Source organism: Streptomyces sp. VTCC 41912 (genome assembly GCF_045799175.1).
In the GTDB taxonomy this organism is placed as follows: domain Bacteria; phylum Actinomycetota; class Actinomycetes; order Streptomycetales; family Streptomycetaceae; genus Streptomyces; species Streptomyces albulus_C.
In genome coordinates, this window is record NZ_JBJMAB010000011.1 from 1 (window position 1) to 55,782 (window position 55,782).

Consider the following 55,782-nt stretch of genomic DNA (forward strand, 5'->3'; position numbering starts at 1 on the left):
ACAGTCCCCTCGTGGCACTGTGCGGCGGCCGTCCGCGTTTAAGCCGGTCGACGCGACCGCTGATCTGACGTAACGTCAGTTGTCGTCCAGGGCCGGGTAGTCCAGGTAGCCGTGGTCGTCGCCGCCGTAGAAGCTGGCCCGCTCCGGGGCGTTGAACGGGCCCCCGGCCGCCAGGCGGCGGGGCAGGTCGGGGTTGGCGATGAACAGCGCGCCGTACGCCAGCAGATCGGCGTCGCCCTGTTCGACGAGCGACAGCTCCTCGGGGCCGGTGGGGCGACCGACGGTGGCCGGGTTGAGCAGGAACGGGCCGTCGAACCGCTTACGCAGCCGGGCCAGCAGCTGAAGGTCGTGGACGTCGCAGGTGTGCAGGTAGGCCAGGCCGAGCGGGGAGACGGCGTCCAGCAGCGCGGTGTAGGTGGCCTCCGGCTCGGGCTCGGCGATGTCGTTGAACGGGTTGCCGGGCGAGAGCCGCAGACCGGTGCGGTGCGCGCCGACCGCCTCGGCGACCGCCTCGACCACCTCGATGGCGAACCGGGCGCGGGCCGCGTCGGAGCCGCCCCACGCGTCGGTGCGCAGGTTGGCGTTGGGGGCCAGGAACTGGTGGACGAGGTAGCCGTTGGCGCCGTGGATCTCCACCCCGTCGAAGCCGGCCTCGATGGCGTTGCGGGCCGCGGCCGCGAACCCGTCGACGGTCGCGCGGATCTCCTCGTCGGTCAGCTCGCGCGGGGTGACGAAGTCCGTCGGACCGTTCTGGGTGAAGCCCTGGCCGGCCGCCCGCACCGCGGACGGGCCGACCGGCTCCAGTCCGTCGGGCAGCAGCACCGGGTGGCCGATCCGGCCGCCGTGCCACAGCTGGGCGAAGATCCGACCGCCGGCCGCGTGGACGGAGTCGGTGACCCGGCGCCAGCCCGCGACCTGCTCGGCGGTGTGCAGACCCGGCGTGAGGGGGTAGCCGCGGCCGACCACCTCGGTCTGGGTGGCCTCGGTGACGATCAGGCCGGCCGACGCCCGCTGGGTGTAGTACGTGACCATCGAGGGGGTGGGCACGCCCGCCTCGGTGGCGCGGTTGCGGGTCATCGGCGCCATCACGATGCGGTTGGCGAGCGGGATGCCGGCGAGTTCTATGGGGTCGAACGCGGTGGTCACTGGCGGCCTCTCAGCTGGGGGGACACGGGGCGCCAACTCACCTGTTCGAGCTGCCGCCTTGGCCATTAGATCAGCCCCCGCATCCCCGGCCACGCCCCCCTGGCCTGCGAAAACACCACGGCAACGGGGGGCAATCGAGGCGTTACGGAACCAACAGTTCGAGCGCCCGGTCCACGTCCGCGCGGGAGTTGTAGAGGTGGAACGCCGCCCGGAGCAGCCCGCCGCGGACCGCGACCCGCACCCCGGCCGCGGCCAGCCGCGGTTCGGCGTCCGCCAGCCCGGGGGTGGAGACGATCGCGGAGCCGGGCGCGGCCCGCGGGGTGAAGCCGGCCGCCACCAGCCCCGCGCGGTACTGCTCGGCGAGCGCCACGTCGTGCGCGTGGATGGTCGCCAGCCCGATCTCCGCGAGCAGCCCGAGGGAGTGCTCGGCGCCCACGTAGGCGTAGTTGGCGTGCGGTTCGTCGTAGCGGCGGGCGGTCGGCGCCGGCCGGTCGACGGGGCCGTAGTTCGACTCCCCCGGGTCCTCGCCCGCGACCCATCCGGCGTGCGTCGGCACCGGCCACCCGGGGCCGCCCAACTCGCCGCGCTCGCCGCCGAAGACGGTGAACGTCGTCCCCTTCGGACACAGCAGCCACTTGTAGGCGCCGCACACCGCGTAGTCGAAGTCGGCGAGCGGCACCGGCAGCCAGCCCGCCGCCTGCGTGACGTCGACGTAGGTCAGCGCCCCGTGCGCCCGGGCGGCGTCCCGGACGGCGGCCAGGTCGGCGATCCGGCCGTCCTGGGGGTGCACCGCGCTGAGCGCGACCAGTGCGGTCCGCGGGCGCACCGCCTCGGCGAGCGCCTCCCGCGGCACCGCCCGCACCGTGCAGCCGCCGTGCGCCATCAGCGGGTTCACCAGCGAGCTGAAGTCCCCCTCGGTGACCAGCACTTCGCTTCCGGCCGGCAGCGACGCGGCGACGAACGCCGAGCGGACCGCGACCGAACTGCCCACCGCCACCCGCTCCGCCGGCACCCCCATCAGCCGCGCGAACGCCCCGCGCGCCCGGTCCGCCGTCCCGAGGTAGTCGCGCCCCATCGTCCCGTGCGACGCCGACTCCGCCAGCGCGTCCCGCACCGCGGCGGCGGTCCGCGCGGGCAGCAGCCCGCTCGACGCAGAGTTCAGGTAGACCGTCTCGGGCGCGAACTCGTCCCCGCCCAGTGCCGTGTGTCGCTGCATGGCCCCCACTCTGGTCGGTAACGGGTCCGGCGTCCACGGGGGCGCCGGACCCGCCGCAGCCGTTCCGGCCGGCTCACGCCCCCGGAACGGCGCAGCCCCCGTCCCCGCAGACGTCCGCGTCGCCGGCGGCGAGCACCTGGACGGCGGAGTCGGCGTGCGCCCGCTCCAGCGCCTGGCGGAAGACGTCCACCGGCTGGGCGCCCGAGATGCCGTAGCGGCGGTCGATGACGAAGAAGGGGACGCCGGTGGCGCCCAGCTCGGCGGCGGTGCGCTCGTCGGTCCGGACCTCGGCGGCGTAGGCGTCCGGATCGGCGAGGACCCGGGCGGCCTCGTCGGCGGGCAGGCCGGCCTCGACCGCGATCCCGGTCAGCACCGCCGGGTCGCCGAGCTGTCGGGCCTCGGCGAAGTTGGCGTGGTACAGGGCGGTGAGCAGGGCGTCCTGCACCCCGTGGGCCTTGGCCAGGTGGAGCAGCCGGTGCAGGTCGAAGGTGTTGCCGTGGATGCGGTCCGAGCGGTAGCCGAGCCCCTCACCGGCGGCGGCCTCGGCGACCCGGGCCTCCATCTCCTCGGCCTGGGCCCGGCTGACGCCGTACTTCGACGCCAGCATGTCGAGGATCGGCACGTCGGTGGCGGGCGGGGCGTCCCGGTCCAGCTCGAAGGAACGGTGGACGACCTCGACGTCCGCCCGGTGGGCGAAGGCCGCCAGGCCGGCCTCGAACCGGGCCTTGCCGATGTAGCACCAGGGGCAGGCGATGTCCGACCAGATTTCGACGCGCATGGGGGTGACTTTCCTCGGGGGGACCGGTCGGCGACCGGTCGGGGTACGAAGCGGTGCAACCCGGCGGCAGGCGCGGTTATTCCGCAGGTGGGCGGCGTGCGGGAGTACACGGCGCCCTCGGCGGTACCGTCCCGGTATGGGCACGCCAGCACCGCACGGCACCGACGGGTTCTGGGAGACGACCGGGGCCGCCAAGACCTTCACCCACCCGATCGATCCCGCACTGCTGGCGGAGTTCGTGCCGCGCACCGCGCGGGTGCTGGACTACGGCTGCGGGTACGGACGGCTCACCGCGGAGCTGGTGGGGCTGGGATACGGGGCGGTGCGCGGGGTGGACCGGTCGGCGGCGCTGATCGCCCGGGGGCGGCGGGCGCATCCGGGGCTGGCGCTGCTGCGGTGGTCGGGGTTCCCGCTGCCGTTCGCGGCCGGCAGCTTCGACGCGGCGCTGCTGTTCGCGGTGCTCACCTGCGTCCCCGACGACGCCGATCAGCGGGCGATCGTCGGGGAACTGGCGCGGCTGGTGCGGCCGGGCGGGGTGCTGTACGTGAGTGACGTGCCGCTGCAGGACGACCCGTTCAACCGCGCGCGCTACGAGCGGTTCGCGGCGCGGTTCGGGACGTACGGGGTGTTCCAGACGCCGGACGGCGGGGTCTTCCGGCACCATCCGCCCCCGTGGCTGCGGGGGCTGCTGCGGGCGGCCGGGTTCGCGGTGCTGCGGGAGTGCCGCACGGTGGTGCCGACGCTGGACGGCCGCACCGCCGAGCGGCTCCAGCTCATGACGCGGCGGGAGCCGGCGGTGGCGGGGCCAGCGCCAGGGTGAGCGCCAGGTGGGTGGCGTCGGGGGCCGGTCGGCGGTCCGGGTCGGGGCGCCAGCCGAGGCGGGCGTAGAAGGTGCGGGCGCGGTGGTTGTGCCAGAGCACGTCGAGGACGGCCCGGGAGTGGCCGGCGGCGCGCCAGGCGTGCAGGCAGGCGGCGTGCAGGGCGCGGCCCACGCCGGTGCCCCAGTGGGCCGGGTCGACGTGCAGTTGGTGGAGCGTGACGGCGGGGCGGGCCGGGTCGGTGGCGTGCGGGAGGTAGGCGGCGGCGCCGACGACGGCGCCGTGCCGGACGGCGCACAGGGTCGGGGCGTCCGCGCGGTGCAGCACCCGGTCCCAGGTGTCCCGGCAGCGGGCGTGTTCGGCGGGGGCGTCGAAGGGCGCGTCCGGCACCCGGGCCCGAAGATAGGCGGCGCGGGCTGCGGTGTGCAGGGCGGCGATCGGCTCCAGGTCGACGGCGGTGGCGGGGCGGACCCGCGGGGCGGTGGGGGTCATCGGTGGGCCTACGCCCCTGCCGCGCGGCCGCCGGGCGGATCGGCGGTCGGGTGCTCGGGCCGGTCGTCGACGCGGCGCGGCAGCCGCAGCGGGTTGTCGTCGCGCAGTTCGGGCGGCAGGAGGGCCGGCGGGGTGTCCTGGTAGGCCACCGGGCGGAGCCAGCGCTCGACGGCGGTGGCGCCGACGGAGGTGGCGGTGGAGGTGGTGGCCGGGTAGGGGCCGCCGTGGTGCTGGGCGGGGGCGACCGCGACGCCGGTGGGCCAGCCGTTGACCACGACCCGGCCGGCGAGCGGGGTGACCGCGGCGAGCAGCCGGGCGCCGCGGCCCGCGGGGTCGGTGCCGGCGCTTTCGGCGGTGGACAGGTGCAGGGTCGCGGAGAGGGTGCCGGGGACGCGGGCGAGGACGGCGGCTGCCTCGTCCTCGTCGGCGTACCGGGCGAGGACGGTCAGGGGGCCGAAGCACTCCTCCAGGAGGAGGTCGTGCGGGCCGCTGGTGGCGAGGCGGCCGGCGGGGACGGTGAGCACGGCGGCGCTGACGGTGTGCCCGCCGTCCTCGACGGCGGGCGCCAACGGTGCCCGCACGTCCGCGAGTCGGCTGCGGTCGTGCACTCCGGCGTGGAAGGCGTCACGCATCCGGTGGTCGAGCATGGCGCTCGGCCCGGTGGCGCCGGCGGCCGCGGTGAGGGCGGCCAGCAGGCGGTCGCCGGCCGCGCCCGCGGGCACCAGGACCAGTCCCGGCTTGACGCAGAACTGTCCGGTGCCCAGCGTCATCGAGCCGGCGAGCCCCGTGCCGATCGCGTCGGCGCGTTCGACGGCCGCGGCCGCGGTGACCACCACCGGGTTGAGGCTGCCCAGTTCGCCGTGGAAGGGGATGGGGTGCGGGCGGGCCGCGGCGGCGTCGTGCAGGGCGCGGCCGCCGCGGACGGAGCCGGTGAAGCCGGCGGCGGCGACCAGCGGGTGGCGGACCAGGTCGAGCCCGGCCTGGAAGCCGTGCACCAGCACCACGGCGTCCGCGGGCAGGCCGGTCTCGGTGGCGGCGCGGCGCAGCAGGGCGGCGCACCGCTCGGCGGTGGCCGGGTGGTCGGGGTGGGCCTTGACGACGACCGGGCAGCCGGCCGCGAGGGCGCTGGCGGTGTCGCCGCCGGGCACGGAGAACGCGAGCGGGAAGTTGCTGGCGCCGTAGACCGCGACCACGCCCAGCGGGATCTTGTAGCGGCGCAGGTCGGGGCGGGGCGGGGTGAGGCCGGGATCGGGGCGGTCGATCCGGACGTCGAGGAAGCCGCCCTCGTCGACGAGGTCCGCGAAGGACCTCAACTGGTATGCGGTGCGGGCGAGTTCGCCGGTGAGGCGGGGCGCGCCGAGGGCGGTCTCGGCGTCCGCGGTGGCGACGAGCTGCGCGTCGTCGGCTTCGAGGAGGGCGGCGGCGCGGCGCAGCAGGGCGGCTCGTCGGTCGCGGTCGGCGAGGGCGTGGCGGGTGGTGTGCGCGGCGCGGACCGCGGCGTCCACCGCGTCGGCTGTGGCCTCCACCGCAACCCGCTCCCGGCGCTTCCCGGTTCGAGGGTCGACGCTCCAGACTGGTGCTGCCACCGGCACTGCTCCCGCTGCTGTCACCGTGCGTTCCTCCCGGGCGATGTCGTGGCCGCGTGAACCCTTGCCGCACACGGGATGGCGTTCTATATGCTGAACGCTGTCCCAGATGATGAATATCTGGGACTCTATGGCTGTCCGAACAGAGGGGTCAAGGGCGATGTCAGCTGCCGAGGCCGGTGGGGCGCAGGTCAAGTCCGCGGTGCGCACGGTGGAGTTGCTCGAATTCTTCGCGGGCCGCCCTGGCATGCACAGCCTCGCCTCCGTGCAAGAGGCCGTCGGGTATCCAAAGTCCAGCCTCTACATGCTGCTGCGCACCCTGGTCGACCTCGGCTGGGTGGAGACCGACGCCACCGGCACCCGCTACGGCATCGGCGTCCGCGCCCTGCTGGTCGGCACCTCGTACATCGACGGCGACGAGGTGGTGGCCGCCGCCCGGCCGACCCTGGACCGGCTCTCCGACGACACCACCGAGACCATCCACCTCGCCCGGCTCGACGGCGTCAACGTCGTCTACCTCGCCACCCGCCAGTCGCAGCACTACCTGCGCCCGTTCACCCGGGTCGGCCGCCGGCTGCCCGCGCACTCCACCTCGCTGGGCAAGGCGCTACTCGCCACGTACACCGACGACCAGGTGCGGGCGATGCTGCCGCCGACCCTGGCCGCGCTGACCGAGCACACCACCACCGACCGGGAGCGGCTGATCGAGGAGCTGCACACGGTCCGCGAGCAGGGCTTCGCGGTCGACCGCGAGGAGAACACCGTCGGCCTGCGCTGCTTCGGCGTGGCGATCCCCTACCGCACCCCGGCCCGGGACGCGATCAGCTGCTCGGTGCCGGTGGCCCGGCTGACCCCCGCCCACGAGCAGACGATCAAGGACGCGCTGTTCGACGCCCGGGACCGGCTGACGCTGGCGACGCGTCGGCTCTGACCCCGGCGGCCGAGCGGGGCACCGGGTCCGACGACCCCGGACGGAGCAGCGGGCCGGGCCCGCTCACCCGTTCTCCGTAGGCCAGCAGGACCGGCGGACCGCCGGGGGCTTATCTCGTGGGAGGAGGCGCGGAACTCCACCGACTTCCCCAGTGGCACACCTGTGTCACGGCCGCGCTTCGCGGAGGTTGTTCCCATGCGTTCCACCCGACTGCTCACCGGTGCCGCGCTATCCGTCGCCACCCTGGGTCTGGCCGCCACCGCGGCGCACGCCGGCGACTTCGGCACCATCGAGGTCTCACCGGGCATGGCCAAGGCCGGTTCCACGGTCTCCCTCTCCACCATGGGGTGTGGGAGCAGCCGCTCGGCGAGTGTGGACGCCGCCGCCCTCGGCGGCGGCACGGTCACCTTCGCCCCGGGCTCCGCCAAGGGCTCCCTGGTGGGGAAGGTGATGGTCAAGTCCGGTACGAAGCCCGGCAATTACGGGATCGGCGGCAAGTGTGCCGACGGCAAGGAGCTCACCGGCACGGTCCGGATCGGCACCCAGGACGCGTCCGCCGACCCGAGCACGAGCCCCGGCGCGAGCGGCGGTCCCAGCATGAGCATGAGCCCCGGCATGGGCCACGGCAGCGCCGGTCCGAGCATGCCCGCCAAGGAGCACTCCGCGATGCCCGCACCGGGCAGCACCGGTCCCTCCATGCCGCCCAAGGGCAAGATGAAGACCGGCGAGGGCTCCACCAGCGAGGACGGCATCGACACCAAGGAGGTCGCCGCGGGCGCCGGTGTGGTGCTGGTGGCCGCGGCCACCGGGGTCTGGCTGGTCCGCCGCCGCCGGCACGGCGGCCGGTACTGACCCGGCCCTCCGTTCCCGGTCGGCATGCCGCCCGACGGCCCCCCACGGCCCGGTTCCCCGCCGCCACCGCCCGATGACGGCGGGAGCACCGGGCGGGGGGAGCGCCGGGCCCGGATGGGCAGGGCGCAGACGGGCAGGGCGCGGACGGGCAGGGCGCGGCTGGCCGGTGCGCTGGCCGCTGCCGGCGCCCTCGCCGGGTGTGCGGTCGGTGGTTGGCTGATCGCCAGCGGCACCCGGGACACCGCGCCGCCCCAGCCGTCCGCCGCGCAGGGCTTCCCGAGCGCCGGAGCGCGCGCGGGGCGGGCGGCCGTGGCGCCCCTGCCGGCCGCGGAACCGCTGCGGGTGGCCGTGCCGTCACTGCGCATCGACGCGCCGTTGACCCGGCTGGGGTTGGCCCGGGACGGCAGCCTGGCCGCACCGCCGGAGAACAACCGGAACCTGGCGGGCTGGTACGCCGAGGGCACCCCGCCCGGCGTCACCGGCACCGCCCTGATCGCCGGGCACGTGGACACCCGCGCGGGCCCCGCCGTCTTCTACCGCCTGGGGGCCCTGAAGAGGGGGCACACCGTGCGGATCCTGCGGGCGGACGGGCGGACCGCGGTGTTCACCGTCGACGCGGTGGAGGTGTACGACGGCCGGCACTTCCCGGACGAGAAGGTCTACGGCGAGGCCGCCCGTCCCGAACTCCGCCTGATCACCTGCGGCGGCGGCTTCAGCCGGACCCGGCAGGAGTACCTGGGCAACGTCGTGGTGTTCGCGCACCTGACGGCAAGTCAGCTCAGCGGTGCGGAGGCCGCTCCGCTGCCCTGGGCCCGGCCGCCCGCCGACCGGTTCAGCGCCCGCAGCGCGCCCCGCACCGCCTCCAGGTCCGCCGCGCCGGCCAACCCCGCGTGGTAGAGCCGCAGTTCGTCCGCGCCGAGGGCGGCGGCGTGCGCGGCGTCGGCGGCCAGCGTGGCGGGGCTGCCGCCCATCCCGCCGACGATCGTGAGGTTGGCGGCCAGCGTCGTGCCCGCCGGGCGGCGGGCGAACGGCCCCAGCGCCGCGGCCCGGGCCCCCGCGCCCCCGGTGCAGGGCACCACCACGCCGTCCGCGTGCGCCAGGACCCCCACCGGGTCCACGCCGGCGTTGGGCCCGCACCGGTGCGGCGCGGGGTCGGCGTGCAGCAGCACCCGGAAGCCGTCCACCGAGGCGTGCGCCGCGGCGTCCCGCACGGCGTGCACCACCGCGCGCTGGAGCTCGTCCGCCGCCCGCTCCCGCCAGGCGCGCACCGCGCCGGCCGGCCCCGCGCCGAGCAGGTCCTCGACGGCGGCCCACTCCCCGGCCCGGCCGCCGCCGGCCGGCGGCGCGGCCCCCGCCCACACCGGCTCCAGGGCCCGCCGCACCGCGGCCGCCACCTCGCCGCCGGGCAGGCCGAGGGCGGCGTACCCGACGCGGCACACCGGGCAGCAGCACACCGACATCAGGTACTCCGCGGCGCCGCCCAGCCCGACCCCGGCGAGCTTGTCGTGGCCGTGCAGGTGGGCCAGCCCGTACCAGCCGCAGGACTCCAGCTCCACGCCCCGGGCGCCGGGGCGGACGGCGGCCTCCGCGGCGAGGCGGACGAGGTAGTCGCGCACCTCGGGGCGGGCGATGCAGGGCGCCCACGGGTAGCGGTCGCCGTAGGCGTTGCGGACGACCGAGGACGGGTGGTCGGCGCCGAGGCGGGAGTTGTGGGCCAGCACCACCCAACTGTGCACCTCCAGGCCGGCCGCGGTCAGCGCCCGCGCGGCGGTGCCGAAGGGGTCCGGGTCGGCGACCCAGTCCTGGGTGTACGGGCGCAGCGCGCGGCCCGCCCAGCGCCCCGGGTCGGGCGGGTAGAGGACCGCGGAGTGCCGGGCGGTGACGATGCGGTGGCGGGGGTGGCGCGGGGTGAGGGCGCGGGTGGAGTGGTAGGCGGCGGCCAGCGTGACCTGGTGGACGCCGAGTGCGGCGAGCCGGTCGGGGGCCTGCGGGTCGCCGACGACGTCCCAGGGGTAGGCGAAGGCGCCGACCCGCATCAGGCGCCGCTCCCGGGGGCGGCCGCGGCCAGTTCGAGGCCGTGGTCCAGGAGGCGGGCCAGGCGCTCGACGTGGGCGGGCCGCGGGTCGCTGAGCGGGGGGCGCACCCCGCCGACGGGCGGTCCGCCGCGCAGCCCCACGCCCGCCTTGACCAGCGAAACGGCGTAGCCGCGGCCCTCGTTGCGCAGTTCCACCAGCGGCCGGTAGAAGCCGTCCAGCAGTCGGGTGGTGGTGGCGTCGTCGCCGTCGTCCAGTGCCCGGTGGAAGGCGAGCGCGATCTCGGGGGCGAAGGCGAAGACGGCGGAGGAGTAGAGGCGGACGCCCAGGCCCCGGTAGGCGGGGCCGGTGAGTTCGGCGGTGGGCAGGCCGTTGAAGTAGCAAAACGGCCGGCCGGCGGCGTCGGTGCGGACCGCGCTGATGATGCGCTGGAGCAGGTCGAGGTCGCCCAGGCCGTCCTTGAGGCCGATGACGCCGGGGGTGCGGGCGAGGGCGGCGACGGTGTCGGGGGCGAAGACGGCGTTGTCGCGCTGGTAGACGATGACCGGCAGCGCGGTGGCGGCGGCGAGGGCGGCGTAGTGGCGCAGCAGGCCGGGCTGGTCGGCGCGGACGAGGTACGGCGGCATGGCCAGCAGGCCGTCGGCGCCGGCGGTCTGCGCGAGGCGGGCGAAGTGGGTGGCGAGCGCGGTGCCGTAGCCGGTGCCGGCCAGGACCGGGACCCGGCCGGCGGCCTCGGCGACGGCCGCGGCGACGCAGGCGGCGTACTCCTCGGGGGCCAGGGCGTGGAACTCGCCGGTGCCGCAGCAGGCGAAGACCGCACCCGCGCCGGCGTCGATGCCGCCGCGGACGTGGGCGCGGAAGGCGTCCAGGTCCGGTGCGCCGTCGGGCGCGAAGGGGGTCACGGGGAAGAACAGCAGTCCGTCGAGGCGGTCGGTGAGGTGGGGGGACCTCCCGGCGGCGGCCGGGCGAGGGTGTGCGGTCACGGGCTCTCCCTGACGTGCGCAGACGCGTTCTCGTATACGTTTATGATCGACGTCCATATTTCTGAACGGCGTCACGGTATTGCAGCCGAACTGGGCCGGTCAAGGGCCCCAAAGCCGGGCCGTACAAGCCGATTTGACCGTCCCGTCAAGGGTCTTGACCGGTCAGGATCGCCCTCCCTAGCGTTTCCCTCCGTCCGCCCTGTCCACCCACGTGAATCCTGGTCCGTGCGGACGACCCGCCGCCCAGCCGGAGGAGTACCACCGTGACCGCACCCCGCACCGTCCTGCTCACCGGCGCCGCCGGCGGCGTCGGCACCCTCATGCGTGCCCTGCTGCCGCCGTACGGCTACCGGCTGCGGCTGTTCGACCGGCGCCCGATCGACGGCGAACCGGACGCCATCACCGCGGAGTTGGCCGACGCGGAGGCGCTGCGCGCGGCGGTCCACGGGGTCGACGCCGTGGTCCACCTGGCGGGCATCTCCGTGGAGGCGCCGTTCGAGGAGATCCTGCGGGCCAACATCGAGGGCACCTACCGGCTCTACGAGGCGGCCCGCGAGGCGGGTGTGCGTCGGGTGGTCTTCGCCTCCTCCAACCACGCCGTCGGCTTCACCCCGCGCCCGCCGGACGGCTCCGCGGCCATCCCGGTCGACGCCCCGCACCGCCCGGACACCTTCTACGGCCTCTCCAAGGGCTTCGGCGAGGACCTCGCCGCCCTCTACTGGGACCGGCACGGGATCGAGACCGTCTCACTGCGCATCGGCTCCTGCTTCCCGGAGCCGACCACGGTGCGGATGCTCTCCCTGTGGCTCAGCCCGGCCGACTGCGCCCGACTGCTGCACGCCGCCCTCACCGCCGACGGCGTCGGCCACACCGTCGCCTACGCCTCGTCCGCCAACACCCGCCTGTGGTGGGACCTGTCCAGCGCCCGCGCCCTGGGCTACGACCCGCAGGACGACTCCGAGCCCTACGCCGCACGACTCCTCGCCGCCCAAGGGGAACTCGATCCCGACGACCCGGATCACGCCCACCTGGGCGGCACCTTCTGTACGAACCCGCCTCTTTGGCGCCAGACCTAGGCATTACTCGCCATTACGGGCGATATCCCCTCCTACGGAACCTCGTTCCCACCGTCCGGCGTCCTTGAGGGCACAACGTCCGCCGGCACCGCACCCGGGTGCCGACGGGCGCGAGCACACGACGCGAGAACGAGGTAACACACCATGGGCATCGTCAGCTGGCTCCTCCTGGGCCTGATCGCGGGCGTCATCGCCAAGGTCCTGCTGCCGGGCCGGGACCCGGGCGGCCTCGTCGGCACCACCCTCATCGGCATCGCCGGCTCCTTCATCGGCGGTTGGCTCTCGACCCGCTTCCTGAACCGCCCGATCCCCAAGGACTTCTACGACCCGGCCATGTGGGTCTCCGCGGTGGCCGGTGCGCTGGTCCTGTTGATCGCCTACCGGCTGCTCTTCGGCAACTCCCGCGCCCGTCGCTGACCGGCGCCGACGCCCGCCCCGGCCGACCGGCGAGGCGGCACCGGCAGGGAACCGCGCACCTCCCCGGACCGTTAGGGCTGGCATGACCGCTATGACTCCTGGCTCGAACCTCCCGCTCACCGCCGCGCGGGTGGCGGTGACCGTCACCGCCCCCGTGCGGCTGGACGTGTCGGGCCTGCTGCTCACCGCCGGCGGCAAGGTGCGCTCCGACGACGACTTCGTCTTCTACAACCAGCCCGAGGGACCGGGCGTGAGCCACGGCACCACGCCGGCCGGCGACACCATCACGGTGGACACCGCCGCGGTGCCCGCGGACATCGACAAGGTCGTGATCACCGCGAGCCTGGACGCGCCCGGCGCGACCTTCGCCGGCACCGAGCCGACCGGCACGGTCCGCGACGCGGACGGCGGCGCCGTACTGGCCACCTTCACCCCGCCGCAGCTGGGCGCCGAGACCGCACTGGTGGTCGTGGAGGTCTACCGGCGCGGCGGCGGCTGGAAGGTCCGTGCGGTCGGCCAGGGGTACGCGGACGGACTCGCCGGCATCGCCACCGACTTCGGGGTGAGCGTGGAGGAACCGGCGGCCCCGGCCGCCCCGCCCGCACCCCAGGCCCCGCCGGCCCCGCAAGCCCCGCCGGCCCCGCAAGCACCGCCGGCGCCCGTCCCGCAGGACCAGTGGGCGCCCCCGGCCGGCGCCCCGGCGCCGCTCGCCCCGCCGCCGCAGGCCCCGGCCCCCGCGGGCCCGCCCGCCACCGGCAAGGTCAACCTCGACAAGGGCCGGGTCAGCCTCCAGAAGAACCAGACCGTCTCCCTGGTCAAGGACGGCCGCCCGCTGCTCTCCACGGTCCGGATGGGCCTGGGCTGGGAGCCCGCCCGGCGCGGCCGCAGCATCGACCTGGACGCCTCGGTGATCGCCTACGGCCCGGACCGCGGCAAGGTCGACAGCTGCTACTTCGGCAAGCTGCGGATCCTCGACGCGGCGATCCAGCACTCCGGCGACAACCTCACCGGCGACGGCGCCGGCGACGACGAGGTGATCACCGTCCACCTCGGCGGGATCCCCCCGGAGGTCACCGGCCTGGTCTTCACCGTCAACTCCTTCTCCGGCCAGAAGTTCTCCGACGTCGCCAAGGCGTACTGCCGACTGACCGACGCGCAGACCGGCGAGGAGTTGGTCCGCTTCGACCTGACCGGCGCCGAACCGCGGACCGGCGTGCTGATGGCCAAGCTGATCCGCCAGTACTCCGGCGAGTGGGAGATGACCGCGCTCGGCTCCTTCGTCGACGCCCGCACCGTGCGCGGCATGGTCAAGCCCGCGGCCGCCGCGCTGTAGCCCGCTCCCCCGGCGGTGCGGGCGCCGGCCCGCACCGGCCGGACGGCCGGCCGGCCGGTCACCCCCGACCGACCAGCCCCGCCAGCCGCGCCAGCCGCTCGAAGGACTCCAGCAGCGCCGCCCGGTCGTAGGTGCTGGTCGTCACCAGCACCTCGTCCGCCGCGGTCCGCTCGATCAGCGCCCCGAGCTCCGCCGCGACCTGCTCCGGCGTGCCGTGGACGTGCCCGCGCAGCGCGGCCGCGTAGCCGTCCCGCTCGCGTGCGGACATCCCGTCCCCGGCCACCTCCCGCTCCACGTCCGCCGCCGGCCGCAGCGGCGGGAACACCCCGTGCGTGCGCGCGAACGCCATCGCCCGGGCCTCCGGTACGAGCAGCCGCCGGGCCCCGGCCGTCGTCCCGGCCACCGCCACCGTCCCGGAGATCACCACGTAGGGCCGCGGCCAGAGTGCGGACGGGCGGAACGCGGCGCGGTACTCCTCGACCGCCGCCAGCACCTTCTCCGGCGCCCGGAAGTCGCCGATCACCAGGGCCAGGCCGGCCCGCGCCGCCACCTGCGCCCCCGCGCCGGTGGCCAGCACGAACGCCGGCACCGTGAGCCCCTCGGCGGGCCGGGCGTGCACCTGGGGGTGGGCGGTCCGGACGCCGGTGAAGTAGCCCAGCAGTTCGGCCAGCTGCGCCTCGAAGCCCTCGGCGGCGTCCTTCTCGGTGCCCAGCGCCCGGCGGATCCCGCCGGTGAAGCCGACCGAGCGGCCCAGTCCCATGTCGATCCGGCCCGGGAAGAGGGACGCCAGGACCCCGAACTGCTCGGCGACCACCAGTGGCCGGTGGTTGGGCAGCATCACCCCGCCGGTGCCCACCCGGATGGCGGTGGTGGCCGAGGCCACCGCGGCGGCCAGCACGGTGGGCGCCGAGCCGGCGACACCGGGCACGCCGTGGTGCTCGGCCACCCAGAACCGGTGGTACCCGAGCCGCTCGGCGTGCCGGGCCAGCTCCACGGTGTCCCGCAACGCCGTGTCGGTCGGATGCCCTTCCCTGGTGCGGGAGCGGTCCAGGATTGAGAATTGTGTCGTCCGCATCGTCGAGCTCACCTCCCCTTCAACACCGCCACGCGCCCAGGATTCCGTCCCCGCGCGCCCTCGGCCCCCTCCCCCCACGGCTCACCACGAGGAGCGTCCGATGACCGAGCAGCCGCCCCCGACCGGCGGATCCGGCCGGTCCGGGCCCCCCGACCACCCGGACGGCGCAGCCCGCCCGGACCTTCCCGAGCGGGTCGCCGCCACCTACGGCGCGGAGGACCTCAGCACCGTCACCGCCTTCACCGGCGGGTTCATCAACTTCGGCTACTGGGCCTGGCTGCCCGAGCTCGCGGGCCGGCCGCTGACCGAGGAGGACCGGCTCCGCAGCGAGCAGGACCTCTACCGGTTGGTGCTGGACACCGTGGACCGGCCGCGCGACCGCACCGCCCTGGAGGTCGGCTGCGGGCGCGGCCTGGGCTGCGCACTGGCCCTGCGGGAGTTCGACTTCGGCGCGGTGATCGGCCTGGACGCCCATCCGGACCAGATCGCCCGCGCCCTGGAGGCCAACGCCGCACTGCTCTCGGCGGACGCCGGCCCTCGCCGGCTGGAGTTCGTGCTGGGCCCGGCCCAGCGGATGCCGCTGGCCGACGCCTGCACCGACGTCGTCTACTCCGTCGAGGCCGCCCAGCACTTCCGCGACCTGGCCGGCTTCGCCCGGGAGGCGGTGCGGGTGCTGCGCCCGGGCGGCCAGTTCGCGCTGGCCACCTTCTTCGCCCGGGTCCCGGAGGCGGTCCGGGTGCTGCCCGAGCTGCTGCCCCCGTACGCCAACGGGCTGGACGTCACGCACCTGGTGGACGACGTGGCCGCGACGCTCGACGGGGCCGGACTGGTCGACGTCGCGGTGACGCCGATCGGCGACGGCGTCTGGGAACCGTACGACCGCTACATGGCGGAACGGCCCGAGCTGCGCGACAAGTGGCCCCGCCAGTACCTGACGGCCTACCAGACCGGTCTGTTGGACTACTACCTGATCACGGCCGCGGCCCCGGCCGGCTGAGCGCCGGCCGGGCCGCCGCGGCTCAGCCGGCCTGCTGCGAGCGCGCCTTGAAAGCGGCCTTGCGGGCCTCCTTGGCGGCCTTCTTGTCCGGGTGGAGCCGGCCCATGGCCTCCAGCACGTCCGCGGTGGCCGGGTGGTCCACCCGCCAGACCGCGTCGAAGAACCCGCTGTGCTGGTCGCTCAACCCCTGGACCAGCTCCCGGAGTTCGGCGTTCGCCTCGTCGTCGGCGTCGCCGAGCTGGGCCGCGATGGTGTCCACCGTCAGCCAGAAGACCAGCTCCTGGGACGGCTCGGGGATGTCGGGCAGCCCGCGCTCGGCCAGCCAGACCCGGGCCAGCCCGCCCAGGTGCCGGTCGTCGAGCACCTCGCGCAGCGCCGGTTCGGCCTCGGGGGCGATCAGCGAGAGGGTCTGCTGGGCGGCGAGCCGGCGCAGCGGGCCCCGTGCGTCGTCGCCGCGGGCCGCCGCGAGCAGGTCCCGGGCGGCGTCCAGCGGGGCGCGGGCGGTCAGCCACTGCTCGGACTCCGCCTGGGCCAGCACCTCGGGGTAGTCGGGCAGCGCCGCCAGCAGGGCGTCGGCGCCCTTGTCGGCCAGGTCGCCGACGGCCGGGGCGTCCACGCCGGCGTCGAGCATCCGGGCGCGGACCGCCCAGACGCCGAGCGGGGTGAGCCGGACCAGGCCGTAGCGGGCGACGTCCTCGTCCGCCAGCGGCTCGGCCGCGGTCACCGTCTCGCCGTCCTCGTCCAGCTCCTCGATCAGCGCCTCGTCGACGGGCCGGTAGACGACCAGGCCGATCGGCTCCAGCACCCGGAACTGGTCGTCGAGCCGCATCATCGCGTCGGAGACCTCTTCGAGGATCTCGTCGGTGGGCTCGTCCATGTCGTCCGGAACGATCATGGAGGCGGCCAGTGCGGGCAGCGGGACGTCCTGGCCGGGGTCCTCGCCCAGGGCGCTGAGGAGGTAGAGGTTGCCGAGGATGCCGTCCAGCAGCTCGGCCTCCTCCTCCGGGTTCCAGTCGATCGCGTCGAGGTCCAGCTCGCCGCCCTCGGCGAGCTGGTCGGCGATGTCGGAGAGGTCGGGCGCGACCGCGTCCGCGAGCACGGTCTCCATGCCGCCGAGCCAGATGTCGAGGACGTCCTGCGGGTCGCCGGCCGTGAGCAGGCCCAGCTCCTCACCGGGGGTGGCGGTGCCGACCGCGGCGTCGTCGGGCAGGTGCGCGGCATCGGCGGCGTCGCCGTCGCCGTCGCCGTCCTCGTCCTCAGTGATCTCCACCAGTCCGGTGTCCACCGCCAGCTGCCACGCCTCGGCGGTGTAGGCGGGGCCGTCCTCGTCGGCGGCCAGGCCCAGGTGCTCGGTGGCCGCGGCCAGCGCCTTCTCGACCAGCTCGCCGCCGACGCCGACCGGGACGCCGGAGTCGGCCCAGTGGGCCAGCTTGGCGGCCCTGGCCAGCAGCGGAGCGCTCAGCGCGGCACGGGCCAGCTCCGCTTCGGAATGCAGCCGCACCGGCGGCATGGTGGGGCGGTCTGCGGACATCTGGTTCAGCTCCTCGACGGACGGCGGCTGGTGCGCCGCCCAAGCGTAGACGGAATTCTCCCCATCTCGGGCGGTTCACCTCCCCGTACGCTCCCGTCCACCGGGAGAACCTTGACAACTCCCTTGCGCCCCAAGGAGATTGACGCGCGTAGCGAGCGCCGGTCCCGCTCCGCCACTCCCTCCTACCCCCCTCTCCCCGGAGGCATTGATGCCATCCCGTCGTACGCTCCGCAGACCGGTCGTCCTCAGTGCGGTGGCCGCCTGCGCCGCCCTCACCGGCGGCCTGCTCAGCGTGCAGTCCGCCTCGGCGGCCGGCACCCGGATCCACGACATACAAGGCAGGACCCGGATATCCCCGCTGGCCGGCAAGCAGGTCAGCGACGTTCCCGGCACCGTGACCGCGATCCGGGCGTTCGGCTCGTCCCGCGGTTTCTGGGTGCAGGACCCGCACCCCGACGACGACCCCGCCACCAGCGAGGCGATCTTCGTCTTCACCGGAAAGGAAACGCCCGCGGTGGCGGTCGGCGACGCGCTGACCTTCAGCGGCACGGTCACCGAGTACTACCCGGGCGGCAAGGACGCCGGCGGCCAGTCCGTCACCGAGGTCACCGGTGCCACCTGGAAGGTCACCGCGAGCAACCAGCCGCTGCCGGCCCCGGTCAAGCTCAACGCGTCCGCGATCCCCGCGGCGTACGCGCCGGACGCCGGCGGCCAGAGCATCGAGGCGCGCACCCTCCAGCCCACGAAGTACGCGCTCGACCGCCTGGAGTCGCTGGAGGGCATGCGGGTCGCGGTCGCCGACGCCCCGGTGGTCGGCCCCACCAACACCCACAACGAGCTGTGGGTGACCGCCACCCCCCAGCACCACCGCACCGCCCGCGGCGGCACGCTCTACGGCTCGTACGCCGACCCCAACGGCGGCCGGATCAAGGTGCAGTCGCTCATTCCGTTCTCCCAGCGGCCGTTCCCGGTCGCCAACGTCGGCGACCGGCTGAACGGCACCACCGCCGGCCCTCTGGACTACGACAACTTCGGCGGCTACACCGTCCAGGCCACCGAGTTGGGCACGCTCGCCGCGCACACCCCGGCGCCCGAGGTCACCCGCAAGCAGAAGGCCGGCGAGTTGGCGGTGGCGACGTACAACGTCGAGAACCTCGCCCCGGACAACCCGCAGACCAAGTTCGACCGGCTGGCGAAGGGGTTGGTGCACAACCTCGCCGCCCCCGACGTGGTGGCCCTGGAGGAGGTCCAGGACGACAGCGGCGCCACCGACGACGGCACGGTGGCCGCGGGGGCCACCCTGAAGAAGCTCACCGACGCCATCAAGGCGGCCGGCGGCCCGGCCTACGAGTGGCGGGCGATCGACCCGCAGAACGACCAGGACGGCGGCCAGCCCGGCGGCAACATCCGGGTGGCGTTCCTGTTCAACCCGCAACGGGTGGCGTTCACGGACGTCCCGGGCGGCGACGCGACCACGCCGGTGAAGGTGGTCGACGACCACGGCCGGGCCGGACTGTCCGCGTCGCCGGGGCGGATCGCGCCGACCGACGCGGCGTGGAAGGCCAGCCGCAAGCCGCTGGTCGGCGAGTTCGCGCTGCGCAGCGCGCCGGACCGCCGGGTCTTCGTGATCGCCAACCACTTCAACTCCAAGGGCGGCGACCAGGGCCTGGACAGCCGTTTCCAGCCGCCGGCCCGGACCTCGGAGACCCAGCGCACCGCCCAGGCGAAGCTGGTCAACGCCTTCGTCAAGGACCTGCTGGCCAAGGACCCCAAGGCCGACGTGGTGGTGGCCGGGGACCTCAACGACTACCAGTTCTCCCCCGCGTTGAAGACGCTCACCAGCGGCGGCGTGCTCACCGACCAGGTCACCAAGCTGCCGGCCGCCGAGCGCTACAGCTACGTCTACCAGGGCAACTCCCAGGTGCTGGACCACCTGCTCACCAGCAAGGCACTGACCCGCACCGACTACGACGTGGTGCACATCAACGCCGAGTACGCGGACCAGACCAGCGACCACGACCCCCAGGTGCTGCGCCTGACGCCCTGACCGCCCGACTCCTCCCCCTCGCCTCACCCGGGGTGACCTTCGCATCACTCCACCAGCCCACCTCCGGGGGCCAACTGCGCCCGGGGGTGCGGTACTGGGCGGGTAAGCATCGTTTCGGCGAGACAAAAGGAGTCATGATGCCGAAGTCGCAGAACCGTAAGTCGGGCAAGCAGGACCGGGCCGCGGAGCGGCGCTCCGAGCAGCACCGGCCGCAGGCGGAGGAGTCCGCCGCAGAGCGCACCCAGGACCTGAAGCCGCGGTCGCGCAAGGCTGACTGACGCGAAGAGGGCAGTACGCCGAAGCGGCCGTCGCACCTCACGGGTGCGGCGGCCGCTTCCCGTCGTGCGGGCGCCGGCAGGGCGCGCGGTCACCAGGTGGCGGGCACCGCCGCCCGGCCGTCGGGCTCGTCCCCGTCGACCACCGCCGGCCCGGCCTCCGCCTCCACGGGCAGCAACTCCCGCACCAGCAGGGTCGCCCCGGCCACCGCGCCCGGCATCAACACCACCGCCGCGAACGGGATCAGGAACAGCAGCACCAGCGGCGTGCCGAAGCCGACCGCCAGCCAGCGCCGGCCGCGCAGCAGCCGCAGCCGTTCGCGCACCGGCACGTCCCGGCGCTGCATGGCCACCGTGGTCAGCTCCACCGCGAGGAAGAAGCCGGAGACCCCGAAGCCGACGACCGGGACGACGGTCTGGCCGACGAACGGCAGGAAGCCCAGCAGGAAGAGCAGCACCCCGAACCCGGCGGCCCGCAGCAGCACGTGCACCATGTCCCGCAGCGCGACGGCGATCTCCCGCCACAGCGGGCGGTCCGGCCCGGGCGGGCAGCCGCCCTCGCTCTCCTCGACCCGCTCCGAGAGCGACTCGTAGAAGGGTTCGCCGATCAGCAGCGTGACGGCGGTGAAGGTCAGCACCGACAGCGTCAGTCCGCCGGCGAACAGCAGCGCCACGAACAGCCCGCGCAGCAGCCCCTGCCACGGCGCGCCCCAGCCGTCGGCGAACGGCGTCGCCCAGGCGGCGAGGTCGCCGGAGTACAGCCCCAGCACGGTGAGCAGCCCCGCGTACAGCACCAGCGCGACCAGCGCGGGCAGCAGTCCGAAACCCCACCACCGGCCGTGCCCCGCGACCCAGCGCACGCCCCGGCCCAGGTACCGCATCCCCGCTACAAGATCACGCATGGGGTCACCCTATCGGCGCGGTGGGGCAGTTGACCGGTCCGGGACAACAGCCGACCGGCCCGCGAGCCCCGACGGGATCGGACGAAAACACGCCCCGGGCCCGGCGGGGCGGCCGCCGGGCCCGGGGCGATGACCGCGGGACGGTGCCCGGTCAGTTGTGGCTGTGCAGGATCTCGTTCAGACCGCCCCAGACCGCCTTGTTCGGGCGGGCCTCCACGGTGCCGGTGGTGGAGTTGCGGCGGAAGAGGATGTTGTCGGCGCCGGAGAGCTCCAGCGCCTTGACGATCTGACCGTCGGGCAGCGTGACGCGGGTGCCCGCGGTCACGTACAGACCGGCCTCGACCACGCACTCGTCGCCCAGCGCGATGCCGATGCCGGACTCGGCACCGAGCAGGCAGCGCTCGCCGATCGCGATGATCTGCTTGCCGCCGCCGGAGAGGGTGCCCATCGTGGAGGCGCCGCCGCCGATGTCGCTGCCGTCGCCGATCACCACACCGGCGCTGATCCGGCCCTCGATCATCGAGGTGCCCAGCGTGCCGGCGTTGAAGTTGACGAAGCCCTCGTGCATGACGGTGGTGCCGGCCGCGAGGTGGGCGCCCAGCCGCACCCGGTCGGCGTCGGCGATCCGGACGCCGGCGGGCGCCACGTAGTCGGTCATCCGCGGGAACTTGTCGACGCTGGTGACCTGGAGGTGCAGGCCCTCGGCGCGGGCGTTCAGCCGGGCCGTCTCCAGCTGGTCGACGGGCACCGGGCCGAGCGAGGTCCAGGCGACGTTGGCCAGCAGGCCGAAGACGCCCTCCAGGCTCTGGCCGTGCGGCTTGACCAGGCGGTGGCTGAGCAGGTGCAGGCGCAGGTAGGCGTCGTGCGCGTCCAGCGGCTTGTCCTCCAGGGAGGCGATGACCGTGCGGACGGCCACGACCTCCACGCCGCGGACCGGGTCCGGGCCGATGGCCTTCAGGGCGGCGGCGCCCAGCAGCTCGGTGGCGCGGTCGTCCGCCAGCTGCTCGGTGCCGGCCGGGCCGGGCGCGTCGACCAGCTCGGGCGCGGGGAACCAGGTGTCGAGAACGGTGCCGTCGGCGGCGACGGTGGCGAGCCCGGCGGCGACGGCGCCGGTGGTACGGGGAGTTGCAGCATCGGTCATGCTGGAAACCTAACCGGAGCCGGCCCGTGGTGGCGAACCGGTCTCAGCGATCGGTCCCCGGCCGTGCGCTCGCCCCCCCGGGGCCCGGCTCGCACGGCGGTGGGCGCGCGACCGCGCCTACTCCGCCGACCGGTCACCGGACGGCCCCAGCACCCCCGCCAACCCCTCGCGCACCACGTCCGGCCGGAAGGGCTGCCCGGTGAGCAGGTGCTGGAGCATCAGCCCGTCGGTGAAGGCCACCACCGCCCGGGCGGCGGCCCGGTCGCCGATCCGCCGGGCGAGCAGCGTCACCATCTCGTCCAGGCACTCGGCCGCGATCGGCCGGACCGCCTCGTGGCGCAGCGCCGCCAGGTACAGCTCGTACTCCAGCGCCACCCGCGCCCGGTCCCCGGCGAGGGTCTCGGCGACCAGGCGGGCCGCCTCGTCGGCGAGCGGCACGGTCGGGTCGATCCCGTCCACCCAGCGCGCGAAGTCCGCCAGCCACCAGCCGTTGGCCTGCCGCAGCGCGGCGACCAGCAGATCGTCGAGGGTCGCGAAGTGGTACGTCGTGGAACCCAGCGGGACGTCCGCCGCGGTGGCCACCGCGCGGTGGCTGAGCCCGGCGATGCCCCGCTCCCCGACCACCGCGATCGCCGCGTCGATGATCCGCTGCCGCCGGTCCGGGTCGTAGCGGCGGGCCATCAGTGCGCCCCGCCGAGGTTGAGCACCACGACCCCGGCTATCACCAGCAGCACCCCGAGGATCTTGAGCGCGCTGGCGCTCTCGCCCAGGAACACCATGCCGATCGCGGCGATCAGCGCGGTGCCAGCCCCGGCCCAGATCGCGTACGCGGTCCCGACGCTCATCGTCTTCAGGGTCTGGGCGAGCAGCGCGAAGGCCAGCACGTACCCGAGGGCGGTGCCGAGCGAGGGCCACAGCTTGCTGAAGCCGTGGCTGTACTTCATCAAGGTGGTGGCGAGGATCTCGGAGAGGATCGCGCCGGCGAGCGTCAGGTAGGCCATGCGTACGAGCGTACACAGCGTTGCGTACGGGCGTACACAACGAGCGGGAGCGCCCCCGCCGTGCCCGCACCGGCCGGCGCCGGAGCCCGCAACGACACCACGGCCGTGCCCACCGGAGAACCGGTGGGCACGGCCGTGGTGACCGTGCGGGGTATCGCGGGAGGGCCGCTCAGACGTTGAAGCCCAGCGCGCGCAGCTGCTCGCGGCCGTCGTCGGTGATCTTGTCCGGGCCCCACGGCGGCATCCAGACCCAGTTGATCTTCAGCTCGTTGACGATGCCGTCCGTCGCGGACCGCGCCTGGTCCTCGATGACGTCGGTCAACGGGCAGGCCGCCGAGGTCAGCGTCATGTCGATGGTGGCGATGTTGGCGTCGTCGATGTGGATGCCGTAGATCAGCCCGAGGTTGACGACGTCGATGCCCAGCTCGGGGTCGACGACGTCGTACAGCGCCTCGCGGACCTCTTCCTCCGAGGCCGGCTTGGTGGTGGTCGGGGTGTCGGTCATGCGGTCTTCGCCTCCTGGGAAAGGGCCTTGGCCGTGGCGTCCTTCCAGGCCATCCAGCTGAGCAGGGCGCACTTCACGCGCGCCGGGTACTTCGAGACGCCGGCGAACGCGACCGCGTCCTCCAGCACCTCCTCCATCGCGTCGTCCGGCTCCACCTGGCCCTTGGACTGCATCAGCTCCAGGAACGTCTCCTGGATCCGCTGCGCCTCACCGAGCTCCTTGCCGACCAGGAGGTCGTTGAGCACCGACGCACTGGCCTGGCTGATGGAGCAGCCCTGCCCCTCGTACGACACGTCCTCGATGGTCGTGCCGTCGAGCCGGACGCGGAGCGTGATCTCGTCGCCGCACGTGGGGTTGACGTGGTGCACCTCGGCGTCGCCGTCCCGAAGACCGCGCCCGTGGGGGTGCTTGTAGTGGTCCAGGATGACGTCCTGGTACATGGAATCCAGCTTCACGACTCAGTCAGTCCTCGTCCTCATCCGCCGTGCTCGTTAACCGCGGTGATCATTAACCGAAGAAGTTGCGGACGTGCTCCAGGCCCTCGACCAAGGCATCGACCTCGCCCGGGGTGGAGTACAGATAGAACGACGCCCGCGTGGTCGCAGGAATTCCGTAGCGCAGGCAGACCGGGCGCGCGCAGTGGTGGCCCACCCGGACCGCGATGCCCTGCTCGTCCAGAACCTGACCCACGTCGTGCGGGTGGATGTCGCCGAGCGTGAAGGAGATCGTCGCCCCGCGGTCCTCGGCCGTGCTCGGGCCGATGATCTTGAGGTCGGGGACCTCCAGCAGCCGCTTGACGGCGTACTCGGTGATCGCGTGCTCGTGCGCGGCGATCTTGTCCATGCCGATGGCGCTGAGGTAGTCCACCGCCGCGCCGAGGCCGACGGCCTGGGCGATCGGGGGCGTACCGGCCTCGAACTTGTGCGGCGCCGGGGCGTACGTGGAGGAGTGCATCGAGACGGTTTCGATCATCTCGCCACCGCCGAGGAACGGCGGGAGGTCCTCCAGCAGCTCCTGGCGGCCCCACAGGACGCCGATGCCGGTCGGGCCGCACATCTTGTGGCCGGTGAAGGCCACGAAGTCGGCCTGCAGTGCCTGGACGTCCAGGACCATGTGCGGCGCGGCCTGCGAGGCGTCTATGACCACCAGGGCGCCGACTTCCTGGGCGCGGCGGATGATCGTCTCGACCGGGTTGACCGTGCCCAGGAGGTTGGACACCAGGGTGAACGAGACCACCTTGGTCCGGTCGGTGATGACCTCGTCGATGGTGGAGAGGTCCAGCCGGCCGTCGTCGGTCAGGCCGAACCACTTCAGCTTCGCGCCGGTGCGCTGCGAGAGCAGCTGCCACGGGACGATGTTGGAGTGGTGCTCCATCTCCGTGATGACGATCTCGGTCTCGTGGTCCACGCGGTAGGGCTCGTCGGCCCAACCGAGCATGTTCGCCACGAGGTTGAGCGACTCCGAGGCGTTCTTGGTGAAGATCACCTCGTTGCGGCTCGGCGCGTTGATGAAGGTGGCGACCTTGTCGCGGGCACCTTCGTACAGCGCCGTGGCCTCCTCGGCGAGCACGTGCACGCCGCGGTGGACGTTGGCGTTGTGACGTTCGTAGTAGGCACTCAGGGCGTCGAGGACCTGGCGCGGCTTCTGCGACGTCGCCGCGTTGTCCAGGTACACGATCTTCTTCCCGTCGTGGACCTGACGGTCCAGGAGGGGGAAGTCCTTACGGATCGCCTCTGTGTCGAGGAGGCCCGGCAGCTGTGTCACGCGGTGGTACCACCCTTCACGTACGCCTCGTAGCCCTCGGCCTCCAGCTTGTCCGCCAGCTCGGGGCCGCCGGACTCGGCGATCCGGCCGTTGGCGAAGACGTGGACGTGGTCGGGCTTGATGTAACGGAGGATCCGGGTGTAGTGGGTGATCAGCAGAGTGCCCACCTCACCGGTCTCGCGGACGCGGTTGACGCCCTCGGAGACGACCCGCAGCGCGTCGACGTCGAGGCCGGAGTCGGTCTCGTCGAGGATCGCGATCTTCGGCTTGAGCAGCTCCAGCTGGAGGATCTCGTGGCGCTTCTTCTCACCGCCGGAGAAGCCCTCGTTGACGTTGCGCTCGGCGAACGCCGGGTCCATCTGGAGACGCGCCATGGCCTCCTTGACCTCCTTGACCCACGTGCGGAGCTTGGGGGCCTCACCGCGGATGGCGGTGGCGGAGGTGCGCAGGAAGTTGGAGACCGAGACGCCGGGGACCTCGACCGGGTACTGCATGGCGAGGAAGACGCCGGCCCGGGCGCGCTCGTCGACGGACATCTCCAGGACGTCCTCGCCGTCGAGGGTGACGGTGCCGCCGGTGATCGTGTACTTGGGGTGACCCGCGAGGGAGTAGGCGAGGGTCGACTTGCCGGAGCCGTTGGGGCCCATGATGGCGTGCGTCTCGCCCTGCTTCACAGTCAGGTCGACGCCCTTCAGGATCTCGCGCTGGCCGTTCTCGGCTTCGACGGAGACGTGCAGGTCGTGGATCTCAAGCGTTGCCATGGGTGACTCAGGACTCCTGGGTGACGGAGACGAGCACGTCGTCCCCTTCGATCTTTACGGGGTAAACGGGGACGGGGCGCGTCGCGGGAAGGCCGGACGGCTTGCCGGTGCGCAGGTCGAAGCTCGAACCGTGCAGCCAGCACTCGATCGAGCAGTCCTCGACCTCGCCCTCCGACAGGGAGACGTTGGCGTGCGAGCAGATGTCGTTGATCGCGAACACCTCGCCCTCGGTGCGCACCAGCGAAATCGGCGTGCCGTCGATCTCCACCCTCTTGGGGGTGTCCTCCTCCAGCTCGCTCAGCGCGGCGGCGCGTACGTAGGTCATGCCGCCGACGCTTCCAGCTCGGCTTCGATCTTGCTCATCAGCCGCTCCTCGACGTCCGGGACGCCGATCTGCTGGACCAGCTCGGCGAAGAAGCCGCGGACGACCAGCCGGCGCGCCTCGTCGGCGGGGATGCCGCGGGCCATCAGGTAGAAGAGCTGCTCGTCGTCGAACCGGCCGGTCGCCGAGGCGTGGCCGGCGCCGACGATCTCGCCGGTCTCGATCTCCAGGTTGGGCACCGAGTCGACCCGCGCGCCGTCGGTCAGGACGAGGTTGCGGTTGAGCTCGTAGGTGTCGGTGCCGGTGGCGGCCGCCTGGATCAGCACGTCGCCGATCCAGACCGCGTGTGCGTCCTGCCCCTGCAGCGCGCCCTTGTAGGTCACGTGCGAGCGGCAGTTCGGGGTGTCGTGGTCGACGAAGAGGCGGTGCTCCTGGTGCTGGCCCCGCTCGGTGAAGTACAGGCCGTAGAGCTCGGCCTCGCCGCCGGGACCCTGGTAGTCGATCCGCGGGTGGAGGCGGACCAGGTCGCCGCCGAAGGTGACGACCACGGACTTGAAGCTGGCGTCCCGGCCGACCAGGGCGTTGTGCTGGCCGCAGTGGACGGCGGTGTCGTCCCAGTCCTGCACGGAGACCACGGTCAGCTTGGCGCCGTCGCCGAGCAGGTAGTCGACGTTGGCGGCGAGCACGCCGTCACCGGTGTGGTCGATGACCACGACGGCCTCGGCGAACGCGCCCAACTCGATGACCTGGTGGCCGAAGGCGGTACCGCCGTCGCCGTGCACCCGGATCCGCACCGGCTCAGTGAGGACGGTGTCCTTGGGGACGGTGACCACCGACGCCTTCTCGAAGACGCTGTACGCCTGCGCGGCGACACGGTCCACCGGCTTGCCGGCCTTGCCGACCCGCGGGTCGGCACGGTCGACGAGCTCGTGGGTGACGCCCTCGGGCGCGGTGATGTCGACCTTCAGGTCGGGGCCGCCGGCCGTGGCGCTGCCGTCGTGCAGACCGCGCAGCCGCGCGAGCGGCGTGAAGCGCCACTCCTCCTCGCGGCCGTGCGGCACCGGGAAGTCCGCCACGTCGTAGGACGGCGGGGCGCTCATCCGGGTGGCGACGGTGGACTCGGCAGCCACCGCGATGGAACCGGTGGTGGTGGAACCCGCCGGGATAGTCGTCTGAGCCTCAGCCATGGCTGTCGTCTAGCTCGCTTTCTGCGTTCTGTCGGGAGTCAGTCGCTGCGTGGGGCCGGGGTCAGCCGACCGCGCCTTCCATCTGCAGCTCGATCAGCCGGTTGAGCTCCAGCGCGTACTCCATCGGCAGCTCACGGGCGATCGGCTCGACGAAGCCGCGGACGATCATCGCCATGGCCTCCTGCTCGCTCAGGCCGCGGCTCATCAGGTAGAAGAGCTGGTCCTCGCTGACCTTGGAGACGGTCGCCTCGTGGCCCATGGAGACGTCGTCCTCGCGGACGTCCACGTAGGGGTAGGTGTCCGAGCGGGAGATGGTGTCGACCAGCAGCGCGTCGCACAGCACGTTGGACTTGGAGCCCGCGGCGCCCTCGCCGATCTCGACCAGGCCGCGGTAGGAGGTCCGGCCGCCGCCCCGCGCCACCGACTTGGAGACGATGTTGGAGGAGGTGTTCGGCGCCATGTGGACCATCTTGGAACCGGCGTCCTGGTGCTGGCCCTCGCCCGCGAAGGCGATGGAGAGGGTCTCGCCCTTGGCGTGCTCGCCCATCAGGTAGACCGCGGGGTACTTCATCGTCACCTTGGAGCCGAGGTTGCCGTCGACCCACTCCATGGTCGCGCCCTCGTAGGCCACGGCCCGCTTGGTGACCAGGTTGTAGACGTTGTTCGACCAGTTCTGGATCGTCGTGTAGCGGCAGCGGCCGCCCTTCTTGACGATGATCTCGACGACCGCGGAGTGCAGCGAGTCGGACTTGTAGATCGGCGCGGTGCAGCCCTCGACGTAGTGGACGTAGGCGTCCTCGTCGACGATGATCAGCGTCCGCTCGAACTGGCCCATGTTCTCGGTGTTGATCCGGAAGTAGGCCTGCAGCGGGATGTCCACGTGGACGCCCTTGGGCACGTAGATGAACGAGCCGCCGGACCAGACCGCGGTGTTCAGCGACGCGAACTTGTTGTCGCCGACCGGGATGACCGTGCCGAAGTACTCCTGGAAGAGCTCCGGGTGCTCCTTCAGCGCGGTGTCGGTGTCCAGGAAGATGACGCCCTGCTGCTCCAGGTCCTCGCGGATCTGGTGGTACACGACCTCGGACTCGTACTGCGCGGCGACACCGGCGACCAGGCGCTGCTTCTCGGCCTCGGGGATGCCGAGCTTGTCGTAGGTGTTCTTGATGTCCTCGGGCAGGTCCTCCCAGGAGGCCGCCTGCTGCTCGGTGGAGCGGACGAAGTACTTGATGTTGTCGAAGTCGATGCCCGACAGGTCGGAGCCCCAGGTCGGCATGGGCTTCTTGTCGAACAGCTTCAGCCCCTTGAGGCGGAGCTTGAGCATCCACTCCGGCTCGCTCTTCTTCCCCGAGATGTCGCGGACGACAGCCTCGGACAGGCCGCGCTTGGCAGCGGCGCCGGCGGCGTCGGAGTCGGCCCAGCCGTATTCGTAGTTGCCCAGTCCCTCAAGCTCAGGGTGAGCAGTCTCCGTGGGGAGCGTCATGCGGGGTTCCTCCCGGCCGTGGTGCTAGCAGAAGCTGTGGTGGTCTTTGTGGGGCGCTCACCGGTGCGGTGAGCTGCCTTGCCGGCGCCGGCCTTCGGGACGAAGGTCGTGCACACCCCGTCGCCGTGGGCGATGGTGGCAAGGCGCTGTACGTGGGTCCCGAGCAATCGGGAGAAGACCTCGGTCTCCGCCTCGCACAGCTGCGGGTACTGCTCGGCGACGTGGACGACCGGGCAGTGGTGCTGGCAGAGCTGTTCACCGAGCTGGGGATTGGGCGCACTGCGCGCCGTAGCAGCGTACCCGTCCGTGGTCAACGCCCTCGCCAGGGCCTGGGTGCGGGCCTCCGGCTCGGCCGCCTCGACCGCCTCGCGGTACCCCTCGGCCTGCGCGGCCAACCGGGCCCGGGCGAACGCGGCGACCGCCGCCTCGCCCTGGGCGCCGCCGCCCGCACTCTGCGCGATCCAGCGCAGCGCATCGGCGGCGAGGTCGTCGTACGCCTGGTCGAAGGCGTCCCGGCCGCACTCGGTCAGGGCGAACGCCTTGGCCGGGCGGCCGCGGCCGCGGGCACCGTAGACCCGCTTCTCGCGGGGCTCCACGACGCCCTCGGCCGCCAGCGCGTCCAGGTGACGGCGGACGGCGGCCTGGGTCAGCTCCAGGCGGAGGGCGAGCTCGGCCGCGGTGGACGGACCGTGGTCGAGGATGGAGCGGGCGACGCGATTGCGGGTACCGGGCTGGTCGTCGTGCGCCGGCGCGGCGGAACCCGGACCGGCGGTCTGCCGGGCCGCGGGCCTCTTCCGATCCTCGCTCGCGTTTTTCACAACGCCATTGTTGCGTAATTCGTCAAAGCGATTCAAGCCTGTACCGAATGGCGGACCGGTGGCCTCCATCACTTAGGGTCACCTAATTACGGGGTGGTCCGTCACGCTGCGGAACCACCGTCGGCCGACCCCGGAGGGTACCTCCCGCCGGAGCGCCCCGCGCCGACCGGAGGGGCCCCGGCCCCCGCTCCCGGCACCCCCGCCCGCTCCGTAGACTGCCCGGCATGCCCAGCACCTCCCCAGGGGACGCCCCCCGCTCCCCCGGCCGCGAGCCCGCCGTCGAGGTCGTCGGCCTGGTCAAGCGGTACGGGACGAAGACCGCCGTGGACGGTCTCGACCTCACCGTCGCGCGCGGCACCGTGACCGCGGTCCTCGGCCCCAACGGCGCCGGGAAGACCACCACCGTCGAGACCTGCGAAGGCTACCGGCGCCCGGACGCCGGCCGGGTCCGCGTCCTGGGGCTGGACCCGGTCGCCGACGCCGCCGCCCTGCGCCCGCGGATCGGCGTGATGCTCCAGTCGGGTGGGGTCTACCCGGGCGCCCGGGCCGAGGAGATGCTGCGGCACACCGCCACCCTGCACGCCCACCCCCTCGACGTGGACCAGTTGATGGACCGACTGGGCCTGGACGGCTGCGGACGCACCGCGTACCGGCGGCTGTCCGGCGGGCAGCAGCAGCGACTGGCCCTGGCGATGGCCGTGGTCGGCCGCCCCGAGCTGGTGTTCCTCGACGAGCCGACGGCCGGCCTCGACCCGCAGGCCCGCCGCGCCACCTGGGACCTCGTCAGGGAACTGCGCGCCGACGGCGTCAGCGTGGTGCTCACCACCCACTTCATGGACGAGGCCGAGCAGCTCGCCGACGACGTCGCGATCATCGACGGCGGCCGGGTCGTCACCCAGGGCAGCCCGGAGGCGCTGTGCAGGGGGGGCGCGGAGAACAGCCTGCGCTTCACCGGCCGCCCCGGCCTGGACGTCGCCTCGCTGCTCAAGGCGCTGCCGACGGACAGCGCCGCCGCCGAACTGACCGCCGGCACCTACCGCGTCCAGGGCCGGATCGATCCGCAACTGCTGGCCACCGTGGCCTCGTGGTGCGCCCAGAACGGCGTGCTGCCCGACGCGATAGCCGTCGAGCGCCACACGCTGGAGGACGTCTTCCTGGAGCTGACCGGCAAGGAGCTGCGCGCATGACCACCGCGACCGGTACGTTCGCCCCGCGGCCCGGCGCCGCCCCGCTGCCCCGGATGATCCGCGCGCAGGCCGCCCTGGAAACCAAGATGCTGCTGCGCAACGGCGAGCAGCTGCTGCTGACGGTGATCATCCCGACGCTGCTGCTGGTGCTGTTCTCCGCCGTCCGCATCGTCGACACCGGCGCCGGCAAGCCGGTGGACTTCCTCGCCCCCGGCGTCCTGGGGCTCGCCGTCCTGTCCACCGCCTTCACCGGGCAGGCCATCGCCACCGGCTTCGAGCGGCGCTACGGCGTGCTCAAGCGGCTGGCCGCCTCGCCGCTGCCGCGCTGGGGCCTGATGACCGCCAAGACCTGCGCGGTGCTGGTCACCGAGGCCCTCCAGGTCGCCCTGCTGACCGTGGTCGCCCTCGCGCTGGGCTGGTCGCCGCACGGCGCCGCGACGTTCTCCGGCGTGCTCTCCGTGGTCCTGCTGCTCCTGCTGGGCACCGCCGCGTTCTCCGGCCTGGGGCTGCTGATGGCCGGCACCCTCAAGGCCGAGGCCACGCTGGCCGCCGCCAACCTGGTCTTCCTGCTGCTGCTCGTCGGCGGCGGGGTGATCGTCCCGCTGGACAAGTTCCCGGCCGGGGCCCAGCAGGTGCTCCAGTTCCTGCCGATCTCCGCGCTCTCGGACGGGCTGCGGGAGGTCCTCCAGCACGGCGCCGGCCTGCCCCTGGCCGACCTGGGCATCCTGGCCGTCTGGGCCGTCCTGGGCCTGGGCGCGGCGGCCCGGTTCTTCCGCTGGGAGTGACCGCCCACCCCGCCCGACCAGCCCCGCGCGCCCGTTTCGCACCCCTCGTGAAAACTCGCACAAGCCGCCGCCTACGATGACTCCCGTGCCGAACACGCTGAATCCCCTTGAGCTGATCGCCCGCCACTGGCAGCCCTCCGCGCGCTTCGTCCGGCGGGCGGCGCTCGCCACCGTCGTGATGGCCGTGATCATCGTCGTGACCGGCGGCGCGGTCCGGCTGACCGAGTCCGGCCTCGGCTGCTCGACCTGGCCCAAGTGCACGCCGGACAGCCTCACTCCGACCGCCGCGATGGGCATCAACGGCCTCATCGAGTTCGGCAACCGCATGCTGACCTACGTCCTGTGCGCGGCCATCGGACTGTTCATCATCGCCGCCCGGGCCCGCGCACCGCGTCGCCGGGCCCTCACCCGGCTCGGCTGGGCGCAGTTCTGGATCGTGATGGGCAACGCGGTCTGGGGCGGCATCGTCGTGCTGACCGGCCTGAACCCGTACCTCGTCGCCGCGCACTTCCTGCTCACCAGCGCCCTGCTGACGGTCGCGGTGCTGAGCTGGCAGCGCGCCAAGGAGGGCGACGAGGAGCCGCGCGACGTGGTGGCCCGACCGGTCCGGCAGCTGTCCTGGCTGCTGGTGGCGGCGACCGGCGCGCTCACCGTGATCGGCACGGTCGTCACCGGCACCGGCCCGCACGCCGGCGACGCCCACAAGGTCCACCGCATCCCGCTGAACTGGCAGGAAGTCACCCAGCTCCACGTCGACTTCGTCTACGTCGTGGTCGGCCTGAGCGTGGCCCTGTGGTTCGCCCTGCGCGCGGTCAAGGCCCCGGCCGCGGCGCGCCGCACCGCGCTGGAACTCCTCGGCTGCATCGCACTCCAGGGCGTCATCGGCTACGTCCAGTACTTCAGCGGCCTGCCGGAGATCGTGGTCGGGCTGCACATGCTGGGCTCGACCCTGGTGTGGATCGCCGTGCTGCGGGTCGCTCTCGCCCTGCGCGTCCGCGGCCCGCTCCAGGAGGACGACCCCGCCGCGCCGGCCGTCGACGCGGCGCCGGACGCTCAGCTCGCCTCCGCCGCCAGCCGGTAGACCCGGCGCGCGGTCCCCGAGCCGACCAGCTCGACGATCCGCCGGCCGTCCGAGGCGGCGCACAGCCCCTCGGCGGCCCACTCCCCGACGACGCGTTCGACGGCCCGTGAGAAGAGCCGGGCCGCGGTGACGTAGAGCTCGGGCAGCCCCCGCGCCCCCGAGGAGAACAGCAGCTTGCCGAACGGCGCCTGGCCCAGCGTCTCCTCGGGGAACGGGCCGGCGTCCGCGTAGACGTGGGCGTGCACCGTGGCGAGCTGCGCGGCCCGCCGGTGGTGCGGGACCCGGGGCAGCAGCACCACGTCCGAGCCGAGCCCGGCGGTGGCCCGCAGGAAGTCGGTCAGCGGCTGCGGATCGGGGCAGTGCAGCTGCACCGGCAGCCCGGTGGCCACCGCGCTCCACAACAGGTGCCGGACGAGCGCCGGCTCCCCCAGCGGCTCCCCCCGGCGGCGGCCGCGCAACCAGCGGTCCGCGGCCCGGCGCACCGCGCCCGCGTCCGGAGCCCGCCCCTCGCAGTGGGTGGCGCCGGAGGCGAAGGCGATGGCGTGCTGGGCGGCGGCGTAGAGGGCCTCGGCGGTGTAGCCGAGGAAGGAGTCGACGCTGCCGGAGGTGTCGGCGACCTGCTCGGCGAGCGGTTCCAACCGGACGACCTCGTGGGCGCGGGCCTCGGCGGCGGCCGCGAGTTCGGCGGCCGAGGTCAGGCCCGCCGGGGCGCCGGCCTCCACCAGGAACGCGCCGATACCGGCCCCGCGCAGCAGCATCCGGCCGGCCAGGAAGGCGCCCAGCTCCCGCCGGCGGGCCAGGTAGCGCACCGGCGAACAGTGCGGCTCCAGACCGAGCAGCGGGGGGCACCAGCGGCGTATCGCGAGCCCGGTGCGGGTGTCGAAGTGGCTGGTGCCGGCGGGCGCCGGGCCCTCGGCACCCGAGGCGGCGGCCATCTGTGCCTCGAAGGAACCGAGGCCGAGCTCGCCGTGGACGGCACCGTGGCTGTGTTGGTCGACGAGCGGGAGCGCCGCCATCCGCCCTCCTCCGCCGTCGGCCCCGGGGCGCGTGGCCGGTCCACCGTGCCCGGTGAGCCTAACGGGCGGGCCCGCGGTGAGGTAGCGGGCGCCGCGCCCCGGCGCACGGCACCGGGGCGCGGCGCCGCAAAGCCCTACGGGTTGGCCGGGCCGCCCAGTTGGAGGCCGGCCATCCGGGACCACTCGTACGGACCGGTGCGGACCTTGCCGGCCAGCTCGCCGTCGAAGTCGTCCTGGAGCGTGAGGCCGGCCTGTTCGGCGGCCTTCTCGGCGGCGCCGTAGCTGTCCGCGACGAGGTTGCCCCACTCGCCGTTGGCACCGACCAGGGCGATCCGGGTGCGCCCGCGGCCGATGTGGGCGAGCTGTCCCTCGGCGCTGCCGCCGTGGGAACTCGCGAAGGCCCGGATCTGCTTGGCGAGTCGGGCCGCCTGCTTGTCGGCCCGCTTCTGCGCCGCATTGGCGGTGGCCGGGCCGCCCGCCGCCTGCTCGTCCGCCTGCTGGGTGTCTGCCATGGTCAGCATGCTACTCGCGGGTACGGCCCTTGTGGAGGTGATCCCCCACACCTCCGTCAGCGCAGGAAGGGGTCCACCGCGACGGCGACGAACAGCAGCGACACGTAGGTGATGGACCAGTGGAACAGCCGCATCTCCTTGAGCTTGGCACCGGTGACGCCGGCCTTGGCGCGGGTCTGGAGGGCGTGCGCCTCGCGGAGCCAGAAGGCGCCGCAGGCGACCGCGACGGCGGTGTAGAACCAGCCGGTGTAGCCCAGCGGCTGGAGCAGCAGCGAGACCGCGACCATCACCCAGCTGTAGACGACGATCTGACGGGCGACGACCTTGTTGCCCGCCACGGCCGGCAGCATCGGCACGCCGACCCGCTTGTAGTCGTCGGTGACCTTCATCGACAGCGGCCAGTAGTGCGGCGGCGTCCAGAAGAAGATGACGAGGAAGAGGACAAGCGAGGCCCAGGAGACGGAGTTGGTCACCGAGGACCAGCCGATGAAGACGGGCATGCAGCCCGCGATGCCGCCCCAGACGATGTTCTGCGAGGTGCGCCGCTTCAGGATCATCGTGTAGACGACCACGTAGAAGAAGATCGCCCCGAGCGACAGCATCGCCGACAGCGGGTTGACGAGGTACCAGAACAGCACGGTGGAGCCGACCGTGAGCGCGGACGCGAAGACCAGGCACTCGCGCGGCGAGACCATCCCGGTGACCAGCGGCCGCTGCGCGGTGCGGTCCATCATCGCGTCGATGTCGCGGTCGAGGTACATGTTGAAGGCGGCGGCGCCGCCGGCGGAGAGGTAACCGCCGACGCAGGTGGCCAGCACCAGCCACAGGTCCGGCACGCCTCCGGCGGCCAGGAACATCACCGGCACCGTCGTCATCAGCAACAGTTCGATGACCCGCGGCTTGGTCAGCGCGATGAACGCCTTCACCCGGGCCCCGAACGGCCGGTTACCGGGACTCCCGGGGACTTGAGAGAGCCCCCCCGCAGGACGGGTTTCGACGGCCGTCACGCACACCCCTGGAAGTTAACGTCAGCGGCCTGGGCCGCGGAGATAAGGCCAGCAAGCTCCGCCGGCAGTGAACACCCGGTAAAGGCTTGCGCTTACCACGCCACTTTAGACGTTGGCCATACGACGGCTCTCGCGGGGGTGGGGTCGTGTTGGGCGCCTGAGCGCGGGGGGGGCGCGGCGGCGGGCCCGGCGGAGCGCGCGACGGTTTGTCCGGAGGTCTCCCGGGACGGTCGTCCGGCGTTCGAGAGGCGGAGGCGCCGGGGGCCCGGCAGTCTGGTCCTAGGGCGCGCCCCCGGCGCCGGGAACGCCCCGGCTTCGACGTGCTGGCCCCGAGCGAAGACTGCTCCCACGGGACCCGTCCGCCGACTGAGCGCCCCCGGCGCCGACTGAGCACCGACTGAGCGCTGAAATCACCGACTGAGCGTCGAAAAGGCGGGCCCATTTACGGGGGTAGGCTCGACACCGCCTGGGCGGACATGCCGTCCGCGTTCGACATGTGGAGAGGAGCCCTGACTCAGGGTGAGCACCAAGCCGACCACCACAGATTTCGAGTGGACCGAACTGGACCAGCGGGCGGTGGATACCGCCCGCGTCCTGGCCATGGATTCCGTGCAGAAGGTCGGTAACGGCCATCCGGGTACGGCCATGAGCCTGGCGCCCGCCGCCTACGTTCTGTTCCAGAAGCTCATGCGGCACGACCCCGCCGATGCGGACTGGACCGGCCGCGACCGGTTCGTCCTCTCTGCCGGCCACTCCAGCCTGACCCTCTACACCCAGCTCTTCCTGGCCGGCTTCGGCCTGGAGCTGGACGACCTGAAGGCCTTCCGTACCTGGGGCTCGAAGACCCCCGGTCACCCGGAGTACGGCCACACCACCGGCGTGGAGACCACCACCGGCCCGCTGGGCCAGGGCGTCGCCAACGCCGTGGGCATGGCGATGGCGTCCCGTTACGAGCGCGGCCTGTTCGACCCCGAGGCGGCGCAGGGCACCTCGCCCTTCGACCACACCATCTACTGCATCGCCGGCGACGGCTGCCTCCAGGAGGGCATCGCCGCCGAGGCGTCCTCCCTGGCCGGCCACCAGAAGCTCGGCAACCTCGTGCTGCTGTGGGACGACAACCACATCTCCATCGAGGGCGACACCGAGACCGCGGTCTCGGAGGACACCTGCAAGCGCTACGAGGCGTACGGCTGGCACGTCCAGCGCGTCGAGCAGGCGCCCAACGGCGACCTGGACCCGGCCGGCCTGGCCCGGGCCCTGGAGGCCGCCAAGGCCGTGACCGACCGCCCGTCGTTCATCGCGATGCGCTCGATCATCGCCTGGCCGGCCCCCAACGCCCAGAACACCGAGGCCGCCCACGGCTCGGCGCTGGGCGAGGAGGAGATCGCCGCCACCAAGCGCGTGCTCGGCTTCGACCCGGAGCAGACCTTCGAGGTCGCCGACGAGGTCCTGGCGCACACCCGCGGCGCCCTGGACCGCGGCCGCGAGGCCCGCGCCGAGTGGGAGAAGGCGTTCGCCGCCTGGCGCACCGCCAGCCCCGAGCGCGCCGCCGCGTTCGACCGGATGGCCGCGGGCGAACTGCCCGAGGGCTGGCAGGAGCACGTCCCGGCGTTCGAGACCGGCAAGGCGGTGGCCACCCGTGCCGCCTCCGGCAAGGTGCTGCAGGCGCTGGGCGCGGTCGTGCCCGAGCTGTGGGGCGGCTCCGCCGACCTCGCGGGCTCGAACAACACCACGATCGACAAGACCTCGTCGTTCCTGCCCGAGGGCAACCCGCTGCCGGGCGCCGACCCCTACGGCCGCACCGTCCACTTCGGCATCCGCGAGCACTCCATGGGCGCGGAGATGAACGGCATCGCGCTGCACGGCAACACCCGCATCTACGGCGGCACCTTCCTGGTGTTCTCCGACTACATGCGCAACGCCGTCCGGCTGTCCGCCCTGATGCACCTGCCGGTGACGTACGTGTGGACGCACGACTCCATCGGTCTGGGCGAGGACGGCCCGACCCACCAGCCGGTCGAGCACCTGGCGTCGCTGCGCGCCATCCCGGGCCTGAACGTCGTCCGCCCGGCCGACGCCAACGAGACCGCCCTCGCCTGGCGCGAGATCATGCGCCGTTGGACGAAGGAGTTCGGCGTGGGCGCCCCGCACGCGCTGGCACTGACCCGTCAGGGCGTGCCGACGTACGAGGCCAACGACGACACCGCCAAGGGTGGTTACGTCCGCTTCGAGGCCGAAGGCGCCGACGGCCGGGCCGCCGAGCCGCAGCTCGTGCTGATCGCCACCGGTTCCGAACTGCAGCTGGCCGTCGCGGCCCGCGAGCAGCTCCAGGCCGAGGGCGTGCCCACCCGCGTGGTGTCGATGCCGTCGGTGGAGTGGTTCGAGGAGCAGGACCAGGAGTACCGCGACAGCGTGCTGCCCCCGTCCGTCAAGGCCCGGGTCGCCGTCGAGGCCGGCATCGGCCTCACCTGGCACCGCTACGTCGGCGACGCCGGCCGGATCGTGTCCCTGGAGCACTTCGGCGCCTCCGCCGACGCCAAGGTCCTCTTCCGCGAGTTCGGCTTCACCCCCGAAGCGGTGGCCACCGCCGCGCGGGAATCCCTGGCCGCCGCCGCGCGCTGACGCCCACATACGACTAGTAGGAGATGCAGAACCCATGACAGACGCACTCAAGCGCCTCTCCGACGAGGGCGTGGCGATCTGGCTGGACGACCTGTCGCGCAAGCGCATCACGTCCGGCAACCTGGCCGAACTGATCGACCAGCAGCACGTCGTCGGCGTCACGACCAACCCGTCGATCTTCCAGAAGGCGATCTCCTCCGGCGACGGGTACAGCCCGCAGCTGGCGGACCTGGCGGCCCGCAAGGTCACCGTCGAGGAAGCCATCCGCATGATCACCACGGCGGACGTCCGGGACGCCGCCGACGTGCTGCGCCCGGTCTTCGACGCCACCGGTGGCCAGGACGGCCGGGTCTCCATCGAGGTCGACCCGCGGCTGGCGCACCACACCGTGGCGACCATCGCCGAGGCCAAGCAGCTCGCTTGGCTGGTGGACCGCCCGAACACGCTGATCAAGATCCCGGCCACCAAGGCGGGCCTGCCGGCCATCACCGAGGTGATCGGCCTGGGCATCAGCGTCAACGTCACCCTGATCTTCTCGCTGGAGCGCTACCGCGAGGTGATGGACGCCTACCTCGCCGGTCTGGAGAAGGCCAAGGCCGCGGGCCTGGACCTGTCCGAGATCCGTTCGGTGGCGTCGTTCTTCGTGTCCCGCGTGGACAGCGAGATCGACAAGCGCCTGGAGAAGCTCGGCACCGACGAGGCGAAGGCGCTCAAGGGCAAGGCCGCGCTGGCCAACGCCCGACTGGCGTACCAGGCGTTCGAGGAGGTCTTCTCCTCGGACCGCTGGGCCGCCCTGGACAAGGCGGGCGCCAACAAGCAGCGTCCGCTGTGGGCCTCGACCGGCGTGAAGGACCCCGCGTACAAGGACACCCTGTACGTGGACGAGCTGGTCGCCCCCGGCACGGTCAACACCATGCCCGAGGCCACCCTGCAGGCCACCGGCGACCACGGCCAGATCACCGGCGACACCATCTCCGGCACCTACGCCGCCGCCCAGGCCGACCTCGACGCGATCGGCGCGCTCGGGATCTCGTACGACGACGTCGTGCAGCTCCTGGAGGACGAGGGCGTGGAGAAGTTCGAGTCGGCGTGGAACGACCTGCTCAAGTCGACCGAGGCGGAACTGGCGCGCCTCGCTCCCTCGGAGGGCTGATCTCCCTTGTCTGGTTCACACGGAGCTAACCCGCTCCGTGACGCCGCGGACCGACGGCTCCCGCGTATCGCGGGGCCGTCGGGCCTGGTCATTTTCGGCGTCACGGGCGATTTGTCCCGTAAAAAGCTGATGCCCGCGGTCTACGACCTGGCGAACCGGGGGCTGCTGCCGCCGGGCTTCTCGCTGGTCGGCTTCGCCCGCCGCGAGTGGGAGGACGAGGACTTCGCACAAGAGGTGTACGAGGCCGTCAAGCAGCACTCCCGCACGCCGTTCCGCGAAGAGGTCTGGCAGCAGCTGGTGCAGGGCTGCCGGTTCGTCCAGGGCAACTTCGACGACGACGACGCCTTCGAGACGCTCAAGGACACCATCAACGAGCTCGACAAGGCGCAGGGCACGGGCGGCAACTTCGCCTTCTACCTGTCGGTGCCGCCGAAGTTCTTCCCCAAGGTCGTCCAGCAGCTCAAGAAGCACGGGCTGGCCGACCAGAAGGAGGACTCCTGGCGCCGCGCGGTCATCGAGAAGCCCTTCGGTCACGACCTGAAGAGCGCCCAGGAGCTCAACCGCATCGTCCACGAGGTCTTCCCGCCCAACGAGGTCTTCCGGATCGACCACTACCTGGGCAAGGAGACGGTCCAGAACATCCTGGCGCTGCGGTTCGCCAACACCATGTTCGAGCCGCTGTGGAACCGCAGCTACGTCGACCACGTGCAGATCACGATGGCCGAGGACATCGGCATCGGCGGCCGGGCCGGCTACTACGACGGCATCGGCGCCGCCCGTGACGTCATCCAGAACCACCTCCTCCAGCTGCTCGCGCTGACCGCCATGGAGGAGCCCGCCTCCTTCGAGGCGGACGCGCTGGTCGCGGAGAAGACCAAGGTGCTGGGCGCCGTCCGGCTGCCCAAGGACCTCGGCAAGGAGACCGTCCGGGCGCAGTACACGTCCGGTTGGCAGGGCGGCGAGAAGGTCGTCGGCTACGCCGAGGAAGACGGCATCGACCCCAAGTCGAAGACCGACACCTACGCCGCGATCAAGCTCGGGATCGACAACCGCCGCTGGGCGGGCGTCCCCTTCTACCTGCGGACCGGCAAGCGCCTGGGCCGCCGGGTCACCGAGATCGCGGTCGTCTTCCAGCGCGCCCCGCACTCCCCGTTCGACCACACCGCCACCGAGGAGCTGGGGCAGAACGCCCTGGTCATCCGGGTGCAGCCGGACGAGGGCGTGACCGTGCGGTTCGGCTCCAAGGTGCCCGGCACCTCGATGGAGGTGCGCGACGTCTCGATGGACTTCGCGTACGGCGAGTCCTTCACGGAGTCCAGCCCCGAGGCGTACGAGCGGCTGATCCTCGACGTGCTGCTCGGCGACGCCAACCTCTTCCCCCGCCTGGAGGAGGTCGAGCTGTCCTGGAAGATCCTCGACCCGATCGAGACCTACTGGGACAAGCACGGCAAGCCCGCGCAGTACCCGGCGGGCACCTGGGGTCCCGACGAGGCAGACGAAATGCTCGCACGAGACGGACGGAGCTGGCGTCGGCCATGAAGATCGATCTGACGGAAACCACGGCCAGCAAGATCAACAAGGCGCTGGTCCAGGGCCGCCGCGCCGTCGGCACCCCGGCCATCGGCATGGTGCTCACCCTCGTCATCGTCACCGACGAGGAGAACGCCTACGACGCCCTGAAGGCCGCCAACGAGGCGTCCCGCGAGCACCCCTCGCGCACCCTCGTCGTCATCAAGCGGGTCAGCCGGTCGCCGCGCGACCGCGCCAAGGCCCGGCTGGACGCCGAGGTGCGGGTCGGCACGGACGCCGGCACCGGGGAGACGGTGGTGCTGCGCCTGTACGGCGAGGCGATCGACCACGCCCAGTCCGTGGTGCTGCCGCTGCTGCTGCCGGACGCCCCGGTGGTGGTCTGGTGGGCGGTCAACGCCCCGCTGGACCCGGCCCAGGACCCGCTCGGCGCACTGGCGCAGCGCCGGGTCACCGACGCGTACGCCTCCGAGGAGCCCATCCGGGAGCTGTCCGCGCGCGCCGACACCTACACCCCGGGCGACACGGACCTGTCCTGGACCCGGATCACGCCCTGGCGCTCCATGCTGGCGGCGGCACTGGACCAGTCTCCGTGCACCGTCACCTCGGCCGTGGTCGAGGGCGAGGAGTTCAACCCCAGCTGCGAGCTGCTCGCCATGTGGCTCGCCAGCCGGCTGGACGTGCCGGTCCAGCGCACCGTCTCGACCGGCCCCGGGCTCACCGCGGTGCGCCTGGAATCCAGTGCCGGAACGATTGTCCTGGACCGCGCGGACGGCTCGCTGGCCACCCTGTCCATGCGCGGTCAGCCGGACCGCGCGGTGGCGCTCAAGCGGCGGGAGACCTCCGAGCTGCTCGCCGAGGAGCTGCGCCGGCTCGACCCGGACGACATCTACGCCGCCGCGCTGAAGTACGGCGTGCAGCGGATCGGCGAGCCGGACGGGCAGGCGCCGGCCCCGGCCGCCGACCAGCCGGCGGCCGGCAAGGCCGCCGACGCGGGCGACACCCCGGCCAAGCCGGCGGCGAAGAAGGCGCCCGCCAAGAAGGCGGCCGCCAAGTGAGTGCACCGCAGGTCGTCGTCCACCGCGACAAGGAGCTGATGGCGAAGGCCGCCGCGGCCCGGCTGATCACCAAGATCGTCGATGCCCAGTCGGCCCGCGGCACCGCCTCCGTCGTGCTCACCGGCGGGCGCAACGGCAACGGGCTGCTCGCGGCCCTGGCCGAGGCGCCCGCCCGGGACGCGGTCGACTGGTCCCGGCTGGACCTGTGGTGGGGCGACGAACGCTTCCTGCCGGACGGCGATCCGGAGCGCAACCACACCCAGGCCCGCGAGGTGCTCCTGGACAGCGTTCCGTTGGACCCGGCCCGGGTGCACCCGATGGCGCCCTCGGACGGCCCGCACGGCAACGACGCGGACGCCGCCGCCGAGGCGTACGCGGCCGAACTGGCCGCCGCCGCGGGCCCGGAGCACTACCAGTCCGCGGCCGCCGCCGCGGGCGGCGCGGTGCCGTCCTTCGACGTCCTGCTGCTGGGCGTCGGCCCGGACACCCACGTCGCCTCGCTCTTCCCGGAGCTCCCCGCGGTCTACGAGCGGGAGCGGACCGTGGTCGGGGTGCGCGGAGCGCCCAAGCCGCCGCCCACCCGGGTCACGCTGACCCTGCCCGCGATCCGCGCGGCACGAGAGGTCTGGCTGCTGGCGGCCGGCGAGGACAAGGCCAATGCCGCGGCCATCGCGCTGTCCGGTGCCGGCGAGGTGCAGGCCCCGGCCGCCGGGGCGCGCGGCCGCAGCCGGACGCTGTGGCTGCTGGACGAGGCGGCCGCCACCCAGCTGCCGCGTGCCCTCTACCCCCCGGCGTCCTCCTGAGCCGGGCGGCGCACCGGCCCGCCGGAGCGCCGCGGATGTGCCGATGGCCCCGCACCCCGAAGGGTGCGGGGCCATCGGCACATCGCATCAACGACCGCGCAGCTCGCGGTACTTGGCGACCAGACCGGCCGTGGACGCGTCCAGGCCCGGCACCTCGGCGCCCTCGGTGAGCGCCGGCTCGACGCGCTTGGCCAGGACCTTGCCCAGCTCCACGCCCCACTGGTCGAAGGAGTTGATGTTCCACACCGCGCCCTGGACGAACACCTTGTGCTCGTAGAGCGCGATCAACTGGCCCAGCACCGAGGGGCTCAGCTCCGACGCCAGGATCGTGGTGGTGGGGTGGTTGCCCCGGAAGGTGCGGTGCGGCACCAGTTCCTCGGCGACGCCCTCGGCGCGCACCTCGTCCGCGGTCTTGCCGAACGCCAGCGCCTGGCCCTGCGCGAGGAGGTTGGCCATCAGCAGGTCGTGCTGGGCGACCAGGTGCGGCTGGAGGTCCTCGACCGGCCGGGCGAAGCCGAGCAGGTCGGCCGGGATCGTCTTCGTGCCCTGGTGGAGCAGCTGGTAGTAGGCGTGCTGGCCGTTGGTGCCGGGGGTGCCCCAGACCACCGGGCCGGTCTGCCAGTCCACCGGCCGGCCCTCGCGGTCCACGGACTTGCCGTTGGACTCCATGTCCAACTGCTGGAGGTAGGCGGTGAACTTGGAGAGGTAGTGGCTGTAGGGCAGCACGGCGTGCGACTGGGCGTCCCAGAAGTTGCCGTACCAGATGCCCAACAGGCCCAGCAGCAGCGGGGCGTTCTCCTCCGGCGGGGCGGTGCGGAAGTGCTCGTCGACGAGGTGGAAACCGGCGAGCATCTCGCGGAACCGCTCCGGGCCGATCGCGATCATCAGCGACAGCCCGATGGCGGAGTCGTAGGAGTAGCGGCCGCCGACCCAGTCCCAGAACTCGAACATGTTGTCGGTGTCGATGCCGAACTCGGCGACCTTCTCGGCATTGGTCGACAGCGCCACAAAGTGCTTGCTGACCGCTTCCTGGCCGGCCCCGAGGCCGGTCAGCAGCCAGTCCCGCGCGGAGGTGGCGTTGGTGATGGTCTCGATGGTGGTGAAGGTCTTCGACGCGACGATGAACAGCGTCTCGGCCGGGTCCAGGTCGCGCACCGCCTCGTGCAGGTCGGCACCGTCCACGTTGGAGACGAAGCGGAACTGCATGTCCCGGTGGGTGTAGGCGCGCAGCGCCTCGTACGCCATCGCGGGGCCCAGGTCCGAGCCGCCGATCCCGATGTTGACGACCGTCTTGATCCGGCGGCCGGTGTACCCCTTCCAGTCCCCGGAGCGGACCCGGTCGGCGAACGTCGACATCCGCGTCAGGACGTGCTGCACCGCGGGAACGACGTTCTCCCCGTCGGTCACGATGGCCGCCGAGCCCGGCGCGCGCAGCGCGGTGTGCAGCACGGAGCGGTGCTCGGTGATGTTGATCTTCTCGCCGCGGAACATCGCGTCCCGCAGCTCGGCCACGCCGGTCGCCGCGGCCAGTTCGCGGAGCAGCCGCAGGGTCTCGTCGGTGACCAGGTGCTTGGAGTAGTCCAGGTGCAGGTCGCCGACCTGGAGGGTCAGGCGCCCGGCGCGCGAGGGGTCCTTGTCGAACAGCTCGCGCAGGTGCACCTCCCCCATCTGCTCGCGGTGCTTGCTCAACGCGGTCCACTCAGGCATCTGGTCGAGCCTGCCGCGGCCTTCTGCGTTCATTCGGACATCAGCCTTCTTCGTCTCGTAGCGGCCCCGCCGTCCTCCAACCTAATTGATCAGGGCGCGGTATGAGGTATCTGTCCCCCGTCGGACGGGGTGCCGTCGCCGCCCCGAACAACGGGTGCCAACACCACCGTCCCCACCCCCAGCAACGCGGCCGCCACCAGCGCCGGGGAGTTGGGCCCCCACGCCACCGCGGCCCCGCCGCCCAGCAGTGCGCCCACCGGGGTCCCGGCGATCGAGACCGTGCGGAACGCGGAGCTGATCCGGCCCAGCATCGCCTCCGGGGCGCGCTGCTGGACCAGCGTCGTCTCCAGGACGTTCCACACCGTGCCGGCGAAGCCGAACAGGGCCAGCGCCAGGGCCGCGGACCACAGCACCCGCACCGTGCCGAACCCCACCAGCACCACGGTCTGCACCGCGCCGGCCAGCAGCAGGGTGCGCAGCTGCCCGCCGAGCGCGGCGACGACCCGGCCCGCCAGCAGCCCGCCGAGCACCGCGCCGGCCCCGTACCCCGTCGTCACCGCGACGTACCCGAAGTCCCCCGCGCCCAGCCAGTCCTTGACGACCACGACGAGCTCGGCGATCAGCGCGCCGAGGCCGATATTGCCCAGCGCCACCGACAGGCAGATACCCCGCAGCACCCGGTCACCGCGCAACGCCCTTAGGCCCTCGGCCATTTCCCGCCGCAGGGTTCGCCCGGCGACGGCCGGCGGGCGGGGCGGCGCACCGGTGCGCAACGAGGCCACCAGCGCGGCGGCGAGCAGGTACGTCGCCGCGTCGGCCAGGAAGGGCAGCGCGACGCTCACCCCGATCAGCACCGGCGCCACCGGTCCGCCGACGAACCGTCTGACCACCTCCTGGCCGGTCATCAGACGGGCGTTGGCGGTGGTCAACGCCGCTCTGGGCACCACCGCCGGCAGCAGGGCGGTGGCGGCGTTGTCGAAGAGCGTCTGGAGGGTGGTGAGCGCGAAGGCCAGCGCCAGCAACAGCCCGATGCCCGCCGCGCCCGCCGCCACCGCCAGCGCGAAACCGGCCATCAGCAGCCCGCGCAACAGGTCCACCGCCCACATCGCGCGCCGCTGGTCGACCCGGTCGGCGACCGCGCCGCCGAGCAGTCCGAAGAGCAGCCACGGAGCGAAGCCGCAGGCGGTGACCAGCGCGATCAGCAGCGGATCGGCGGTCAACGCGTGGGCGAGCAACGGGAGGGCGGTGCCCCGCAGCGCGTCACCGAAGGCGGAGACGACGGCGGCGCTCCACAACCGACCGAACCCGCCGCCCCCGAAGCGGCCGTCAACTCCCGCCGCGCCACCCGCCACCGTCCGCGCCATCGTCGCCCCCGTACCGCGCCCGGGCGGTCCCCGCGCGGGATCCGCCTGCTGAAAACCGTACGGTCGACCTCTGACATCGGGCCTGGGGCAACCTCCCCATCACGAGCCTCAGATGGCCGCCGCCCCGGTGCCACGCGGCGGGCCCGACAACGCGATCGGCCCGGCCGGAAGGGGAGCGGTGTCCCTTCCGGCCGGGCCGGTCGTACTCGGCAGTGCGCTGCGGTGCGGTCAGATCTCGCCGCGGAGTTTGGCGAGCGCCTCGGCCAGGATCGCCTCGCCGTCGGCGTCGCTGCGGCGCTCCCGGACGTAGGCGAGGTGCGTCTTGTACGGCTCGGTACGCGGCGGGTCCGGCGGGCTGTCCCGGTCCTTGCCGGCCGGGAAACCACAGCGGGGGCAGTCCCAGGTGTCCGGCACCTGGGCATCGCCGGCGAAGCTGGGCTGCGTCTCGTGCCCGTTGGAGCACCAGAAGGAGATGCGGATACGCGGCGCGGACTCGCCGCGCTCGGCCTCCCCCATCGGCCCCGCCCCGACCCGACTTCCTCGGATCGCGTTGCCACTTGCCACGGTCGTAACTCCCTGCGTAATGGTGCCGCGTGCTCTCACAGCAGCTGCGCTGCGGGCGCCCCAGTCTACGTAAGGCCCAACGCGCGTCCAGTGACACGAGTTACCGTCCCGGGACGCTGCCTTCATGATAGGCCGCGTCCCCGACGGTATGTCAGCTGCCGAGCTTCATCAGGATGCCGAGCACCACGATGCAGGCGAACCAGAGCAGGGCGATCACGATCGTGATGCGGTCGAGGTTGCGCTCGGCGACGGAGGAGCCGCCGACCGAGGACTGCATGCCGCCACCGAACATGTCGGACAGACCGCCGCCCTTTCCCTTGTGCATGAGCACCAACATCATCAGCAGCACGCTGAAGATGATGAGGGCGATCGAGAACCCGATGACCACGGCTGGACCAACTCTCTGAGGACTGTCGGACGGAACGCACCAGCCGTCCGAAGGTGCCGGACGGTGCGGGGCCGGGCGGTGCGCACGACACCGGACCCGGCCCCGACAGGGTACGACGGGCCGGGCCCGTCGTCATAGCTGCTACTGATCGCGGAAACGGACGATCTTCACGAATTCGTCCGCGTCCAGGGCCGCGCCGCCGATCAGGGCGCCGTCCACATCAGGCTGCGCCATGATCGCCGCGACGTTGCCCGACTTGACCGAGCCGCCGTACTGGATGCGGACCTTGTCGGCCAGCTCCTGGCTGTAGAGCTCGGCGAGGCGGCCGCGGATGGCACCGCAGACCTCCTGCGCGTCCTCGGGCGTGGCGACCTCGCCGGTGCCGATGGCCCACACCGGCTCGTAGGCGATCACGATCGTCTCGGCCTGTGCGGCCGGGACGTCCTTCAGGCCGCCGTCGACCTGGGCGAGGGTGTGCGCGACCTGGTTGCCGGCCTTGCGGACGTCCAGGCCCTCGCCGACGCACAGGATCGGGGTCAGACCGTGCTGGAACGCGGCCTTGACCTTGGCGTTGCAGATCTCCTCGTCCTCGCCGTGGTACTGGCGGCGCTCGCTGTGGCCGACGGCCACGTAGGTGCACTTGAGCTTGGCCAGCATGGCGCCGGAGATCTCGCCGGTGTAGGCACCGGAGTCGTGCGCCGACAGGTCCTGGGCGCCGTACTTGATCTTGAGCTTGTCGCCGTCGACGAGGGTCTGCACCGAGCGCAGATCGGTGAAGGGCGGCAGAACCGCGACCTCCACCTGGTCGAAGTCCTTGTCGCTGAGGGCGAAGGCGAGCTTCTGGACGTGGGCGATGGCCTCGAGGTGGTTGAGGTTCATCTTCCAGTTGCCCGCCATCAGCGGGGTGCGGTCACTCACGGTTGTTCAGTCCTCCAGAGCGGCGAGGCCGGGGAGCGTCTTGCCTTCGAGGTACTCGAGGCTGGCGCCGCCACCGGTCGAAATGTGGCCGAAAGCATTCTCGTCGAAGCCGAGCAGGCGCACCGCGGCGGCCGAGTCACCGCCGCCGACGACGGTGAAGGCGTCCGATGCCAGCAGCCCCTGGGCGACGGCCTTGGTGCCGTTCGCGTAGTCGGGGTGCTCGAAGACGCCCATCGGGCCGTTCCAGAAGACGGTGCCCGCGTCGGCGAGCTTCGCGGCGTAGAGCTCGCGGGTCTTCGGGCCGATGTCCAAGCCCTCCTTGTCGGCCGGGATGGCGTCCGCGGCGACGAGGTCCGGGTTGGCCGGGGCCTTGGTCTTCAGGTCCGGGAAGTCGGCCGAAACCAGTACGTCGACGGGGAGCACGAACTCCACGCCGCGCTTCTCCGCCTCCGCCAGGTACCCCAGGCAGACCGGGATCTGGTCCTTCTGCAGCAGCGAGATGCCGACCTCGTGGCCCTTGGCCGCCAGGAAGGTGTACGCCATGCCGCCGCCGATCAGGATGCGGTCGGCCTTCTTGAGCAGGTTGTCGATGACGCCGAGCTTGTCGGAGACCTTGGCGCCGCCGAGCACCACCACGTAGGGGCGCTTGACGTCCTCGGTGAGCTTCTTGAGCACGCCGACCTCGGTGGCGATCAGGTCGCCGGCGGCGTGCGGCAGCCGCTTGGGCAGGTCGAAGACCGAGGCGTGCTTGCGGTGCACGGCACCGAAGCCGTCGCCGACGTAGAGGTCGGCGAGCTGGGCGAGCTGGTCGGCGAAGGCGCCGCGCTCGGCGTCGTCCTTGCTGGTCTCGCCCGCGTTGAAGCGGAGGTTCTCCAGGACGGCCACCTGTCCGTCGGCCAGACCCGCGACCACGGCAGCGGCCGACTCACCGACCGTGTCGGTGGCGAACGCCACGTCCTGGCCGAGGATCTCGCCGAGCCGCTCGGCCGCCGGGGCCAGCGAGAAGGCGGGGTCCGGGGCGCCCTTGGGGCGGCCCAGGTGGGAGGCGACGATCACCTTCGCGCCGAGCCCGGCCAGCTTGGCGATCGTCGGGGCGACGGCGCGGATCCGGCCGTCGTCGGTGATGGTGGTGCCGTCCAAGGGAACGTTGAGATCGGCGCGGACGAAGACCCGCTTGCCGGCGACGCCTTCCGTGGCGAGGTCGTCGATCGTCTTCATATGAAGTGAACTCCGTTGTAGTCCGTCATGGGACGGGGCCCGTACGACGCGTTGCCGCGCCCTACGAGCCCCGTCCCACATTCCGGTGCCTTGGGTGACGTCAGGCAGTGATCAGAGCTGGCCACCGACGAAGACGGTGAGGTCCACCAGACGGTTGGAGTAGCCCCACTCGTTGTCGTACCAGCCGACGATCTTGACCTGCTTGCCCTGCGCCATCGTAAGGGAGGAGTCGAACGTGCAGGAGGCCGGCCAGTTGACGATGTCCGAGGAGACGATCGGGTCCTCGGTGTACTCCAGGATGCCCTTGAGCTGACCCTCGGCCGCCTTCTGGAAGGCGGCGTTGATCTCGTCCTTGCTGACCTCGCGGTCGAGTTCCAGGACGAGGTCGGTGACCGAGCCGGTGGGGACCGGGACGCGCATGGCGATGCCGTCCAGCTTGCCCTTGAGCTGCGGGAGAACCAGGGCGGTGGCCTTGGCGGCGCCCGTCGAGGTCGGGATGATGTTCTCCGCGGCGGCCCGGGCGCGGCGCAGGTCCGAGTGCGGGAAGTCCAGGATGCGCTGGTCGTTGGTGTACGCGTGGACCGTGGTCATCATGCCCTTGACGATGCCGAAGTTCTCGTCGAGGACCTTGGCCATCGGCGCCACGCAGTTGGTGGTGCAGGACGCGTTGGAGATGACGTGGTGGTTGGCCGCGTCGTACTTGTCCTGGTTGACGCCCATCACGATGGTGATGTCCTCGCCCTTGGCGGGCGCGGAGATGAGCACCTTCTTGGCGCCGGCGGCCAGGTGCTTGGCGGCGTCCTCGCGCTTGGTGAAGATGCCGGTCGACTCGATGACGATGTCGGCGCCCAGCTCGCCCCAGGGGAGGTTGGCGGGGTCGCGCTCGGCCATCGTCTTGAAGGTCTGGTCGCCGACCGTGATGGAGTCGTCGGTGTGGCTGACCTCCTGCTTCAGACGACCCAGGATGGTGTCGTACTTCAGCAGGTGGACCAGGGTGGCGTTGTCGGTCAGGTCGTTGACACCGACGATCTCGATGTCCGCACCCTGCTCCAGGAGCGCGCGGAAGTAGTTGCGACCAATGCGGCCGAATCCGTTGATGCCTACGCGGATCGTCACGAACCGATCTCCTCGTTGGTACGCCGGTTTTGGATACCGGCGAGCTGTATGGGCTGTCCCCGACCGCCTACGACCCTACCCCCTGGAAGAGACGTACGTGACATTGACATCGGCGCCCAAAGGTGCTCAGGTGAGCGGCTTCGAGCCCCTCTGACGCGCATCGGTGCGCACCGGGGCGCGCCGCCCACACGCACGCGCCCCCGGCACCCGAGTGCGGGTGCCGGGGGCGCGGGGGACCGGGCCGTCGCGGTCAGCCGACCATGCCGTCCGCGAGCTCCTCGGTGAGGTTGGATTCGGTGCCCGGGATGCCGAGGTCCTGGGCGCGCTTGTCGGCCATCGCGAGCAGTCGCCGGATCCGCCCGGCGACCGCGTCCTTGGTCAGCGGCGGGTCGGCGAGCGCGCCCAACTCCTCCAGGGACGCCTGCTTGTGCTCCATCCGCAGCCGGCCGGCGGCGGCGAGGTGCTCGGGGACCTCCTCGCCGAGGATCTCCAGGGCGCGCTGCACCCGGGCGCCGGCGGCGACCGCGGCCCGCGCCGAGCGGCGGAGGTTGGCGTCGTCGAAGTTGGCGAGGCGGTTGGCGGTGGCCCGCACCTCGCGGCGCATCCGCCGCTCCTCCCACGCCAGCACCGACTCGTGGGCGCCGAGCCGCGTCAGCAGCGCGCCGATCGCGTCACCGTCCCGGACGACGACGCGGTCCACGCTGCGCACCTCGCGGGCCTTGGCGCCGATGCCGAGCCGGCGGGCCGCGCCGACCAGGGCGAGGGCGGCTTCGGGGCCGGGGCAGGTGACCTCCAGGGAGGACGAACGGCCCGGCTCGGTCAACGAGCCGTGGGCCAGGAAAGCGCCACGCCAGGCGGCTTCGGCGTCGCAGGTCGCGCCGGAGACCACCTGCGGGGGCAGTCCGCGGATCGGCCGGCCGCGGCCGTCGACCAGGCCGGTCTGGCGGGCCAGCTGATCGCCGCCGGCCACCACGCGGACCACGAAGCGGCTGCCGCGCCGCAGGCCGCCCGGGGCCATCACCACCAGGTCGGAGGAGTGCCCGAAGATCTCCAGGATGTCCTTGCGGAGCCGGCGGGCGGCGATGCCCGTGTCGAGCTCCGCCTCGATCACAATGCGGCCGCTGACCAGGTGCAGACCACCCGCGAACCGCAGGATCGACGAGACCTCCGACTTCCGGCAGCAGGTCCGGGTGACGGGGAGCCGGGAGATTTCGTCCTTCACCGCAGCCGTCATCGCCATGGGCCGATCCTTCCATGCATCCGAAAAATACGGTCGTACGCGGCTGCCAGCAGCTCCGGATCGTGCCGGTCGGGGGCTCCTCCGGCACCGGACCCGGCGTCGTCTCCGCGGGCCGCGACCGCGGCCAGCTCGACCTCGCTGCCGACCAGCTGCTTGGCGGCAGTGGTCAGACCGTCGATGTCGGGCACCGCGGCCTCGTCGGCCAGCACCACGTCAAAGGCGAGTTTAGGGGCGTGTCGGGCCAAAACCTCCAAATGACGCTGCGGGGAGAAGCCGTCGGTTTCGCCCGGTTGGGGCGCGAGGTTGAGGGAGAGCACCTTCCGCGCCTTGGTCTCCTCCAGGGCGACCCGCAGTTCGGGCACGAGCAGGTGCGGGATGACCGAGGAGAACCACGAACCGGGGCCCAACACCACCCAGTCGGCGTCGCGGACCGCGGCCACCACCTCGGGGACGGCCGGCGGGTCCTCGGGGACGACGTGCACCGACTGCACCTCGCCCCGGGTCAGGGCGACCGTGGCCTGGCCGCGGACCGTGCTGATCTCGTCCGGGTGATCCTGGTCCAACCCCTTGACCTGGGCCTGGAGCTCCAGCGGCACCGCCGACATGGGCAGCACCCGGCCGTGCGCACCGAGCAGCTTGCCGACCAGGTCCAACGCCTGGACGTGGTCGCCGAGCTGCTCCCACAGCGCGACGATCAGCAGATTGCCCACCGCGTGGTCGTGGAGTTCGCCCTCGCTCTCGAAGCGGTGCTGGATGACCCGGGCCCAGGTCTGGCCCCAGTCGTCGTCACCGCAGAGCGCGGCCAGGGCCTTGCGCAGGTCGCCGGGGGGCAGCACGCCCAGCTCGTCGCGGAGCCGGCCGCTGGAGCCGCCGTCGTCGGCGACGGTGACCACGGCGGTCAGGTCCCGGGTGATGCGGCGCAGCGCGGCGAGCGAGGCGGACAGGCCCATGCCGCCGCCGAGCGCCACCACCTTGGGGGTGGCGCCCTTGGTCGCGCGGCCGCTGGGGACGAAGCGGCGGACCCGGCGCAGCCGTGGCGTACGGGAGGTCACTCGCGCCCCATGTCCCGGTGCACGACGACCGTTTCGACGCCCTCGGAGATCAGCCGGCGGGCCAGCTTCTCGGACATCGCGACGCTGCGGTGCTTGCCTCCGGTGCAGCCGACGGCGATGGTCACGTAGCGCTTGCCCTCGCGGCGGTAGCCGGCCGCGACCAGGCGCAGCAGCTCGGTGTAGCCGTCCAGGAACTCCTTGGAACCGGGCTGGTTGAAGACGTACTGGGAGACCTCTTCGTTCAGACCGGTGAAGGGGCGCAGCTCGGGGACCCAGTGCGGGTTGGGGATGAAGCGGCAGTCGATGACCATGTCGGCGTCGACCGGCAGGCCGTACTTGAAGCCGAAGGACATGACCGTGGCGCGCAGCTCGGGGACCTCCTCGCCGGCGAACTGGGCGTCGAGCTTGGCGCGGAGTTCGTGGACGTTGAGGCTGGAGGTGTCGATGACCAGGTCGGCGTCGCCGCGCAGCTCGCGCAGCAGGTCGCGCTCGGCGGCGATGCCGTCGACGATCCGGCCGTCGCCCTGGAGGGGGTGCGGGCGGCGGACCGACTCGAAGCGGCGCACCAGGGCCTCGTCGGAGGACTCCAGGAAGACGATGCGGCGCTTGACGTTCTGCGCGTCGAGGGTGGCCAGCGACTCCTTGAGGTTGGCGAAGAAGCGGCGGCCGCGGACGTCGACGACCACGGCGATCTTGGCGACGTTGCCCTGGGAGCGGGCGCCGAGCTCGACCATCGGGGGGATCAGCTCGGGCGGGATGTTGTCGACCACGAACCAGCCGAGGTCCTCCAGGCACTTCGCCGCCGTGCTGCGGCCGGCGCCGGACATGCCGGAGATGATCACCAGCTCGGGGATCGCGGCGCTCTCGCCCTGGTCGGCTTCGCGCATCGTGCCCGTACTCACCTGTGCACCGTCTCTCTCGGGTTCCTGCGTGTCGTGCGGTGTGCTCATCGGTCCTGCCCCCGTTCTGCTGGCAACGCGGCCGGTGGGGCCCCGTCATCCTCAATGATCTCTCCTGTGGCGGTGTTCACCGCGGGGGCGGGCTGGGGTGCGGTGGCCAGTGCCGCGGCGACCGTCTCGGCCGTCTTGCGGCCGACGCCAGGGACCTGGCAGATCTCGTCCACCGTGGCGGCCCGCAGCTTCTTCAGCGAGCCGAAGTGCTTCAGCAGGGCCTGCCGGCGGGTCTCGCCGAGGCCGGGTACGGCGTCCAGCGGGGAGGACTTCAGCCGCTTGCCGCGCTTGTTGCGCTGGTAGGTGAGGGCGAAGCGGTGCGCCTCGTCGCGGACCCGCTGGAGGAGGTAGAGCCCCTCGCTGCTGCGGGGGAGCACCACCGGGTCGTCCTCGCCGGGCAGCCAGACCTCCTCCAGGCGCTTGGCCAGGCCGCAGACCGCGACGTCGTCGATGCCCAGCTCGTCCATGGCCCGGCGGGCGGCGGCCACCTGGGGGGCGCCGCCGTCGACGACCACCAGCTGGGGCGGGTAGGCGAACCGCTTGGGGCGGCCCTCCTCGTCGGTGAGACGGTCGCCGGGGTCGTCGGCAGGGGCGGCAGGGGCGACGGATTCGGAGGCGGCGGAGGCCGTGGAGGCGTCGACGGCGGTGGTCGGGTCCGGCGCGCCGTCTCCGGCGGCGGTCCCGAGGTGGTCCGCGGCGGCGGGTTCCTCGCCCCACTCCCCCGACTTCTGCTTCTCCTGGAGGTAGCGCCGGAAACGGCGGCCGATGACCTCGTGCATGGAGCGCACGTCGTCCTGTCCCTCGCCGTGCCAGACCTGGGTGTCGCCGATCCGGCCCGTGATCTGGAAGCGGCGGTACTCGCCCTTCCTGGCGAGGCCGTCCTCGAAGACCACCATGGAGGCCACCACGTCCTCGCCCTGGAGGTGGGAGATGTCGAAGCACTCGATGCGCAGCGGGACGGTGTCCAGGTCGAGGGCCTGGGCGATCTCCTCCAGGGCGCGGGAGCGGGTGGTCAGGTCGGAGGCGCGCTTGGTCTTGTGCAGCGCGAGCGCCTGCTGGGCGTTGCGCGCGACCGTGGCCATGAGGTCCTTCTTGTCGCCGCGCTGCGGGATGCGCAGCGAGACCTGCGCGCCGCGGCGCTGGGTGAGCCACTGGGTGACCGGCTCGACCGGCTCGGGCAGCGCCGGGACCAGGACCTCCTTGGGGACCGCGTCGCCCTGCTCCTCGCCGTAGAGCTGCTGGAGGGCGTGCTCGACCAGGCCGGCGGTGGTGACCGCCTCGACCTTGTCGGTGACCCAGCCGCGCTGGCCGCGCACCCGACCGCCGCGGACGTGGAAGATCTGTACGGCGGCTTCGAGTTCGTCCTCGGCGACCGCGATCAGGTCGGCGTCGGTGGCGTCGGCGAGCACCACCGCGCTCTTCTCCATCGCGCGCTTGAGCGCGCCTATGTCGTCCCGCAGGCGGGCGGCGCGCTCGTACTCCATCTCCTCGGCGGCCTCCTGCATCCCGCGCTCCAGGCGGCGGATGTGGGCGCCGGTGCGGCCGGCCATGAAGTCGCAGAACTCCTCGGCGAGTTCGCGGTGCTCCTCGGGGGAGATCCGGCCGACGCAGGGGGCCGAGCACTTGCCGATGTAGCCGAGCAGGCAGGGGCGGCCGATCTGGGCGGAGCGCTTGAAGACGCCGGCGGAGCAGGTCCGTACGGGGAAGACCCGCAGCAGCAGGTCGACGGTCTCGCGGATGGCCCAGGCGTGGGCGTACGGGCCGAAGTAGCGCACGCCCTTCTTCTTGGCGCCGCGCATCACCTGGACGCGTGGGAACTCCTCGCCCAGGGTCACCGCGAGGTACGGATAGCTCTTGTCGTCGCGGTACTTGACGTTGAACCGGGGGTCGAACTCCTTGATCCAGCTGTACTCCAGCTGGAGCGCCTCGACCTCGGTCGAGACGACGGTCCACTCGACCGAGGCGGCGGTGGTGACCATCGTGCGCGTGCGCGGGTGGAGTCCGGCCAGGTCCTGGAAGTAGTTGGCCAGGCGCTGGCGCAGGCTCTTGGCCTTGCCCACGTAGATGACCCGGCCGTGCTCGTCGCGGAACTTGTAGACCCCCGGCGAGTCGGGGATCTGTCCCGGCTTGGGTCGATAGCTGCTGGGGTCTGCCATGCCCACCACCCTACTGACCGCCACCGACAATCAGGGCCGTGGCGGCGGAGCCCGGCCCCCCGCCAACCGGTGAACGGGGCGGAAGGACGGGCTCCGGTGGTGCGGTGGCCGGTCAGCCGCGGCGGCGCCGGCGCACCGCCGCCGCGGCCGACAGGCCGAGGGCGAGCAGGGCGCCGGCGCCGGCCACGGTCGTGGCGGCGGTCACCGCCCCGTTCGGGCCGTCCGCGGTGGCGTCGGCGGTGGCCGCGGCGTCCGCCGCGAGCGGGTGGGGCGCACGGCCGGTGTCGTCGGCCGGTGCCGTCCCGGGCCCGAAGCCGCCGGCCTCGCCGCGCTTGTCGTAGGCGGAGCCGGGGAGCTTGTCGCCGTACGCCTTGGTGACCCGCTCCCGGTAGGCGGCGACGGTGGTGCCCCGCGCGCCCACGGCCTTGCGGGCCGCGTCGTCCAGGGGCTCGATGCGGTCGCCGCGCTGGACGTACCAGGCGTCGATCTGCGGCTCGTGGAAAACCGTTCCGGCACCCCCGGCGGCACCGGACGCGGCGTAGCGGGTCTCGTCGTCGCCGCTGGCGATGTTGACGACCTTCCAGTCGGCGCCCTTGCGCGCGGTCCACACCGAGGCCGTGCGGCCGTCGGCGGCCACCGCCTTGCTGGCCATGAACTCCACCCGGGCGACCGGGGCACCGGCCTTGCCGCGGACGAAGTCGGGCGACAGGACGTAGACCGGCACGGTGGAGCCCTCAAGGTGCGCAGCGTTCCGGGCCGGGGCCGCGAGGGAGGCGGCACCGCCGGCGCGGGCGCCGTCCTTGGCCGGGACGGTGGCGAAGAAGCGGGCCAGGGTGTCCAGGGTCGCGGTGGAGGCGGCCGCGTCCCGGGCGGCGGTGACGGCGGCGC

53 protein-coding genes and 1 pseudogene (1 of these 54 only partly in view) are annotated in these 55,782 nt (G+C 72.8%); 18 read left to right on the forward strand and 36 right to left on the reverse strand.

Annotated features, from left to right (window positions below):
* Positions 1 to 75: 75 nt before the first annotated feature.
* From ACJ6WD_RS17895 to ACJ6WD_RS17905, 3 genes are all read right to left on the reverse strand, one after another.
* Positions 76 to 1,146 carry an alkene reductase gene (locus ACJ6WD_RS17895; protein ID WP_233658257.1) on the reverse strand — a complete coding sequence of 357 codons (1,071 nt, stop codon included), beginning with the start codon at positions 1,144 to 1,146 and terminating at the stop codon, positions 76 to 78.
* 142 nt (positions 1,147 to 1,288) lie between these two features.
* A complete protein-coding gene (locus ACJ6WD_RS17900) occupies positions 1,289 to 2,362 on the reverse strand; it encodes an aminotransferase class V-fold PLP-dependent enzyme (RefSeq protein WP_331247162.1) in 1,074 nt (357 codons plus the stop codon).
* A gap of 73 nt (positions 2,363 to 2,435) precedes the next feature.
* Complete coding sequence (locus ACJ6WD_RS17905) at positions 2,436 to 3,140, reverse strand: DsbA family oxidoreductase (RefSeq protein WP_233658253.1); 705 nt, start codon at positions 3,138 to 3,140, stop codon at positions 2,436 to 2,438.
* 136 nt (positions 3,141 to 3,276) lie between these two features.
* Between ACJ6WD_RS17905 and ACJ6WD_RS17910 the strand changes: the two genes are divergently transcribed.
* On the forward strand, positions 3,277 to 3,960 hold the full coding sequence (locus ACJ6WD_RS17910; RefSeq protein WP_053165033.1) for a bifunctional 2-polyprenyl-6-hydroxyphenol methylase/3-demethylubiquinol 3-O-methyltransferase UbiG: 684 nt from the start codon (positions 3,277 to 3,279) through the stop codon (positions 3,958 to 3,960).
* On the opposite strand, the gene ACJ6WD_RS17915 is transcribed toward ACJ6WD_RS17910, so the two are convergent.
* The gene (locus ACJ6WD_RS17915) at positions 3,914 to 4,450 is read right to left on the reverse strand and encodes a GNAT family N-acetyltransferase (protein WP_407616161.1); all 537 of its coding nucleotides are present in this window, start codon (positions 4,448 to 4,450) and stop codon (positions 3,914 to 3,916) included. The two genes, ACJ6WD_RS17910 and ACJ6WD_RS17915, sit on opposite strands and share 47 nt — an antisense overlap.
* 8 nt (positions 4,451 to 4,458) lie before the next feature.
* Complete coding sequence (locus ACJ6WD_RS17920) at positions 4,459 to 6,036, reverse strand: aldehyde dehydrogenase family protein (protein WP_331247160.1); 1,578 nt, start codon at positions 6,034 to 6,036, stop codon at positions 4,459 to 4,461.
* Positions 6,037 to 6,196: 160 nt separating this feature from the next.
* Here ACJ6WD_RS17920 and ACJ6WD_RS17925 point away from each other — a divergent pair, with 160 nt between their 5' ends.
* From ACJ6WD_RS17925 to ACJ6WD_RS17935, 3 genes and pseudogenes are all read left to right on the forward strand, one after another.
* Positions 6,197 to 6,967, forward strand: a complete 771-nt coding sequence (locus ACJ6WD_RS17925; protein ID WP_016572432.1) for an IclR family transcriptional regulator — start codon at positions 6,197 to 6,199, stop codon at positions 6,965 to 6,967.
* Positions 6,968 to 7,162: 195 nt separating this feature from the next.
* Positions 7,163 to 7,819, forward strand: a complete 657-nt coding sequence (locus tag ACJ6WD_RS17930) for a hypothetical protein (protein WP_016572433.1) — start codon at positions 7,163 to 7,165, stop codon at positions 7,817 to 7,819.
* Positions 7,820 to 7,933: 114 nt separating this feature from the next.
* Positions 7,934 to 8,575: pseudogene (locus ACJ6WD_RS17935) on the forward strand (class F sortase); the annotation flags it as partial.
* A gap of 17 nt (positions 8,576 to 8,592) precedes the next feature.
* Here the strand turns inward: ACJ6WD_RS17935 and ACJ6WD_RS17940 are convergent.
* Entirely contained in the window at positions 8,593 to 9,855 is a 1,263-nt protein-coding gene (locus tag ACJ6WD_RS17940) for a hypothetical protein (protein ID WP_407616162.1), read from the reverse strand.
* On the reverse strand, positions 9,855 to 10,835 hold the full coding sequence (locus ACJ6WD_RS17945) for a 5-dehydro-4-deoxyglucarate dehydratase (RefSeq protein ID WP_331247158.1): 981 nt from the start codon (positions 10,833 to 10,835) through the stop codon (positions 9,855 to 9,857). The genes ACJ6WD_RS17940 and ACJ6WD_RS17945 overlap by 1 nt, the downstream gene beginning before the upstream one ends.
* Before the next feature lie 263 nt (positions 10,836 to 11,098).
* On the opposite strand from ACJ6WD_RS17945, the gene ACJ6WD_RS17950 reads away from it, so the two are divergent.
* The 3 genes from ACJ6WD_RS17950 to ACJ6WD_RS17960 all read left to right on the forward strand — a co-directional run bounded on the left by ACJ6WD_RS17950 (position 11,099) and on the right by ACJ6WD_RS17960 (position 13,661).
* A complete protein-coding gene (locus ACJ6WD_RS17950; protein ID WP_407616163.1) occupies positions 11,099 to 11,911 on the forward strand; it encodes an NAD-dependent epimerase/dehydratase family protein in 813 nt (270 codons plus the stop codon).
* A gap of 144 nt (positions 11,912 to 12,055) precedes the next feature.
* Positions 12,056 to 12,328, forward strand: a complete 273-nt coding sequence (locus ACJ6WD_RS17955) for a GlsB/YeaQ/YmgE family stress response membrane protein (protein WP_016572437.1) — start codon at positions 12,056 to 12,058, stop codon at positions 12,326 to 12,328.
* A 91-nt stretch (positions 12,329 to 12,419) separates the two neighbouring features.
* Positions 12,420 to 13,661, forward strand: a complete 1,242-nt coding sequence (locus ACJ6WD_RS17960; RefSeq protein ID WP_407616164.1) for a TerD family protein — start codon at positions 12,420 to 12,422, stop codon at positions 13,659 to 13,661.
* Positions 13,662 to 13,719: 58 nt separating this feature from the next.
* Here the strand turns inward: ACJ6WD_RS17960 and ACJ6WD_RS17965 are convergent, their stop codons facing one another.
* Positions 13,720 to 14,736 carry an LLM class flavin-dependent oxidoreductase gene (locus ACJ6WD_RS17965; protein ID WP_233658240.1) on the reverse strand — a complete coding sequence of 339 codons (1,017 nt, stop codon included), beginning with the start codon at positions 14,734 to 14,736 and terminating at the stop codon, positions 13,720 to 13,722.
* A gap of 100 nt (positions 14,737 to 14,836) precedes the next feature.
* On the opposite strand from ACJ6WD_RS17965, the gene ACJ6WD_RS17970 reads away from it, so the two are divergent.
* Positions 14,837 to 15,733: a class I SAM-dependent methyltransferase gene (locus ACJ6WD_RS17970; RefSeq protein ID WP_233658238.1), complete on the forward strand. Its 897-nt coding sequence runs from the start codon at positions 14,837 to 14,839 to the stop codon at positions 15,731 to 15,733.
* Positions 15,734 to 15,755: 22 nt separating this feature from the next.
* Here the strand turns inward: ACJ6WD_RS17970 and ACJ6WD_RS17975 are convergent, their stop codons facing one another.
* On the reverse strand, positions 15,756 to 17,264 hold the full coding sequence (locus ACJ6WD_RS17975; RefSeq protein WP_407616165.1) for a hypothetical protein: 1,509 nt from the start codon (positions 17,262 to 17,264) through the stop codon (positions 15,756 to 15,758).
* Between the two features lie 208 nt (positions 17,265 to 17,472).
* On the opposite strand from ACJ6WD_RS17975, the gene ACJ6WD_RS17980 reads away from it, so the two are divergent.
* Positions 17,473 to 19,311, forward strand: a complete 1,839-nt coding sequence (locus ACJ6WD_RS17980) for an endonuclease/exonuclease/phosphatase family protein (protein WP_407616166.1) — start codon at positions 17,473 to 17,475, stop codon at positions 19,309 to 19,311.
* 137 nt (positions 19,312 to 19,448) lie between these two features.
* The gene (locus ACJ6WD_RS17985) at positions 19,449 to 19,589 is read left to right on the forward strand and encodes a hypothetical protein (RefSeq protein ID WP_165479640.1); all 141 of its coding nucleotides are present in this window, start codon (positions 19,449 to 19,451) and stop codon (positions 19,587 to 19,589) included.
* 89 nt (positions 19,590 to 19,678) lie between these two features.
* On the opposite strand, the gene ACJ6WD_RS17990 is transcribed toward ACJ6WD_RS17985, so the two are convergent.
* The 12 genes from ACJ6WD_RS17990 to ACJ6WD_RS18045 form a co-directional block, all read right to left on the reverse strand.
* Positions 19,679 to 20,488: an EI24 domain-containing protein gene (locus ACJ6WD_RS17990; RefSeq protein ID WP_407616167.1), complete on the reverse strand. Its 810-nt coding sequence runs from the start codon at positions 20,486 to 20,488 to the stop codon at positions 19,679 to 19,681.
* Positions 20,489 to 20,639: 151 nt separating this feature from the next.
* Entirely contained in the window at positions 20,640 to 21,629 is a 990-nt protein-coding gene (gene dapD, locus ACJ6WD_RS17995; protein WP_016578636.1) for a 2,3,4,5-tetrahydropyridine-2,6-dicarboxylate N-succinyltransferase, read from the reverse strand.
* Between the two features lie 117 nt (positions 21,630 to 21,746).
* A complete protein-coding gene (locus ACJ6WD_RS18000) occupies positions 21,747 to 22,310 on the reverse strand; it encodes a TetR family transcriptional regulator (protein ID WP_331247153.1) in 564 nt (187 codons plus the stop codon).
* On the reverse strand, positions 22,310 to 22,630 hold the full coding sequence (locus tag ACJ6WD_RS18005; protein WP_233658230.1) for a multidrug efflux SMR transporter: 321 nt from the start codon (positions 22,628 to 22,630) through the stop codon (positions 22,310 to 22,312). Before ACJ6WD_RS18005 ends, ACJ6WD_RS18000 begins: the two co-directional genes overlap by 1 nt.
* Positions 22,631 to 22,799: 169 nt before the next feature.
* Complete coding sequence (locus ACJ6WD_RS18010; RefSeq protein ID WP_016578639.1) at positions 22,800 to 23,135, reverse strand: metal-sulfur cluster assembly factor; 336 nt, start codon at positions 23,133 to 23,135, stop codon at positions 22,800 to 22,802.
* Entirely contained in the window at positions 23,132 to 23,590 is a 459-nt protein-coding gene (gene sufU / locus ACJ6WD_RS18015) for a Fe-S cluster assembly sulfur transfer protein SufU (RefSeq protein WP_016578640.1), read from the reverse strand. Before sufU ends, ACJ6WD_RS18010 begins: the two co-directional genes overlap by 4 nt.
* A gap of 52 nt (positions 23,591 to 23,642) precedes the next feature.
* Positions 23,643 to 24,899: a cysteine desulfurase gene (locus ACJ6WD_RS18020; RefSeq protein WP_016578641.1), complete on the reverse strand. Its 1,257-nt coding sequence runs from the start codon at positions 24,897 to 24,899 to the stop codon at positions 23,643 to 23,645.
* Positions 24,896 to 25,660: a Fe-S cluster assembly ATPase SufC gene (gene sufC / locus ACJ6WD_RS18025; protein ID WP_016578642.1), complete on the reverse strand. Its 765-nt coding sequence runs from the start codon at positions 25,658 to 25,660 to the stop codon at positions 24,896 to 24,898. Before sufC ends, ACJ6WD_RS18020 begins: the two co-directional genes overlap by 4 nt.
* 7 nt (positions 25,661 to 25,667) lie before the next feature.
* Positions 25,668 to 25,985, reverse strand: coding sequence for a non-heme iron oxygenase ferredoxin subunit (locus tag ACJ6WD_RS18030; protein ID WP_016578643.1), 318 nt, complete (start codon positions 25,983 to 25,985; stop codon positions 25,668 to 25,670).
* The gene (gene sufD, locus ACJ6WD_RS18035; protein ID WP_016578644.1) at positions 25,982 to 27,169 is read right to left on the reverse strand and encodes a Fe-S cluster assembly protein SufD; all 1,188 of its coding nucleotides are present in this window, start codon (positions 27,167 to 27,169) and stop codon (positions 25,982 to 25,984) included. Before sufD ends, ACJ6WD_RS18030 begins: the two co-directional genes overlap by 4 nt.
* A 61-nt stretch (positions 27,170 to 27,230) precedes the next feature.
* Positions 27,231 to 28,652 carry a Fe-S cluster assembly protein SufB gene (sufB, locus tag ACJ6WD_RS18040; RefSeq protein ID WP_016578645.1) on the reverse strand — a complete coding sequence of 474 codons (1,422 nt, stop codon included), beginning with the start codon at positions 28,650 to 28,652 and terminating at the stop codon, positions 27,231 to 27,233.
* Positions 28,649 to 29,470, reverse strand: a complete 822-nt coding sequence (locus ACJ6WD_RS18045; protein ID WP_016578646.1) for a metalloregulator ArsR/SmtB family transcription factor — start codon at positions 29,468 to 29,470, stop codon at positions 28,649 to 28,651. The genes sufB and ACJ6WD_RS18045 overlap by 4 nt, the downstream gene beginning before the upstream one ends.
* 224 nt (positions 29,471 to 29,694) lie before the next feature.
* Here ACJ6WD_RS18045 and ACJ6WD_RS18050 point away from each other — a divergent pair, with 224 nt between their 5' ends.
* The 3 genes from ACJ6WD_RS18050 (at position 29,695) to ACJ6WD_RS18060 (ending at position 32,523) form a co-directional block, all read left to right on the forward strand.
* Positions 29,695 to 30,657 (forward strand): ABC transporter ATP-binding protein, encoded by a 963-nt coding sequence (locus tag ACJ6WD_RS18050; RefSeq protein ID WP_376447391.1) that lies wholly within the window; start codon positions 29,695 to 29,697, stop codon positions 30,655 to 30,657.
* Entirely contained in the window at positions 30,654 to 31,442 is a 789-nt protein-coding gene (locus ACJ6WD_RS18055; RefSeq protein WP_233658227.1) for an ABC transporter permease, read from the forward strand. Before ACJ6WD_RS18050 ends, ACJ6WD_RS18055 begins: the two co-directional genes overlap by 4 nt.
* Before the next feature lie 85 nt (positions 31,443 to 31,527).
* Entirely contained in the window at positions 31,528 to 32,523 is a 996-nt protein-coding gene (locus ACJ6WD_RS18060) for a COX15/CtaA family protein (RefSeq protein WP_407616168.1), read from the forward strand.
* Here ACJ6WD_RS18060 and ACJ6WD_RS18065 read toward each other — a convergent pair.
* The 3 genes from ACJ6WD_RS18065 to ACJ6WD_RS18075 form a co-directional block, all read right to left on the reverse strand.
* Positions 32,496 to 33,539 carry an amidohydrolase gene (locus tag ACJ6WD_RS18065; RefSeq protein WP_407616169.1) on the reverse strand — a complete coding sequence of 348 codons (1,044 nt, stop codon included), beginning with the start codon at positions 33,537 to 33,539 and terminating at the stop codon, positions 32,496 to 32,498. The genes ACJ6WD_RS18060 and ACJ6WD_RS18065 overlap by 28 nt on opposite strands.
* Positions 33,540 to 33,673: 134 nt before the next feature.
* Positions 33,674 to 34,060, reverse strand: a complete 387-nt coding sequence (locus ACJ6WD_RS18070; protein ID WP_016578651.1) for a hypothetical protein — start codon at positions 34,058 to 34,060, stop codon at positions 33,674 to 33,676.
* Positions 34,061 to 34,107: 47 nt separating this feature from the next.
* Positions 34,108 to 35,058 carry a heme o synthase gene (locus ACJ6WD_RS18075; RefSeq protein ID WP_233658224.1) on the reverse strand — a complete coding sequence of 317 codons (951 nt, stop codon included), beginning with the start codon at positions 35,056 to 35,058 and terminating at the stop codon, positions 34,108 to 34,110.
* 519 nt (positions 35,059 to 35,577) lie between these two features.
* Here ACJ6WD_RS18075 and tkt point away from each other — a divergent pair.
* Genes tkt through pgl form a run of 5 tightly spaced genes read left to right on the forward strand, consistent with a single transcriptional unit; the run spans position 35,578 to position 42,221 of the window.
* A complete protein-coding gene (gene tkt, locus ACJ6WD_RS18080) occupies positions 35,578 to 37,680 on the forward strand; it encodes a transketolase (RefSeq protein WP_407616170.1) in 2,103 nt (700 codons plus the stop codon).
* A 34-nt stretch (positions 37,681 to 37,714) separates the two neighbouring features.
* Positions 37,715 to 38,833, forward strand: a complete 1,119-nt coding sequence (gene tal, locus ACJ6WD_RS18085) for a transaldolase (protein ID WP_233658222.1) — start codon at positions 37,715 to 37,717, stop codon at positions 38,831 to 38,833.
* Positions 38,834 to 38,839: 6 nt separating this feature from the next.
* Entirely contained in the window at positions 38,840 to 40,372 is a 1,533-nt protein-coding gene (gene zwf, locus ACJ6WD_RS18090; protein ID WP_376558675.1) for a glucose-6-phosphate dehydrogenase, read from the forward strand.
* Entirely contained in the window at positions 40,369 to 41,418 is a 1,050-nt protein-coding gene (gene opcA, locus ACJ6WD_RS18095; protein ID WP_016578656.1) for a glucose-6-phosphate dehydrogenase assembly protein OpcA, read from the forward strand. The genes zwf and opcA overlap by 4 nt, the downstream gene beginning before the upstream one ends.
* Positions 41,415 to 42,221 carry a 6-phosphogluconolactonase gene (pgl, locus tag ACJ6WD_RS18100; protein ID WP_233658221.1) on the forward strand — a complete coding sequence of 269 codons (807 nt, stop codon included), beginning with the start codon at positions 41,415 to 41,417 and terminating at the stop codon, positions 42,219 to 42,221. Before opcA ends, pgl begins: the two co-directional genes overlap by 4 nt.
* A gap of 87 nt (positions 42,222 to 42,308) precedes the next feature.
* Here pgl and pgi read toward each other — a convergent pair whose 3' ends face one another.
* The 12 genes from pgi to ACJ6WD_RS18160 form a co-directional block, all read right to left on the reverse strand.
* Entirely contained in the window at positions 42,309 to 43,961 is a 1,653-nt protein-coding gene (pgi, locus tag ACJ6WD_RS18105) for a glucose-6-phosphate isomerase (protein WP_233658220.1), read from the reverse strand.
* A 56-nt stretch (positions 43,962 to 44,017) separates the two neighbouring features.
* Positions 44,018 to 45,292, reverse strand: a complete 1,275-nt coding sequence (locus ACJ6WD_RS18110; RefSeq protein WP_407616171.1) for an MFS transporter — start codon at positions 45,290 to 45,292, stop codon at positions 44,018 to 44,020.
* Between the two features lie 228 nt (positions 45,293 to 45,520).
* Positions 45,521 to 45,856 (reverse strand): RNA polymerase-binding protein RbpA, encoded by a 336-nt coding sequence (locus ACJ6WD_RS18115; protein WP_016578660.1) that lies wholly within the window; start codon positions 45,854 to 45,856, stop codon positions 45,521 to 45,523.
* A 151-nt stretch (positions 45,857 to 46,007) separates the two neighbouring features.
* Positions 46,008 to 46,244, reverse strand: a complete 237-nt coding sequence (gene secG, locus ACJ6WD_RS18120) for a preprotein translocase subunit SecG (RefSeq protein WP_016578661.1) — start codon at positions 46,242 to 46,244, stop codon at positions 46,008 to 46,010.
* 141 nt (positions 46,245 to 46,385) lie between these two features.
* Complete coding sequence (tpiA, locus tag ACJ6WD_RS18125) at positions 46,386 to 47,162, reverse strand: triose-phosphate isomerase (RefSeq protein WP_016578662.1); 777 nt, start codon at positions 47,160 to 47,162, stop codon at positions 46,386 to 46,388.
* Positions 47,163 to 47,168: 6 nt separating this feature from the next.
* Entirely contained in the window at positions 47,169 to 48,380 is a 1,212-nt protein-coding gene (locus tag ACJ6WD_RS18130; RefSeq protein ID WP_016578663.1) for a phosphoglycerate kinase, read from the reverse strand.
* A gap of 111 nt (positions 48,381 to 48,491) precedes the next feature.
* Entirely contained in the window at positions 48,492 to 49,496 is a 1,005-nt protein-coding gene (gene gap, locus ACJ6WD_RS18135) for a type I glyceraldehyde-3-phosphate dehydrogenase (RefSeq protein ID WP_016578664.1), read from the reverse strand.
* A 250-nt stretch (positions 49,497 to 49,746) separates the two neighbouring features.
* Positions 49,747 to 50,736 (reverse strand): DNA-binding protein WhiA, encoded by a 990-nt coding sequence (whiA, locus tag ACJ6WD_RS18140; RefSeq protein ID WP_037683479.1) that lies wholly within the window; start codon positions 50,734 to 50,736, stop codon positions 49,747 to 49,749.
* Positions 50,727 to 51,788: a uridine diphosphate-N-acetylglucosamine-binding protein YvcK gene (gene yvcK / locus ACJ6WD_RS18145; protein WP_016571255.1), complete on the reverse strand. Its 1,062-nt coding sequence runs from the start codon at positions 51,786 to 51,788 to the stop codon at positions 50,727 to 50,729. Before yvcK ends, whiA begins: the two co-directional genes overlap by 10 nt.
* Positions 51,785 to 52,738, reverse strand: a complete 954-nt coding sequence (gene rapZ, locus ACJ6WD_RS18150) for an RNase adapter RapZ (RefSeq protein WP_232817063.1) — start codon at positions 52,736 to 52,738, stop codon at positions 51,785 to 51,787. Before rapZ ends, yvcK begins: the two co-directional genes overlap by 4 nt.
* Positions 52,735 to 54,894, reverse strand: a complete 2,160-nt coding sequence (uvrC, locus tag ACJ6WD_RS18155; protein ID WP_233658217.1) for an excinuclease ABC subunit UvrC — start codon at positions 54,892 to 54,894, stop codon at positions 52,735 to 52,737. Before uvrC ends, rapZ begins: the two co-directional genes overlap by 4 nt.
* Positions 54,895 to 55,006: 112 nt before the next feature.
* Positions 55,007 to 55,782, reverse strand: partial view of a hypothetical protein gene (locus tag ACJ6WD_RS18160; protein ID WP_233658216.1) — the 3' portion only. 118 nt of this gene lie beyond the right edge of the window; the window shows 776 of its 894 coding nt (coding positions 119–894); its start codon lies off the right edge, out of view — the gene reads right to left on this strand; it ends in the stop codon at positions 55,007 to 55,009.

Coding starts and splice junctions, on each gene's coding strand:
- ACJ6WD_RS17900 (WP_331247162.1), bottom strand. CDS start 2,362: ATGCAGCGACACACGGCACTGGGCGGGGACGAGTTCGCGCCCGAGACG.
- ACJ6WD_RS17905 (WP_233658253.1), bottom strand. CDS start 3,140: ATGCGCGTCGAAATCTGGTCGGACATCGCCTGCCCCTGGTGCTACATC.
- ACJ6WD_RS17910 (WP_053165033.1), top strand. CDS start 3,277: ATGGGCACGCCAGCACCGCACGGCACCGACGGGTTCTGGGAGACGACC.
- ACJ6WD_RS17915 (WP_407616161.1), bottom strand. CDS start 4,450: ATGACCCCCACCGCCCCGCGGGTCCGCCCCGCCACCGCCGTCGACCTG.
- ACJ6WD_RS17925 (WP_016572432.1), top strand. CDS start 6,197: ATGTCAGCTGCCGAGGCCGGTGGGGCGCAGGTCAAGTCCGCGGTGCGC.
- ACJ6WD_RS17930 (WP_016572433.1), top strand. CDS start 7,163: ATGCGTTCCACCCGACTGCTCACCGGTGCCGCGCTATCCGTCGCCACC.
- ACJ6WD_RS17940 (WP_407616162.1), bottom strand. CDS start 9,855: ATGCGGGTCGGCGCCTTCGCCTACCCCTGGGACGTCGTCGGCGACCCG.
- ACJ6WD_RS17955 (WP_016572437.1), top strand. CDS start 12,056: ATGGGCATCGTCAGCTGGCTCCTCCTGGGCCTGATCGCGGGCGTCATC.
- ACJ6WD_RS17960 (WP_407616164.1), top strand. CDS start 12,420: ATGACTCCTGGCTCGAACCTCCCGCTCACCGCCGCGCGGGTGGCGGTG.
- ACJ6WD_RS17965 (WP_233658240.1), bottom strand. CDS start 14,736: ATGCGGACGACACAATTCTCAATCCTGGACCGCTCCCGCACCAGGGAA.
- ACJ6WD_RS17970 (WP_233658238.1), top strand. CDS start 14,837: ATGACCGAGCAGCCGCCCCCGACCGGCGGATCCGGCCGGTCCGGGCCC.
- ACJ6WD_RS17975 (WP_407616165.1), bottom strand. CDS start 17,264: ATGTCCGCAGACCGCCCCACCATGCCGCCGGTGCGGCTGCATTCCGAA.
- ACJ6WD_RS17980 (WP_407616166.1), top strand. CDS start 17,473: ATGCCATCCCGTCGTACGCTCCGCAGACCGGTCGTCCTCAGTGCGGTG.
- ACJ6WD_RS17985 (WP_165479640.1), top strand. CDS start 19,449: ATGCCGAAGTCGCAGAACCGTAAGTCGGGCAAGCAGGACCGGGCCGCG.
- ACJ6WD_RS17990 (WP_407616167.1), bottom strand. CDS start 20,488: ATGCGTGATCTTGTAGCGGGGATGCGGTACCTGGGCCGGGGCGTGCGC.
- dapD (WP_016578636.1), bottom strand. CDS start 21,629: ATGACCGATGCTGCAACTCCCCGTACCACCGGCGCCGTCGCCGCCGGG.
- ACJ6WD_RS18000 (WP_331247153.1), bottom strand. CDS start 22,310: ATGGCCCGCCGCTACGACCCGGACCGGCGGCAGCGGATCATCGACGCG.
- ACJ6WD_RS18005 (WP_233658230.1), bottom strand. CDS start 22,630: ATGGCCTACCTGACGCTCGCCGGCGCGATCCTCTCCGAGATCCTCGCC.
- ACJ6WD_RS18010 (WP_016578639.1), bottom strand. CDS start 23,135: ATGACCGACACCCCGACCACCACCAAGCCGGCCTCGGAGGAAGAGGTC.
- sufC (WP_016578642.1), bottom strand. CDS start 25,660: ATGGCAACGCTTGAGATCCACGACCTGCACGTCTCCGTCGAAGCCGAG.
- ACJ6WD_RS18030 (WP_016578643.1), bottom strand. CDS start 25,985: ATGACCTACGTACGCGCCGCCGCGCTGAGCGAGCTGGAGGAGGACACC.
- sufD (WP_016578644.1), bottom strand. CDS start 27,169: ATGGCTGAGGCTCAGACGACTATCCCGGCGGGTTCCACCACCACCGGT.
- sufB (WP_016578645.1), bottom strand. CDS start 28,652: ATGACGCTCCCCACGGAGACTGCTCACCCTGAGCTTGAGGGACTGGGC.
- ACJ6WD_RS18050 (WP_376447391.1), top strand. CDS start 29,695: ATGCCCAGCACCTCCCCAGGGGACGCCCCCCGCTCCCCCGGCCGCGAG.
- ACJ6WD_RS18055 (WP_233658227.1), top strand. CDS start 30,654: ATGACCACCGCGACCGGTACGTTCGCCCCGCGGCCCGGCGCCGCCCCG.
- ACJ6WD_RS18065 (WP_407616169.1), bottom strand. CDS start 33,539: ATGGCGGCGCTCCCGCTCGTCGACCAACACAGCCACGGTGCCGTCCAC.
- ACJ6WD_RS18070 (WP_016578651.1), bottom strand. CDS start 34,060: ATGCTGACCATGGCAGACACCCAGCAGGCGGACGAGCAGGCGGCGGGC.
- tal (WP_233658222.1), top strand. CDS start 37,715: ATGACAGACGCACTCAAGCGCCTCTCCGACGAGGGCGTGGCGATCTGG.
- opcA (WP_016578656.1), top strand. CDS start 40,369: ATGAAGATCGATCTGACGGAAACCACGGCCAGCAAGATCAACAAGGCG.
- pgi (WP_233658220.1), bottom strand. CDS start 43,961: ATGAACGCAGAAGGCCGCGGCAGGCTCGACCAGATGCCTGAGTGGACC.
- ACJ6WD_RS18110 (WP_407616171.1), bottom strand. CDS start 45,292: ATGGCGCGGACGGTGGCGGGTGGCGCGGCGGGAGTTGACGGCCGCTTC.
- ACJ6WD_RS18130 (WP_016578663.1), bottom strand. CDS start 48,380: ATGAAGACGATCGACGACCTCGCCACGGAAGGCGTCGCCGGCAAGCGG.
- whiA (WP_037683479.1), bottom strand. CDS start 50,736: ATGGCGATGACGGCTGCGGTGAAGGACGAAATCTCCCGGCTCCCCGTC.
- rapZ (WP_232817063.1), bottom strand. CDS start 52,738: ATGAGCACACCGCACGACACGCAGGAACCCGAGAGAGACGGTGCACAG.
- uvrC (WP_233658217.1), bottom strand. CDS start 54,894: ATGGCAGACCCCAGCAGCTATCGACCCAAGCCGGGACAGATCCCCGAC.